The following is a 47,472-nucleotide window of genomic DNA, read 5'->3' on the forward strand; positions in this document are numbered from 1 at the left end:
GCGGCGGTCCGGGCCGCTGGCCGCCGGGGTGTGTCGGGCGTGGGCGGGCCCGCCCCCCCGCAGGTCACCGTGGTCGGCGGTGACGAGGGTGGAGAGGATCTTGACGGCGGTGGTCTTGCCGGCGCCGTTCGGGCCGAGCAGGGCGAAGACGGTGCCGCCCGGCACCGCCAGGTCGATGCCGTCGAGGACCGTCTTGTCCCCGTAGGCCTTGCGCAGCCCCTTGGCCGAGATGGCGAGTGAGCGCGTTGTCGTGGTCGTCATGCCGCAGAGGCTGCGGCAGGCCGCATTCAACGTGGTTTCAGAAGGGTTTCAGGGTCTGGAACCGGGGCTGCGGGGCTCGGAGCCGCGTCGGTCCGTCAGCGCCCGGTGGGCGGTCCGCCGACGTCGGCGAGCAGGCCGTCGAGCTCGGCCGCGTAGAGCTGCTCGGCGTCGAAGCCCATCCCCGTGAAGTGCCCGGCGAGTTCCAGGGACAGGACGCCGTGCAGCCGGGTCCAGAAGGTCAGGGCCCGGTGGAGGACGGCGGGCGGGGCGGGATGGTCGCCCGCCCACTGGCGGTGGGCCGCGAGGTGGGCGGTGAACGCGGTCGCGGGGCTGTCCGCGGGCTGTGGGGAGGGCGGACCAGAGGGCTGTTCCGACACCGGTTCCGAGGGGAGTGCGGCGCAGGCGTCGAGCAGCGTCGTCATGATCTCGGACGAGATGGCGGTGGTGTCGTCGGGTGCGTGGTAGCCGGGGACGGGCGTGCCGTAGAGGAGGAAGTACCGCTGGGGGTCGGCCAGCGCCCACCGGCGCAGGGCGTGCGCGAGCGCGGCGAGGTCGGCTCCGGGGGCGGCGGTCGCGTGGAAGGTGTCGGCGAGGCTGCGGTAGGCGTCCCTGATGAGTTCGGTGATCAGCTCGTCGCGGTTGGCGTAGTACCGGTACAGCGCGGGCCCGCTCATGCCCATCTGCTTGGCGATCGCGTTGAGGGAGAGCGCGGACGCCCCCGCCGAGGCGATCTGCTCCCACGCGTGGTCCTTGATCTCGGTCCGCACCTGTGTGCGGTACCGCTCGCGCGGGCTCTTCGTCCCCGTGTCCGCCATGGCCCAGCCACCTCTCTCGCCCTACGCCGCTGCGACGCCTTCAAGAATTAGTTAGAGGCTATCACTGAAGCTATTGACGATGCGCGCTCACGAGCGTTAGAACTTATAACGAACGGCAAGGTTACTAATTCCCGGGCGACGCGGCACGGTCGACCGTGCGCTTCCGGCCCGTGCTCCTGATCCGCGCTTCTGACTTCGCCCGCCCCCCTTCACGAGGAGAACGTCATGTCGGCTTCCACCTCCACCTCCACCCCCGCCTCCACCGCCTCACCCGCGACGACGGGTCACCGCATCCCGCGAGCGGTGACCATCTCCGCCTGGGCGGTCCCGATCATGGTCCTGGGGCAGTTCGCCCTGATCTCGGGCGTGCCCGTCGTCATCGCCCTGGTCGGCGCCTTCACCCGCGTCCGCGACCGGGCGGTCCGCGCCGCTGCCGCCCTCCTGGCCGTCTCCTTCGCGATCCCGCTCACGATCTGGCTGGTGCGGCCCGACGGCGCAGAGAGCCTGTCGAAGGACATTCACCCCGGCTTCGTGGGGCTGATCGTCGCCGCCGGGGCGGCGCTCGTCCTCGCCCTGCGCCGTGCCCGTTCGGGGCGGCCCGCGGTGCGGTGACGTGCTAGGCCAGATCGGCCGGGCGCACCCGCAGCTTCTCGGCGATCCGGGCGAGCGCCTGCTGGTCGGCGGGGGTGAGCTGGTCGAGCACCAGCTGGCGCACCGAGCGGACATGGGTGGGGGCGGCGGCGACGACCACGTCGTACCCGGCGTCCGTCAAGGCGGCGATGGTGTAGCGGCCGTCGTCGGGGTCGGCCCACCGCTCCATCCAGCCACGCTTCTCGAACCGCTTGACGACGTTGGACAGGCGTGACAGGGAGCCGTTGGCGAGATAGGCCAGCTCGCTCATCCGGAGGCGGCGCTCGGGGGCCTCCGAGATCTGACTCAGGGTCAGGTACTCGAAGAGGGTCAGGCCCGCCTCCTGCTGCAGCGGCGACTCGAGGCGCCCCGGGAGCAGCAGGACCAACGAGACGAGGCCGGTCCAGGCCTCCTTCTCCGGGGCGGACAGCCACAGCGCGTCGTCAGTGGCGCCCTCGGTGGCGTCCTTGCCGGGGTCCGGGTTCGCGCGGGTGGTCATGACCGCACGATACCGAACGGTAGTCACTTCACGCATGAAGTGAATCTGTGGTACGTTTACTTCACGCTTGAAGTCAATGGGAGGATCATCATGAGCAAGCCCGAGTTCTTCGCGACCCCCGGATACGGCGAGACGATGCTCGCCGCCAGGCGCTACAGCCAGGCGGTCCGCATCGGTGACAGGGTCGAGATCTCAGGCCAGGGCGGCTGGGACGAGGACCTGAACTTCCCGGAGGTCCTCGAGGACGAGATCGTCCAGGCCTTCGAGAACGTCGAGCGCACCCTCAATACGGCCGGAGCCACCTGGCGGGACGTCATCGCCGTGAACTCGTACCACATCCCCGAGTCGGCCGAGGAGGTCGGCGAGGCCACCACTCGCATCATGGTCGAGCAGTTCCGCAAGCACATGGGTGACCGTGCGCCGATCTGGACCGAGCTGGGGGTCGCGGCGCTCGGGGCGCCGAAGATGCGGGTCGAGATCCAGGTCACCGCGATTGTCGAAGGCGACCACTGAGTAAAGAAGGTGCAAGATCGGACAGAAGTTACTTTTAGGTATGCCGTGACTTCCCATGTGGCCAGCAGTAGAACTCGTTCTGATTCGGCCAAGAGTGAGGAAGATCACATGAGTGGTACATCCTTGCGTGGCAAGGCATCTGATGGTCTGTCACGTCGAAGATTCATTGTTGGAACGAGTTCTATTTTGGGTACCGCGGCGCTCGCTGCCGGGGCCCCTGCGGCCCGGGCGGTCGACGGCGCCGGCGTCCCCGTACTGGTGATCGGCACCGGATACGGGGGCGCTGTCGCCGCCCTGCGGCTCGCCGAGGCGGGCGTCGACGTGCACATGCTGGAGATGGGCATGGCCTGGGACACCCCGGGCTCCGACGGCAAGATCTTCGCCAACACCACGAGCCCGGACGCCCGTTCCTACTGGCTGCGCACCAGGACCAAGCAGCCGCTGAGCAACTTCCTCGGCTTCCCCATCGACAAGGACGTCCCGCGCCACACCGGCATCCTGGACGCCGAGGAGTTCGGCGGCATCATCGTCTACCAGGGCCGCGGCGTGGGCGGCGGTTCCCTGGTCAACGGCGGCATGGCGGTCACGCCGAAACGAGAGAACTTCGCCGCGGTCCTGCCCTCGGTCGACGCGGGGGAGATGTACGGCACGTACTACCCGCGCGCCAACGCGGGACTCGGCGTGAGCGTCATCGACCCGGCCTGGTTCGAGACGGCCGAGTGCTACAAGTACGCCCGCGTCGGCCGCAAGCACGCCCAGCGCTCCGGCTTCCCGTTCGTGTTCGTGCCCGACGTGTACGACTGGGACTACATGAAGCGGGAGGCCGCGGGCACCGCCCCCAAGTCGGCGCTCGCGGGGGAGATCCTCTACGGCAACAACCACGGCAAGAAGTCGCTGCAGCAGACCTACCTCGCCCGCGCGCGGGCGACCGGCCGCGTCACCATCTCCCCGCTGCACAAGGTCACTTCGGTGACCCCGGCGGCCGGGGGCGGCTACACGGTGACGGTCGACCAGATCAACACCACCGGCGACACCGTCACCACCAAGGCCATGACGGCCGACAAGGTGTTCTTCGCCGCGGGCAGCGTCGGAACCAGCAAGCTCCTGGTGAAGCTACGGGCCACCGGGGCACTGCCGCGCCTCAACGGCGAGGTCGGCAAGGGCTGGGGCGACAACGGCAACGTCATGTGCGGGCGCGCCAACCACTTGTGGGACCCGACCGGGAGCCTCCAGTCGGCCATCCCCACCGCGGGCATCGACAACTGGGCCGCGGGCGGGGCCTTCGCCGAGGTGGCGCCGCTGCCGACCGGGATCGAGACGTACGCCTCGTTCTACCTGTCGATCACCAGGAACCCGCACCGCGCCCAGTTCACCTGGAACGCGGCGGCGGGCCGCGCCGAACTCGACTGGCAGACCGCCTGGAAGCAGCCGTCCATCGACGCCGCCAAGACGATCTTCGACAAGATCAACGCCAAGGAGGGGACGATCTACCGCACCGACCTCTTCGGCACGTACAAGATCTGGGGGGACCACCTCACGTACCACCCCCTCGGTGGTGCGGTCCTCGACAAGGCCACCGACAACTACGGCCGCCTGCACGGCCATCCGGGGCTCTACGTCATCGACGGCGCCCTGATCCCCGGCAATACGAGCGTCAACCCGTTCGTCACCATCACGGCGCTCGCCGAACGCAACATCGAGAAGATCATCACCGCTGATCTGTGAGCGGCCCGCCCGGAACGACCGGTGCGGCAGCGCTATCGCCGTGCCACGGTGCAGTGCTTCTGCGCGTCCAGGCGCACCTTGCGGCCGGTGAACTCCTCCAGGACGGCGATGTTCTCCGGGGCGTAGTTCGTCGCGGTGATCCTGTCGGCGTCCTTGCTGCCCAGCTTGCCGGTGTAGGGCGCGGACTTCTCCAACCAGTAGGCCGTCCGCAGGAACTGGGTCAGGACCAGATCGCGGAGCTTCGGCTCGGCCTTGATCCTGGCCCAGTAGTCGGGGTGCTTGTCCTTGGCGACGCGCAGGTAGAGCAGCAGATACCGCAGGTTGGTGGCGGCGATGTCCCGGGCATTGCTGGCCCCGACGCCCTTGATGAACTCCTGGAGCACCGTCACCGCGGGCAGTCCGGTGAGCCCGGCGTTCTGCTCCGCGAGCACTCCTTGGAGACGGTACGAGCCCTGCTGCTGGTCCCGCAGGTAGATGTCGTCCATGGAGGAGCTGAGGGTGTCCTTGATCAGCGGCAGGATCTCCTTGCGCGGGAAGCCGCCGTGCAGGGGCACCGTCAGCGCCTGCTGACCGGCGTTGATCCACGCCGCGCTGTGGACGTCCCACCGGGTCCGGGACGGGTCGAGGTCCCACATGTGGGTCTCCTCGTGGATCGCCACCATCATCGACTCGGCGAACCCGTCGAAGCTCCGCTTGTCCACGAACTGGTCCCAGTACTTGTCGTTGGCCTGGGCGATCGCAAGGGCCTCCCCGCTCGGCCAGCGCCGCTTGTACATGGCCTGGAGGGTCCGCATCCAGTTCGAGGAGTTGAAGGAGGCCTTGAGGTCGCTCAGATCGGCGTTCGGCTGCGACGGCTCGTCGTAGCAGTAGGGATCGGGGGCGCGGCTCTGCCCGGTCCGGTCGGAGGGGGCGGCCGGACCGGGACCGGAGGCGGCCACGGTGCCCGAACCCAGGGCCAGGACGAGGCAGGCCGTCAGCAGGCGGGCGGAGATTCTGCGGCTCACGAGAACCTCTTCTCGAAGCGAGCGTGGGTGGGGGGTGCGCAGGCGACGGGAGCTGAGCTGCCCGTCACTGCCCGTCGCCTGCGTCCGTCCAGCACCGTAGGTCCGCGCGAGCCCCGCGCATACTGTCATGTACCCATAACATTCGCGTGGGGGTCAGGACCGGGAGTCCCGTCCGCGCCCGCAGCACCGCCCGCCCGGCGTCAGGCCCCGTCGGCCGCGCCGGACACGGTCGCGCTGACCGGTGTGCCCGCCTCGATGGTGCGGCTGACCGTGCAGAGCCGGTCGTGCGAGGTCTTCACCGCGCGGGGAAGGATCGCGCGGGCGCGGTCCCCTGACGGACCGTCCGGGAACGTGACGGTGAAGGCGACGTCGAGGTCCGACATTCGGTTGCCGCCCTCGTCCTCGACCTTGTTGCCGGTCACGGTGACGGAGAAGACGGTCGGATCCGTGTGCCGACTCGTGGCGACCTCCACGTCGGCCGCGGTGCAGCCGCCGATCGCGGCGAGGAAGAGCTCGACCGGCGTGAAGCCGGTCCCGGAGCCGGTGCCGAAGGTGATCGTGCCGCCGCGGGCGTTGGTCGCGGTGAACCGGCCGGGGCCGGACCGCTCGAGGGAGACGGAGCGCAGTGAATCGTCAGTCATGCGACGACCGTAACCTCACGCCCCGCACAACGGTCCGCCTGCCGCGCCCCCTCGGCCCGCCCCGCCCCGCTCAGCCGACGTGCAGGACCCGATAGCGATCCGGCTGCGCCGGGTCCCGGTCGACGACCTGGACCGGAGGCCAGGCCCACTGCCACACACCGATCCCCGGCGTACGGGAGAACCGGATCTGCCCACGGGTGCCTTCGACCGCGACGCGCGGCCACGCCCCGGCGATGCCCGCCCGGTCCACCCCGTGGGAACGCAGCACCTCGGCGAGGACGGCGATCGTGTCGTAGCCCTCGAAGGCGACGAAGGAAGGCGCCGCGGCCAGGCGCTCGCGGAGGGCCGACTCGACGCGTGCGCCGAGCGGGGTGAGGTGCTCGGGCAGGTAGCGCAGGAACGGGACCGCGGTGCCGTCGGCGCCCAGCTTCGACGCCCAGTCGGCGAGCTCCGGCTGCCCGGCCGGAGCACCGATCAAGAGGTCGCCGAGGCGCTGGTCGTGGCGGACCGCCTTGACGATCGGCACGGCCGGATCAGGGTGGCCGACCAGCAGGAGAAGGGCCGTCGCCCCCGTGGTGACGAGTTCGTCGCACAACTCCGCGGGGGAGAGGGCCCGCATGTCGAGTTCGACGACGCTGCCGCCGCGAGGAGCGAGGTGGTCCCGCAGGATGCGGGTCCCGGACGCCCAGTACACGCTCGGATCCGCGGCCACGGCTATCCGGCTGTGGCCCGCGCCGAGCAGGAAGTCCGCGTAGATCCGCCAGCCGTGGGACTGTGCGGGGGCCAGGCGCGCGACCCAGTCCGTCGGCTCCTCGGTGAGCGCGTCGAGAACCCCCGACGAGCAGAGGAACGGCAGGCCGAGGGCGTCGGCCCGGGCAGCGGCGGTCCGCGCGACGACGCTGTGGTATTCCCCCGCCAACGCGGCCACGCCGAGACGGGCCAGCTCATCGACGGCCGCCTCGGCCCGCTGCGGGTCGGCCGCAGTGTCCCGCACCAGCAACTCCAGCGGCTTTCCGCCGATCCCACCGGCGTCATTGACCTCTCGCACGGCCAACTCGAGCCCGGCGAGCAGGTGCTGACCTGCCCCGGCCCATCCTGGCCGCGTCAGCGGAACGAGAGCGCCGATGCGGACGGCGGAGTCGTCGGCGTGGTGTGCTCCCCGCGGCGATGGTGGCGTGTTCATGTGCGGCGTCTCCCGAGAGGCGATGGGGCCGTGGTCGGCCGGATCACAGCGTGAACGTCATCGGCGCCGAGAGTAGTTGAGCCGAGAACGGCCCACGTCGGCGGCCCGTCCCGTAGCGGTCCACAGGGACCGGGACGGAGCGCCGACGTGGGCCCGGGTCAGCCCTGTTCCCGTTCCACCGGGAGCCACAGCTCCGCGTCGGCCTCGGTGTTGTCCGGGGACATGCGGGTGCGCAGGATCTCGGGGCCGGGGCGGCTGCGGTAGGGGTTGGACGGGAACCACTGGGTGAAGACGTCCCGCCACAGCTCCTGGATGGCCTCCGGAGCGGGTCCGCTGGTGGTGAAGACCGCCCACGTACCGGCGGGCACCGGGAGGACCGTGGTGCCTTCGGGGGCGGGAGCGGACGTGATCACCCCCTGGTAGTAGTCGAGCTCCGTGCCTTCGGCGCGGCTCGGGTCCAGGTCGTCGCAGACCGCGACGGTGCCCTGCGGCTCCTGGTCCGACAGCTTCTCCAGACGCTCCAGGGTCCCCGGGGCGATCCCCCGGACGAAGTCGATGATCGCCTGGTTCGGCCCCGTGTGCACCAAAGGCACCCGGGCCTTGAGGCCGACGACGCTGAAGTCCGGCTTGTCCACGACGCGATAACGCATGCTGCTGCTCCCTTCGACGGTGAGGCGGAAGGTCAACCGGGGCTGGGAGACGAGCGCCGCGCCGGTACGCCGGGCCTCGGCGGGACCGACCCCGTGCATGGCGCGGAACGCCCGGGCGAACGCCTCGCCCGAGCCGTAGCCGTAGCGCACCGCGATCTCCAGCAGGGACTCACGCCCGGCGAGCACCTCGCCGCCCGCGACGGTGAGCCGACGGCGTCGTACGTACTCCGACAGCGGCATGCCCGCCAGCGCGGAGAACATCCGGCGCAGGTGGTACTCCGAGGTGGCCGCGATCCGCGCCAGCTCTGCCACGTCGACGTCCTGGTCGAGACGCCGCTCGATCTGCTCCAGGCTCTGGTTGAGACGTTCCAGCACTCCCGGTCCCCTTCCTCTTTCGTGATCACCACGCTAGGCGGCGGGCACCCGGCCCGACCCGACATCCTGTGCCCGATCAGGTCGGGTACGCACACGGCTCAGGGCGCGTGCGGGCGGCGGGTCAGACGGCGGCGCCTCTGCGTCGCCGGTAGGTTCTTCGCGGTGACGTTGACAGAGACGCAGGGCCTCGCATCGATGCCCGACGACGCGCAGTTGTGCTGGACGGCGCTGGGAGACACGGCCCGGAAGCCGGCCGTGATCCTGCTCCATGGCGGCCCGGGGCTGCCGGACTATCTGGGCGATGTCGCCCCCATGATCGCGGACCTCGCGCCGGTGTACCGGTACGACCAGCGCGGCACGGGCCGTTCCCCGTGGCGAGGCCCCCATACCCTCGCCCGGCACGTCGACGATCTCGCCGAGCTGCTCGACGCGTGGGACGTGCCCAGGGCCGTGCTCATCGGGCACTCCTACGGCACCGATCTGGCGAGCCGGTTCTGCCTGAGACACTCCGACCGGGTTGCCGCGGTCATGCTGATGTGCGGGCCGTTCACCGGGGACTGGAAGGCCGAGTACCGAGCGGAGCGCGGCCGCCGCATGACCGAGGCCCAGCAGGACCGGCTCCGCGCGTTGGAGAAGCTGCCGCACCGCACCGAGGAGCAAGAGGTCGAGCTGCTCACTCTGTCCTGGTTCACCGACCACGCCGATCCCGGGCGCGGATGGCACTGGGCGGCCCACGGTGCCCGGCGCCGCCGCCCCGTCAACTGGTCCATGAACGGCGAACTCGGCAGGGACGGGCGCGCGGATCCCCTCGACCAGCACCTCGCCGAACTGCGTGCCTGCCTGCCCGCGCGGGCGGAGCTCCTCGGCGGGGCCGACGACCCCCGTCCGCTGTCGGCGCTTCGATCACTCGCGCTCCGGCTTGACCTTCCCCTGACTCGGATCGAGGACGCGGGGCACGAGCCCTGGTTGGAGCAGCCTGACGCCGTGCGCGCGCACCTTCGGCGCTTCGTCCAAGGCGCCCTGGGCACCTAGGGCTTCCGCGCCCTGACGCGGTCGACGGACCACGCGACCAGCGCCACGACGACGGCCACCGCGGCCGCGTACACCGGCAGCCACAGCGTCGTCGTGGCGGACAGACAGTCGGCGACGGCCGTATGGCTGTGGACGTCCTGCGCGTGGACCAGGGCGGCGGCGTCGCGGTCGGCCAGGCCCGCCAGCGCCGCCTCCGTCCGGGTGCTCTCGTACGTGCCGAGGGCGGGACACCGGTCGCGCGTGCCCGGCATGGGGAACAGCCACGACCAGCGCTGCAGCATCGGGGCCAGGGCGATCGCCGCACACAGGCCGACGACCAGCGAATACGCCGTCAGGTTCGCCACGTACGCGGAGCGCAGGCCGGGTTGCCACGTCGGCAGCCGGTACAGGGAGAACAGCGCCGCGAGGAGCGTCACACCGATGTAGGTGGCGAACCACTGCCACGAACCCTGCGCGAGCATGACCGTCAGGACGGCGCCGAGGGCGATGCCGATGACGCCCGGCTCGGCGGCGACGGCACGGCCCGTGCCGGTGGCCGCCCGGCTTCGGGGGCGGTGCGGGCTGGATGCGTCCACGGTCTCTCCTGCCTGGTCCGGCCCCCAAGCATCACGGCGCCGCGCGCCACCGGCCCGCCGCCATGCCGGACCGGCACGAAAGCCTGGCCCGGTCGGCGGGTCCCGCGCCGGGTCAGCCCTCGTACGCGCCTCGTCGCGGGCGGGCCGTCGAGGGGGAGCCGTCAGCGAGGGAGCCGGAGCGTGAAGACCGTCGACCCCGGGCGGCTGGTCAGGTCGATGCTGCCGTTGTGCGCGCGGATCAGGGACCGCGCGACGGCGAGGCCCAGGCCGCTGCCGCCCCGGTCGCGGGTGCGGGCCTTGTCCACGCGGTAGAAGCGGTCGAAGACCCGCTCCTGGTCGGCGGCCGGGATGCCCGGGCCGGAGTCGGCGACCTGGACGACCACGGCCTCGGGGGAGACGGACAGGGTCAGCGACACCTGCGTGCCCGCGGGGGTGTGCACGGCGGCGTTGGTGAGGAGGTTGTCCAGGACCTGACGGACGCGGAGGGGATCGAGCCGAAGCCGCACCGCCGGGTCACCTTCGCCCCGCACCGCCGGGCCGCCGTCCACGCGCACCACCGGCTCACCGTCCACCCGCACCGTCAGCGGATGCTCCGGCCGACCCGCGCGGAACGCGTCCGCCGCCTCGTTCACCAGCTCCACCGGATCCGTGTCCTGAAGGCGCAGCGGCGTCTCCACGTCGGCGGCGTCCAGGCGGGCGAGCAGCAGCAGGTCGTCGAGGAGGAGGCCCATCCTGGCCGCCTCGGCGCGCAGCCGCGCCAGGTGCTTGTCCCGCTCGGCGGGCTCGTTGGCGGCCGCGTACTGGAACAGGTCCGCGTACCCGCGCACCGACATCAGGGGCGTGCGCAGCTCGTGCGACGCGTCCGCCACGAACCGGCGCAGCCGCTGCTCCGCCTCGGTGCGCACGGCGAGCGAGTCGTCGATGTGCTCCAGCATGGTGTTGAACGCGGTGCGCAGTTCCCCGACCTCGGGGCCGCCGGTATCGGAGTCGACGCGGACCGGAAGGCGGGCCGAGTCGGTGAAGTCGTGCGAGGTGATGCCGCGGGCCGTGTGCGCCATGTCGCTGAGCGGCTTGAGTCCGCGCCGCAGCAGGGCACGGCCCAGGACCACGAGGCCGACCAGGGCGAGCGCGAACGCGATGATCTGGACCATGAGGAGCCGGTCCATGGTTTTCTCGATGTCCTCCAGGGGCGCCGCGGTGACCAGGACGACGCCGGGGCTGACCTCACAGGCACGCAGCCGGTAGTCGCCCTGCCCCTCGATGTGCGCGGTGCGGTACACCTCCTTCGCCCCCGAGTCGCGCTGGACCTCGGCGACGGCGGTGAGCTTCCCGGCGTCCGCCGGCACCTCGCTGGGCCTGCGCAGCACGGCCCGGTCGTCCGTGACGTCGTACACGGCCGTGTACCAGCGGTAGAACGGCTGCCGCTCCACCGTTCCGTGCCGCTCGGCGTCCTTGGCCTGGGTGCCCTGGACCAGCTTCATCTGACTGTTGAGCTGGTGCTCCAGATAGTCCCGCATGTACGTCGACAGGGCGGTGCCGACGACGGCGAACACGGCGAGCGCGAGCACGCCGAGGCCCAGCGCGAGCCGGGTGCCCAGGCGCATCCTGCGGTACGTGCGCGCGAGACGGCGGATCACTCGGCGACCTGTCGCACCACGTACCCGACGCCCCGCACCGTGTGGATCAGCGCCGCACCACCGTCGTCCGGCTCGTCGAGCTTGCGGCGCAGCCGGCTGACGACCAGCTCCACGACGTTCGAGCGGCCCCCGAAGCCGTACTCCCAGACGTGGTCGAGGATCTGCGCCTTGGTGAGGACGGTCGGTGACTTGCGCATCAGATAGCGAAGGACCTCGTACTCGGTGGGAGTGAGGGTGAGGAGCCGGTCGCCGCGCCGCACCTCGCGCGTGTCCTCGTCCATCGTCAGGTCCGACACCTGGAGCACCGAGCGCTGGAAGCCAGGACCCGCGCTGCGGCGGAGCACGGTCCGCAGGCGGGCCATCAGCTCCTCCACCGCGAACGGCTTGACCAGGTAGTCGTCACCGCCCCGGGTCAGCCCCGCCACCCGGTCGGAGACGCCGTCCCGCGCGGTGAGGAACACGACCGGCACCATCGTCCCGGACGCCCGCAGCCGGTCGAGCACGGCGAAGCCGTCCAGGCCGGGCAGCATCAGGTCGAGCACCACGATGTCCGGCTGGAACTCGGCGGCCCGGCGCAGCGCCTCCTCGCCGGTGTGGGCGGTGACCGCGTCCCAGCCCTCATAGCGGGCGACCGTCGCCACCAGGTCGGCGATGGGCGGGTCGTCGTCCACGACGAGAAGGCGCACTTTTTCCACCCGCCCATAGTGCGACACGCACCCGCGGCCGCCCCAGCCGTCCACGGCCCCGCGGCCACATCGATAAGCACTTGAAAGTTCAGCGACAGGAAAACGACAGCTCCCCGCAGGCAGGCTCGAAGGGACCCGGCGCCGATCTAGGAGTTGCCGCCCGTGACGACCCTCCACCGTGTCGAACCACCCCGGACGGCGGTCCGCCCGAAAGCGGCGGCCCGCGCGGCCCTGTACGCCCTGCTCGCGGCGAACGTCGCCGTGGTGACCGTGTTCTTCGTCCAGGCGGGGTTCGCCTCGAACACCCTCATCGTCCTCGGACGCCTCGCCGGTCTCCACGCCGCGCTCCTGATGGCCTTCCAGCTGCTGCTCGTCGCCCGCCTCCCGTTCTTCGACCGCCGCATCGGCATGGACCGGCTGACGTCCTGGCACCGCTGGGTCGGCTTCGGGCTGCTGTGGCTGCTCGTCGCGCACGGCGTGTTCATCGTCCTCGGCTACGCCCAGGCCTCGTCGATGGGCCCGGTCGACCAGCTCGTCGATCTGGCGGAGACCGTCGAGGGCGTGCTGCGCGCCGTCGTCGCCATGGCCCTGATCATGGTGGTCGGCGCGGTCTCGGCCCGGTACGCCCGGCGCCGACTGGCGTACGAGACCTGGCACTTCATCCACCTCTACACCTACCTCGCGGTGGTGCTCGCCTTCACCCACCAGGTCGCGGCGGGCTCGACCTTCACGGCCTCGGCCACCGCCACGGCGTACTGGTACACGCTCTGGGGTGCGGCCCTCGGCGCGGTCCTGGTGGGCCGCGTCGTCCTGCCGCTGCGACGCAACCTGCGCCACCGGCTGCGGGTGACGGCCGTCGTGCCCGAGTCCGACCACGTCGTCTCGATCTACGTCTCGGGCCGCGACCTGGACCGGCTGCCCGCCCGCGCCGGGCAGTTCTTCCTCTGGCGGTTCCTGACCAGGGACCGCTGGTGGCAGGCGAACCCCTTCTCCCTGTCGGCGGCCCCCGACGGCACCCACCTCAGGCTCACCGCGAAGACCGCGGGCGACGGCACGGCGGCCCTGCGCGACCTCAAGGTGGGCACGCGGGTGTTCGCCGAGGGCCCGTACGGCGCCTTCACCACGATGCACCGCACCCGGCCGGACACCCTGCTCATCGCGGGCGGCGTCGGCATCACGCCCGTGCGCGCCCTCCTCGAGGAGCTGCACGGCCACGTCGTGCTCATCTACCGGGTGGCCACCGACCAGGACGCGGTCCTCTACGCCGAGCTGACCGAACTGGCCGCCGCCAAGGGCGCCGAACTGCACCTGATCACCGGCCCCGCCACCCCGGACAAGCTGGCCCCGCGCAATATCGCCACCCTCGTGCCCGACGTGGCCGACCGGGACGTCTACGTCTGCGGACCACCCGGCATGACCACCGCCGTCCTGCGCACCCTGGGCGACCTGGGTGTGCCCAAGCCGCAGATACACGCCGAGCGCTTCAGCCTGGCCGGATGAGTGGGGGAACACGATGAAGCGAGCACTGCCCGTCCTGGCGCTGACCGCCGCCGCGGTGATCCCGCTGTGGCGCTACGAACCGTCCCTCGGCTCGACGACCACCGAGGCCGCCCCGGCCCCCACGCCCTCCTCCCCACCGGCGTCGTCCTCCGACGGCACCGCCGCGAGGCCCGTCCAGGGCTCCACCGTCAACACGGAGAAGGGCCCCGTACAGGTCGAGGTGACCTTCGAGGGCGACAGGATCAGCTCCGTACGCATGCTCCAGCAGCCCAACCACCCGCAGACCACGGCCGCCGTACCGAAACTGATCAAGGAGACGCTGTCCGCGCAGAGCGCCGACGTCGACACGGTGTCCGGCGCGACCGTCACCAGCGACGGGTACAAGGAGTCGCTGCAGGCCGCGATCGACGCGAAGGGCGGCGCCTGACGTGCTGCGCGTCGAACACGTCATGGGCTTCCCCGTCTCGGTGCGCATCGACGAGGGGGCGGACGAGCCGGAGGCCGCCGCGGACGAGGTGTTCGCGTGGCTGCGCCAGGTCGACGCGCGGTTCAGCCCGTTCAAGCCCGACAGCGAGGTGTCCCGCCTGGACCGGGGCGAGGTGCCGACTGACGAGATCAGCCCGGAGCTCCTGGAGATCCTCACGCTGTGCGAGGACTACCGGGTCGCGACCCGCGGCGCCTTCGACGTCCGCCTTCCCGGGCGTGGCCTCGACCCCTGCGCGGTGGTCAAGGGCTGGTCGGTGCAGAAGGCGGCGGACCTGCTCGCGGCGGCCGGGGCCACGCGGTTCTGCGTGAACGCCGGTGGTGACGTCGTCGCGTCCGGCGGGCCGTGGCGGGTCGGCGTGCGCCACCCCGAACACGCCGACCGGCTGTGCGCGGTGGTGGACCTCAAGGACGGCGCGGTCGCCACGTCCGCCCGCTACGAGCGCGGCGACCACATCCTCGACGGCCGCACCGGCCGCACCGGCCGCCCGGTCCGGGGCCTGCTCAGCCTGACCGTCGTGGCCGCGTCACTGACCGAGGCGGACGCCACCGCGACGGCGGCGTTCGCCATGGGGACGGAGGGCGTCGCATGGGCCGCGGCGCGGGCGGGCTGTGAGGTGTTCGCGGTGGATGAGGGGCGGCGGGTGCTTCGGACGGAGGGGTTTCCTGTGGTGAGCGGCGCGCGGGACGGGGTCAGTTCGGCAACAGGTGCGACACGAGGGTGCGGGTCCATTCGGGGGTGAGCGGCTCGTCCGTGAACACGCCCCGGTAGTAGAGGGGGGCGAGGACGGCGTCCGTGGTGCGCTCCAGGGTCGGGGGCTGTCCGCCCCGCGCTCGCTCCCGTTCGAGGATGGCTTCGAGTTGTTCCTGTCGTTCCCCGCGACACGCGGCGGCGCCCTGTTCCCCGCCGATGCCGATGGTGGCGCGCACCAGGGCGAGGGTGTCCGGGGCGCAGAGGTCCTTGGCGAGGTCGGACGCGTACCGCTCCAGGTCGCCGCGGAGGCTTCCGGTGTCCGGCACCACGATGTCGCCGGAGAAGCGGCTGGTCGTGGCACTTCTCCGCATGGGTGCTGACCGTCGTCTTCGCCCTGTACGTGGTCGGCCTGCTGGGCTCGTTGCTCACCGTCGGGGCGCTGTCGGACCACCTCGGCCGCCGACCGGTGCTCGCTGCGGCGATCGCGCTGGAGATGGTCGCGCTCGTCTTGTTCCTCAGCGCCGGGAACGTGGTCGTCCTGGCCGCCGCCCGGGTGCTCCAGGGCATCGCCACGGGGGCGGCGACGACCACCCTGAGCGCCACCCTCGTCGACCTCGAACCGCCGCATGCCCGTGGGCGCGCGGGCGTCGTGACCTCCGTGGCGCCCCTGACCGGGCTCGCTCTCGGCGCTATCGGCTCCGGATTCCTGGTGGAGTTCGGCCCCGCCCCGACGCGTCTCGTCTACGCCCTGCTCCTTGGCGCCATGGTCCTGGCGGCGGCGCTCACCGCCGTCCTGCCGGAGACCTCCCCGCGCAGGCCGGGAGCCGTTGCCTCCCTGCGTCCACGGGCCGCACTGCCCGCGCATCTGCGCGCCGACATCGTCCCGGTGGTGCCCGCGATGATCGCGGGCTGGGCGCTGGCCGGTCTGTTCCTCTCCCTCGGCCCGTCCGTCGCCGCCCAGTTGCTGGGGCTGCACAGCCGTCTGGTCGGTGGTGTCGTCGTGACCCTGCTCGCGGGCACGGGAGCACTCACGGTCGCCGCGCTCCGCTCCCGTTCCGCGTCCGTGCTCCTCGCCCCCTCGTCGGCGCTGCTCGGGCTCGGCGTCCTCACCGCGCTCGCCGGGATCGTGGCGGACCTCGTCTGGCTCTGCGCCGTCGGCACGGTCGTCGCGGGCGTCGGCCTCGGCGCCTCGGTCCTCGCCACGTTCGGCAGCTTCGCCCGGATCGCCAGGCCGCACGAGCGCAGCGCGCTCTTCGCGTCGGCGAACATCATCTGCTACCTCGGCAACAGCGTGCCCGCCGTGCTCGGCGGCATCGCCGTCACCGCCCTGGGCCTGCGGACCGCCACCGAGATCTACGCCCTGACGATCGTCGTGATCGTCTCCGCCGCCTTCCTCCTGCGCCTGAACCAACTGCGGTCCCAGCGCCGCACCGTCGTGACCTCGGGGGAGTGAGACACCGACCCACGACACCCGCCGCACCTCGCACCAGGACCGCGGCAATCGACCGACACGGAACGACCTCGTGCGAAAGAAGGACACAGACACCGTGACGACCGCAAACAGCAGAATCAGCAAGCACCTTGGCGTCCAGCGATCCGACCACACGACGATCCGCTACACGGCCAGCGGCCCGGCCGACGGGCCGACCCTGGTCCTCATCCACGGCTGGGGGTGCGACCGCGGCGACTTCGACGCGGTGACCGGCCACCTGCACGACACCCACCGCGTGCTGGCCGTCGACCTCGCCGAGCACGGCGAGTCACGGTCGACGCGAGAGGTGTGGACCATGCGGGAGTTCGCCCGCGACGTGGCGGTGGTGCTGGAGGCCGAGTCGGTGACCACGGCCGTCGTGGCCGGGCACTCCCTCGGCGCGGCGGTCGCCGTCGAAGTCGGCCGACTGCTCCCCGGCACCGTCTCGCACGTGGTCGCGCTCGACGGACTGCACTACCTGTCCCTGTTCCCGGCGCAGCACGAGGAACAGGGACAGGCCCTGCTGGGCGTGTTCCGCGACGACTTCGCCGCGGCGGTGCGCGGGCTCGTCGAAGCGGGTTCGCCGGCCGGGACCGCCCCGGCGCTCGTGGACGGCTACTTCGAGAAGATGGTCGCGGTACGGCAGCCCGCGGGCCTGCACGCCTTGGAGGGCCTGGTGCGCTGGGACATGGACGCGGCGCTCCGCGAGACGAAGCAGCCCATCACCGTGTTTGCCGTTCGCGACCTGGTGACGCGAGAAGCGATCGACCGCTACGGGGACCGCTTCGACATCGTGCTCGTCGACCTGGGCAGCCACCACTTCCCGGTGGAGGCCCCCGAAGCGACGGCGAGGCTCCTGGCGGACGTGCGGAGCCGATGAATCAGCGGAGCAGATGAGTCAGCGGAGCAGATGGGTCTGCGGAGTCGATGAGCCATCGGTGCGGGCCGGGGGCCGCCCACGCCCGGCCCCACCGGTGCGCGCGCGCCGTACGCTGGCATCGAAACCCTCGCTGAAGGCGCAGACGCAAGCGTCCAGTTGGTCACCCCGGACCGGACGCTCCGACCGGCGAGGGCTGCGATCGACGTGGTTCCGTCTCTCCTGAGGAATGGTGAACGTGGCAAAGGTCCTGGTGATCGGGCTCCATCCCAGTACGGTCGACTACAGCATGTACCCGGGCCTGGACGAGGCCACGCTGACCGCACGCGTCGAGCAGGGCCTCGCGGCCGTACGGGCAGCGGGTTTCGACGCCGCGCACTGCCGGATCGGCGTGGACCCGGACGAGGCGGAGAAGACGGTACGCGCAGCGGTGGCCGAGGGATCCGTGAACCTGGCCATGATCGGCGCCGGTGTGCGCATGGCGGCCGAACACACCGTGCTGTTCGAGCGGTTGATCAATCTGCTGGTCGAACAGGCCCCCGGGGTCCGCTTCTGTTTCAACACCTCACCGGAGACAACGATCGACGCTCTGCGTCGCTGGGCGCCGCACGCCTCCTGACCCGCGGCGGGTGCGCGCCGCACGACGGCGTCAGGACGCCTGGACGGTGGGCCGTCACCTGTTCCGCGAGGCCAGTTTGATCGCTTCGCGGACGCGGCAGTAGGTCCCGCAGCGGCACACGTTCTCGATCCGGTCGATGTCGGCGTCGGTCGGCCGGGTGGTCCTCTCCAGCAGGGCCACCGCGGCCATGATCTGGCCCGGCTGGCAGAAGCCGCACTGCGCGACGTCCCGCTCCAGCCAGGCCTCCTGCACGGGGTGGAGCTTGTCGCCGTCGGCCAGGCCTTCGATCGTGGTGACGTCGCGGCCCGCGCAGTCGGCTATCGGGACGACGCAGGGCTGGATCTCACCGCCGTCCAGGTGGCTCGTGCAGGCACGGCAGACACCGACGCCGCAGCCGTACTTGGGGCCGGTGACGTTCAGGAGGTCGCGCAGCACCCACAGCAGCGACATGTCGGCCGGGGCCTCGACGGTGACCGGTTTCCCGTTGAGGACGAAGGAGTAGGACGGCATCGGCACCTTCTCAGAAGTTGAGGGGGAAGCGACGGGGCTTGGAGCCGGTCGCGCGTGCGTAGGCGTTGGCGACGGCTCCCGCCGCGGCCGGAACGCCCAGCTCGCCCGCCCCGCCCGGCTGTCTTCGGGACGGCATGATGTGTGCCTCGAAGTGCAGCGGGGCGTGCCGCTGCCGGGCGTAGTGGAAGTCGGCGTAGCTGCTCTCGCGGACGGCGCCCCGGTCGATGTGCAGTCCGGCCTGCAGGACGGTGGAGATGCCGTCGATCGCGGTGCCCATGAGCTGGGCCTGGAGCCCGCGTGGATTGACGGCTGTGCCGACGTCGGCGGCCATCACCACCCGGGTCACCCGCGGGCTCTTCGGGTCGGTGGTGTCGATCTCGACGAGGCAGGCCACACACGAGCCGTACTCCTCGTGCACGGCGACCCCCTGCGCCTCCCCCTCAGGCATGGCACGGCCCCACTGACCGGCGGTGGCGACCTTGTCGAGCACGGCCTTGACGGTCTTGCTCCTGAGGGACGTACGCCGGAACGCGACCGGGTCCTTGCCCAAGGCCCTGGCCACCTCGTCGACGACGATCTCCTCCGCGGTCCGCATCGTCCCGGAGTCGACGGACCGCCACGCGCCCAGCGGAACCGCCAGCTCCACCGAGCCCGAGTTCCCGGACACCCGACCGAAGTCGTAGAGGCCGGGGTCGCGGGGGAGCGGGCCCGCGGCAAGCGCGCCGTCCGTGCGGACACCAGCCTGGGCGGAGGCCCCCGTACGCTCGCCTGCCTCGCTCACCGAAGCCGTCGAGTGGACGAAGGCCACCACCTTGCCCCGTGCGTGGCTGGCCCGGATCCGGTGGTGGCTGGCCGGGCGCATGCGGCCGTGCCGGATGTCGTCGCCACGGCTCCACATCAGCTTCACCGGCCGCCGCGCCGCCTTTGAGATCAGGGCCGCCTCGACGGCGGCGTCGTGGTTCAGGCGGCGGCCGAACGAACCGCCGCCGCGCAGGACATGGACCTCGACCTTCGACTTGGGCAGCCCGACCGCCGAGGCGATGCCGTCTCGCGCGTCCATCGGCGCCTGGGAGGAGAACCAGATCTCGGCACGATGGGCGCGTACGTCCGCGACAGCGGTCAGGACCTCCATCGGCGCATGGCTGACGAAGGCGAACTCGAACTCGCCCTGCGTCTGCGCCGACCCGCGCGGAGGAGTGCCGAGGCGCGGCACGGCCGCCCGCAGCCGCGCGCGGATCGCGGCGTCCGACAAGGCCGCCAGCGGGCCGGGAGACCACTTGATCCGCAAGGCCTCCTTGGCCTTGAAGGCATGGTGGAAGGACTCCGCCACCACGGCGACCCCACCGGCGATCCTGACCACCGCGTGGACGCCGGGCATCGCTCGCGCCGCCCGGTCGTCGACCGACACGACCTTCCCGCCGAGGGTCGGCGGCCGCGCCACCACGGTCGGCTTCGCCCCGGCCACAGCCAGATCGCCGGTGTACTTCGCCTTGCCCGTGACGATGTCCCGCGCGTCGATCCGGGTCGTCGGCCGCCCGATCACCCGGTGTCTCGACGGCGGCTTGGGCCTGGTCGAGACCTTCGGCCGGCGGATCCCGGCGGCGCTCGCCGTCAGCGAACCGAAGGTGGCGGACCGCCCGTCCGGGGCGAACACCCGCGTGTCCTTGGTCCGCAGGGTGCGTGCGGGCAGGTGCCAGCGCCGTGCGGCCGCGGTGACCAGCTTGGCCCGTGCCAAGGCGGCCAGCTCACGGGCGGGACCGTAGAGCGAACTGACCGAGCTCGAACCCCCGGTGTACTGGTTGCCCTTGGCGCGTGCGTCGGCGAGCGGGATGTGGACGTCGACGAGCCGGGCGTCCAGGTCCTCGGCGATGAGCATGGCGACCGCGGTCGTGACGCCCTGGCCGACCTCGACACGAGGCAGCCGCACGACGACCTTGTTGGCGGCGGTGACCTCAAGGACCAGCATCTCCTCGTCGTTGCCCCGCGCCAGCACATCGGACGGGCGACGGCTCGCCGACACGTCGGGTTCGCCGGCGTCGGCCCACGCCCCGTCGCGGTCGAGGGACGCGGCCACCGTCAGCGTGGACGCCGCGAGCGAGTAGACGACGAACTTCCGGCGGGACAGCTGACCGCTCAACGGACGTTCCTTCCCGAGCACTTCGGACGGTTCAACCCGTATGAGGCGGCAGGGCCCCGCGTGGTTCGCTGGGGAGGTGAAGTTTCCGAGGGGAACAGGAGGCAGTCGAGCGGGCCGGTCGGGGCGATGGCGGAGGGACGAGGGCAACTGCCCGCTACTTCCCCGGCGTCCGCCCCGTTGTCCCTGGCGACGATCACCGCCCGCCTCCTTGCTGGCAGCGGGCGGTGCCACGGGCCCAGAAGGGACACCACCAGCACATGACCACACGGCACCACCTCGGCCGCAGCGCCGCCGTACTGACCGCCGCCCTCGCCCTCACGACGACGGCCACCGGTCTCACCGCCCACGCCGACAGCGCCCACAAGACCGGCAAGCACACCACCACGACCGCCTTCGTGCCGCGCGCCGGTGCGGTCCCGCTCCAGGACGCCGAGGACGACGGCTGGGAGGGCGACGGGCTGCGCCTGAGCGCCGAGGAGAACCGCAAGGTCGACGCCTACGTCGCGCGCGCCCGCGAGGCCGAGCCGTCGATCAGCAGGGACGTGCGGGCCGCCGCGAACCTGAGCGGGGCGGACCTCGTCGGGTTCGACCACCGTCTGAAGTCGCCCGACTCGCTCAAGCGGAAGGTCGCCACCGACCTCAAGGAGCACCCCGAGAACACCGTCGACCAGGCACTCGACCGCCTCAACGACGCGGTGCGCTACACCCTCCAATGGCCCGACGGCGACTACGTCACGGGCGTCTCCATCGCCTCCGAAGTGCTGTCCGCCTGGGGCAACGACACCACCAAGTGGAGCAACACCTGGGGCCGCGCCCAGGGCTACAAGGGCCTCAACTCAGGATGGCGCGCGCCTGATTCGCGGCAGCGGTTCGAGGTGCAGTTCCACACTCCGGCGAGCAAGTACGCGCAGGAGGAGACGCACAAGCTGTACGAGGAGCAGCGGCTGCCGACGACGAGCCCCGAGCGCAAGAAGGAGCTCCAGGCACAGCAGAACGCGCTCTTCGCCGCCGTGCCGGTGCCGGCCGGCGCCCCCGAACTCACCGTGCCCGCGCCCCGCCCGGCCCTGACACCCGCTGCGTGAGGGACCTAGCCGACGACGGCCCCACCGTGGTGGTGGAGGCCGTCGTGTCCCGGGTTCGCGCCGACCGTCAGATGTAGCCCTCGCGGAGCGCGTACGCCACGGCGTGGGACCGGTTGCGCAGGTGGAGCCGGGTGGTGAGGCCGTGCATGACGTTCTTGACGGTGCGTTCGGAGTACGACAGCTTCGTCGCGATCTCGGAGGTGTCGAGGCCCTCGGCCACCAGGCGCAGGACGTCCACCTCCCGAGGCGTGAGGCCCAGCGTGGAGCCCGGCTGGTCGGTGCCGCCCCGGTGCAGTCGCCCCACCTGGCCGATGAGTCGGCCAAGGAGGTCGGGCGGCAGGTCGCCGCCGCCTTTGGCGGTGGTCAGCACGGCCTGCACCAGGCGGTGCGTGGTGGCCTCACGGCGCCAGACGATGGCACCCACACCGCACTCGATGACGTCGAGGAGCTCGTTCTCGCGGACCGTGCCCACCACGAGCACGGCACGTGTGCCCTCGCTGCGCACGGTCCGCCGCAGCCGGGCGAGCGCGGCCTCGTCGAGGACGTCCTCGACGAGTAACGCGACGGTGGCGGGACCGGAGTCCTCGCACAGCTCGACCTCGGGATGGCGCCGCAGCTGGCTGAGGACTCCCTCGCGGCTGATCGGGTCGGGGGCGGTGACGCTGACGCGGACCCGGGGCGCCTTGGGCGCGGAAGGCGCGGAGGAGATGGAGGGCACAGAGGCCATGGAGGATACGGATGGCACGGAGGTCACGGGGGACGCAGAGGGCGCAGCGGGCGCAGAGGGCACAGGGGATACAGAGGACACGGGGGACGGGAGCGAAGTGGACAAGGGACTTCCTCACTTCTGCGGCTGAGACTTCGGTGGTGCGCCGGGCGCCGCCGACACGGGGGATCGGCGGCGCCCGGTGTTCAGGGGGTCAGGAGCAGGGCTTGTAGAAGTGCTTCCAGCCCTTCTTGGGCATGGACGGCGGCTCGGCCGGGGTACCGACCTGGCCGTACTTCACCTGCTGCTCGTAGACGTACTTGCCCGGGCCGCTGCTCCGCTTGGACAGCCGCACCTGCCGGTCGAGGGACCCGTCACCGGAGTTGTTGAGGACCGCGATGTCCGGGTACGCGTCGTCGTTGTAGTCGGCGACGCGCAGCTGCCTGGCCTCGCCGTGGTCGCCGATGTCGGAGTGGCGGGCCTGCGCGGAGCCCAGGTTCGTGCGCTTGAGCGGTCCGGGACGGTACTGGGAGACGCGCGCCGTGTTGGGGTCGTCCCCGCCGGCCGGCTTGACGACGTTGACGACGATGTCCAGCTTGCCGTCGTTTCGGAAGTCGGCGACCACGGCGGAAGCGATCTCGCCCGGCTTCGCGCCGAGCAGCTTCCTGACCGACTTCTTCGCGCCGAACGAACCGCTCGCGGTGCCCCACTGGACCGTCATCCTGGTGCCGGTGTGCCCAGGGTTGACGATCTTGTCCGGGCGGCCGTCGCCGTCGAGATCGCCGACCAGCGTCGTGGCACCCGCCAGGCACGCGGCGGCCGCGGCCGTCTTGCCGGACTGCCCCGCACCGCCCGACGCCGACGACCCGGTCGCACCGGCCTGGAACGCGCCGACGGTCAGGGTCAGGGCGACGGCCGCGACCGGCGCGGCGATCAAACGTGAGCGCATGCGTTGCATCTACGAACTCCAATGTCGTCACTGCTGAGCCGTACTCGCCCGTCGAGCCCCCACGGCGCCGGTCGCGGGAACGGTCCCGGTGGGGCGTGGTGGGCTCTTGGACGAGCACGGAACGAGCTTGTCGGGTGATCCGTCCCCACCGCCAGAAAAATGGGGCAGTTCGGGACACTGGAATGAAAAGAACGGCTTTGACCTGCAGGAACGCAAGGTGCCTGGAACGCGAGGGTGGGACGCGTGAGGCGCGGGCCGCGTCTAGTTCCGCACGTAAGGCGTCTTGTTCGCGGCCTCGGCCCCGGCCTCGGAAGCGGCCTCGGCCCCGGCCGTCGGCGCGGGCACGGGAGCCGACTCGGGTCCCGCTTCGCTCAGGCCGTACCGGCTGTGGAAGGTCCGCAGGAAGCCGGGCGCGTACCAGACCGAGCGGCCGAGCAGCCGCATCGCGGCGGGGACGAGCACACCGCGTACGGCGACCGCGTCGATGAGGATGGCGAGGCCGCTGCCCAGGCCGAACATCTGCATGAAGCTCAGCTTGGCCGTCCCGAAGGCGAGGAAGCTCACCGCGAGCAGGCAGGCCGCCGCGCTGACGATGCGGCCCGTGTGCCCGAGTCCGTCGGTCACGGCGGTCTCGTTGTCCGCGCCCTGGTCGTGGAGTTCCTTGATCCGGCTGGTGACGAACACCTCGTAGTCCATCGAGAGGCCGAAGGCGATGCAGAACATCAGCACGGTCATCGCCAGCTCCATGGGCTGCGCGGTGAAGCCGAGCAGACCGGAGAGGTTGCCGTCCTGGAAGATCCAGGTCATCACGCCGAGGGTCGCTCCCAGGCTGAGCGTGTTGAGGACAAGGGCCCGCAGCGGCTGCACGACGCTGCCGGTGAACAGGAACAGGAGCACGAAGGTGGTGAGCACGACCAGGCCGATGGCGACCGGGAGCAGACCGCCGATGGAGTCCTTGGAGTCGACGAGTTCGGCGTCGACGCCGCCCACCAGAGGGTCGGAACCGGCGGGCGGGGTGAGCGTCCGGACGTCCTTGACGAGGCTCTGGGCGGCGTCCGACTTCGGTTCCAGGTCGCTGACCACGGTGATCCGCTGCGCGTCGGCGCGGCTGAGGGAGGCCTGGGCGGGGCCGTCCGCCTTCGCCTGACCGTCGGCGTACGTTCCCGTGCCGGTCTCGACGCGGGCGACACCGTCGAGAGCGGACAGCTTGGTCGCGTACGAGGCCAGCGGGGCCTTGGCCACGGGCCGGTCGATGACGATGTGCAGGGCCGCGTCGTCGTTGCCGTCGAAGTTCTCCCGCAGTGTCGCGGAGACCTGGCGGCTCTGCGCGTCCTCGGGCAGCACCCGCTCGTCCGGCGTGCCGAAGGTGATGCCGAGCAGCGGGCTCGCCGCCACCAGCAGGACCGCGAGGACGGGCAGCGCGGTGAGCGCGGGCCGGCGCATGACGGTCCGGGCGAGGCGCCCCCACAGCGGGGCCCGGCCGTCGGAGCGTCCCGCCTTCGGCCACGGCAGCTTCCCGCTGTTGACCCGGTGCCCCAGGACCGCGAGCAGCGCGGGCATCACGAACAAGGTGCCGAGGGCCGCGATGGCGACGACGCCGACCCCGGCGTAGCCGAACGAGCGCAGGAAGTACTGCGGGAACACCAGGAGCGCCGCGAGGGCGGCCGCCACGGTCGCCGCGGAGAACGCGACGGTGCGGCCCGCGGTGTGCACCGTCTTGCGGACGGCGTCGTCCACGCTCACGCCCGCGGCGAGCTGCTCACGGAAGCGACTGATCATCAACAGGGCGTAGTCGATGGCGAGGCCGAGACCCAGGGCCGTGGTGAGGTTCGTCGCGGTGTTGGAGACGTCGGTGATGCCCCCGAGGATGCTGAGCTGGGCGAACGAGCCCGCGATGGCGAAGACGGCGATGGCCAGCGGCAGCAGGGCGGCGACCACACTGCCGAAGACGAACAGGAGCAGCACGAGGGTCAGCGGGATGGCGATGGCCTCGGCGAGAAGGAGATCGTCGACCACCTGGGTCGACATGTCGCTGCTGACCGCGGCCCCGCCCCCGGCGCGAACGCTGAGCCCGCCCTCGCGGGGACCGGTGTAGTCGTCGATGACACTCTTGGAGTTCTTCTCGAACTCCGAGGCGTCGCCCTTCACATGGGCGAGCACCATGGCCTCGCGGCCGTCCTCGGACCGGAGCGTGGGGCTCTTGGTGTCCCAGTACGAGACCACGTTCTCCAGGTGCTTCTCCTTCTTGAGGTCGGCCACCAGCGCCCGGCCGTCGCCCTGTGCGGCCGGGGCGTCGACACGGCCCCGGTCGGCACGGACCAGCAGGATCAGGTTCGTCTCGCCGCCGAACTTCTCCTCGATGACCTTCTCGGCCCGGGTGGACTCGGAGGCGGGGTCGTCGAAGCCGCCGCCCTTGAGTTTGGTGAACGCGCCGCTGCCGACGGCACCCATGAGGGCCACAGCCACGACGGCGACGACGAGGATCAGCCTTGAGCGGCGAATCGCCAGTTCGGCTAGGCGGTCGAACACGGGAGTTCTCCTTCGCATAGGTGCGGTAACGCCGACGAGAGTCGACAAAAGCCAACCAAAGAGCCCGAAAGGGGCCAGAGTGAAGAGGGAAGTGGGGCGGGACGCCTCGCGCGGGCTGCCCGTCGGTGGCGGCGAATGGCCTGATGTCGAACCCCTCGCGCCGCAAACGACGTTAGCGACGACCAGGAAAATTTGGCAGTGTTAGATTTTCCTCACACTTCGCACGCGTGTGCTGCCCCGTGCGGACCCGCCGCCGTACGGTCACCCCATGTCCGCAGACACCCCCGCGGCGGCCCCGCCCACGCTGCGCCAGCGACGTCGAGCCGCCGCCACCCAGGAGATCCTCGAAGCCGCCGAGCGCCACATCGCCGAGCACGGCCCCCACGCCATGTCCCTGCGTGCGATAGCCCGCGGCCTCGGCATGACCGTGCAGGCGCTCTACCACTACTTCCCGAACCGGGACGCCCTCGTCACGGAGCTCATCGCCAAGGCGTACGACGACGTGGCCGAGGCCGTCCAGGCAGCCGTCGACACCGCCGGGGACGACCCGGACCTGCCGCGCCTCGTCGTGGCGGCCGAGGGCTACCGCCGCTGGGCCATCGCCCACCCTGAGAGGTTCCAACTCCTCTACGGGGCACCCCTGCGCGACTACGCCGCGCCCGCCGAGGGCCCCACCACCCAGGCGGTGCGCCGCATGGGCGCGATCTTCCAGGCCGCGATCTTCGACGGCTTCACCTGGGAGCAACTCGCCGCAGCCGACACGCCGGAGCTCTCGCCCTCACTCCAGGCATTCCTGGGGCACCTGCCTCCGGACGGCATGGGCGACCTGCCGCCCCCGGCGACCTCCCTCCTCCTGAGCGGCTGGGGCCACATGACCGGACTCGTCGTCCTGGAGGTGTTCGGACACACGGAGTTCCTGGGCGAGCACCAGGCGGAGATCTTCCGCCTCTCGATGCGGAACCTGCTCGCTGACGTCCACCGCCGGATCCCGGCCGCGGCACCGGACACCGCGACGTAGGACGGCCCCCGCCGCAACGCATTCTCGCCCGGCCCGCTCACCTCACTCGGCCTTCACGTCCCCTCCGCCATGCTGGGCGCCAACGGGCGGTGGTGCTCGCGTCGACGGCAGGTGCCGGGCGGGCGTGAGTGCCGGACGGGGGAGGGGTCGATGTCAGGGCCGAGCGTGTCAACGAGCGCGGCGTTCAAGCGGGTTCCGGTCGGACGCCGTGCGGTGGTGCGCGGGGCGGCGCTCCTCGTGCCCGCCCTGGCGGGCGCGGCGGCGTGCGGCCCGGAGAAGCGGGACCGCCGCTCGGACGGTGAACTCCACGACCGGATCCACGACTTGGTCACGGCCGAGCTGCCGAAGGGCCCGGGAGCCACCGTCCTCGCCGCGAGCGAGTCCGGCATCGTGTACAGCGAGAGCTTCGGGCTCGCGGACCGCGCACGCGGCATCCGGTGCGGACGCGACACGGTGTACGACATCGCCTCCAACACCAAGCAGTTCACCGCGGCCGCCGTCCTGAAGCTGGAGATGGACGGCCGCGTCCACGTCCGCGACCGCCTCGGCGACCTGCTGCCGGGACTGCCCCCGGACATCCGCCCGCTGACGGTGCACCAACTCCTGTCCCACACCTCGGGCCTGCCGGAATTCCTGCCCGACCGCTACGGCGACGACTACACCCCTCTGTCCCGCGCGGAGCTGCTCCAGGCCCTCACCCACACCGAGCTGCGCTCCCGCCCGGGCCGCGCCTTCCACTACTCCAACCTGGGATACAGCCTGCTGGCCGTGGTCATCGAGGAACGATCAGGGCAGCCGTACGAGCAGTTCCTCGCCGACCGCCTCTTCCGCCCTGCGGGCCTCGACCGGACCGGTCACGTCCGGCCGGGCTGGCCGCGGCGGGACATCGCCGTCGAGTACGACGAGAAGGGCAAGCCCGCGGGCCGACCGACCGAACAGCCCTGGGCGCCCGACGGACCGCACTGGAACCTGCGGGGCAACGGCGGCATGCTCTCCACGGCGACGGACCTGTTCCACTGGCACGTCGCCCTGAACGGCGGCGAGGTCCTCTCCGCCGACGCACGCCGCAAGCTGTTCACCCCGCACGCGACCGCGTCCGAGGACTCCGACGACGGACTCGCGTACGGATACGGCTGGGCCCTGGACCCCGGCACCGGCGAACACCGCATCGCCTGGCACACCGGCCAGAGCCAGGTCGGCGGCTCCTACTCGGAGATCGTCCGCTCCGTCGACGGGCGGGCCCTGGTGGTGCTGTCCACCAACTACAGCACGAGAAAAGGGGCATGGGCGATCCCCGAGGTCGAGCTGGCCCGCGGGATCGCCGACCTCATCCTGGAGGAATGACCGGACGGCGGCAGTGGGCGAACAGCGCGGAGCGCCCGCCATGAAGGCCCACATGGGTGACGCCCGCGCGAGTGGGTCTTTGGGCCCCCGTTAGCTCAGGGGAGTGACTTTCTGGGTGCTTTCGGGCTTACCGGGCATATCTGTCTTCCAGTAGCAACAGGACTGGGAGAGACGAAATTGAAGTGGATCAGGATGCCTGTGCTGGCGGCGGTCGCTGCCTTGACCCTCACCACAGGAATGACGGATGCCGTCGGTCGGACGAGCGGCGCGCAGACCCCCGAGCCCAGGGCCGCGGCTCCCTCGGATCACAGCGGGGTTCAGGGCAGCGAGCTGGTCATCCCTGCGGGCGCGGCCGCAACGGCCATCGCGTCGTGCCCAGCAGGCCGTGAACCGAGCGGAGGCGGCGGGATCAGGTCCGGGAAGGGGCTCTTCCTGACCGGCTCCGCACCCCGAGGCAACGGCTGGGAAGTCAGGTTCAGCAACAAATCGGGTGCGGAGCGCAGAGGTTCAGCCTTTGTCGTCTGCACCGCTCAGTCCCACACGCGCGTGGCCGACAGCCCTCTCACGGTGCCCGCCCGCGGGCAGAGCGTCAGCAGCTTCCTGAACTGCCCCGGCGGCCAGGTGCCCACCGGCGGGGGTTGGGAGGCATCAGGCAGCGACGTCGTCGGCCTGCGGTTCTCCTCCTCGACCAACAACTACCACGCCGTGGTGTTCAACAACTCCGACGCGGAGCAGAACTTCAACGCGGTCGCGCTGTGCTCGACGGTCCCTCATGAGCCCCGGCTCGGCACCCAGGTCACCGTCCAGCCCGGCGCTGAAGGAGTGGCCACGGCCAATTGCGACCCCGGTCAAGTGGCCAGCGGTGGTGGCTCTTTCCCCAGCGGCCAGGCATTCATCGGCGCCTCACGCCCACTCGCCAACGGCACGGGATGGCAGATCACCGCCGAGAACACGACGGATACGCCCCAAAAGGTGACCGCACAGGCGATCTGCACGGCGTCGTGATCGCGTCTCCACGACGGTGGTCGTCAGTCTAGGGAAGCTTGGCGCCTGTCCGGTGACCCGACCACGGCCGTGAAGTCCCCCGCGGAGTAAGAGGGTTGGCCTCGGCCCGGTCAAGATCCACAAGGTTACAGGTTCGTCCCAGACGGGGGCGGGTTCGAACAGGTGGGCAACAGAGGTGGGAACTGGTGTTCCCGGGCTCATCGGCGGTACGCCCCCGGGCGGTGCGGCGCACCGCCCGGGGGCTCATTTCCCTTGCTGGAGGGCGGCGGGGGAGGGTGCGGCACCGGCGCCGGGAGGGGTGGGCGCGGCCGGAGCACTCCCTGGACCGGTGGGCCTCGTTGCTCGCCGTGCGTGTAACAGGGGTGTATTAGCGGGCGGTTGGGATGAACGCGGCTCCGAGCCGAGCGGCTCATGGAGGGCAGAAACGCTCGCTCGTATCGACTTGTTCGACTCGGGCCGGGCGGTAGACACCCCCAATCGATGCTGAGGAAGAAACGATGCGTGTTCGCAAGCTCACCTTCGCCGCTCTGGCCGTCGCCACGACTCTCTCGCTCGCGGCGTGCAACGACGGGGACGACTCGGCAGGGGACTCCCCGTCGGCGGAGTCCACGGCGTCGTCCTCGTCCGGGGGTTCGGGCTCGGGCGGTGCGGACCAGGACGGCGGCAAGGACTCCGGGGGGAAGGACTCCGCCGGGAAGGATTCCGCTGGGCAGGGCTCGGGCGGGCAGGGTGCGGCCACCGGAGGCGGTTCGGACACGAGCGCCAAGGTGGGCAAGTGCCGTACCGACGAGCTGGACATCACTGCGTCGGACAGCACGGTCGACGGTGACACCGAGGGCACGGTCGCGGTGACGTTCAAGAACGGTGCGGGCCGGGACTGTGCGCTGTCCGGGTACGCGGGCGTCGACTTGAAGACGAGCGAGGGGGACCTGTCCGCGACGCGTACGGGGCAGTCGAGCCCGATGGTGCTCAAGGACGGTGAGTCGGTGTCGTTCGGTGTCACCTACCCGGTCAATGACTCGGGCGGTTCGGGCGTGAGTGTGTCGGCGATCGTGGTGACGCCTCCTGGGGAGACGAAGTCGTTCTCGATGGAGTGGCCGGGCGCCGCGACCCTGCCGGTCACCGAGGGCGGCGGTACGCCGGTCAAGGTCGGCCCGATGGGCAGCGCCGGCCAGGGCGGAGCGAACTGACCCGCTCTCAGCACCGGAGCGGAGCGAACTGCCCCCCTAGGGCCCGAACGGGACCCGAACGGGACCCGAACGGGACCCGAACGGGGAGGACGGCGAGGGACGCAGGGGACCGGATGTATCGCGGGCGTATCGAAAACCGCATACGCCACAGCAACGGTCTCCCGCCTTCCATGGAGGCACGGACCACAGCGGTCCGTGCCGGGGCGTGCTGCCCCGGCTCCGGAAGGTGTCACGGAACGGAGCGCGTCGTGCCGTTGGGGAACGTTCGTCCGTCGCTGAGGAGTGCCGGTCTCGCCGCCGGTCTCGCCCTGCTGATGATGGCCCAGGGAGGGCCCGCCACCGCGGCCCCCGCGAGGGTCGGGAAGGTGCAGAAGGCGATGGAGGAGCTCGCCAGGATCCCCGGGGTCGTGGGGGTCGTCGGCGGGGCCTACGTCGACGGGAAGTCCGTCGGCCTGGGGAGCGCGGGCTCCCGATTGCTGAACGGCGAGGGCGGGAGGATACCCGCGGACGCCCGCTTCCGGATCTGGTCGCAGACCAAGCAGATGGTGGCCACCGTCGTGCTGCAACTCGTCAAGGAGGGCGAGTTGAGCGTGGATGACAAGCTCGGCGACCTGCTGCCGGAGGTGGTGGAGAAGGACCTGGTGACGCGGGCCGACGAGATCACGGTCCGGCAGATGCTGCGGCACACCTCCGGCATTCCCGACTGGTACGCCGACAAGCCGAACCCGGACGGCAGCGAGGGAGACCCCGCGTTCGACGTGTTCGACTTCACGACCCCCTACCGGCCGCTGGACCTGGTCGGGTGGAGCCGTGGTCGGCCCCGGACCGGGGAACCGGGCGAGAAGTGGTCCTACTCCAACACCAATTACACCCTCCTCGGCATGATCATCGAGAGGCTGACCGGGCACGACCTGGCCACCGAGCTGCGCACGCGCCTGTTCGGCCCGCTCAAGATGACCAAGACCTACCTCATGGTCAAGCCGCCGGACGGCGTCGAGGGATCGCACAACCACGGCTACTACCCTGACGCCGACGGCAAGCCGCGCGACGTGGACCGTTTCAACGCAGGCCTCGCCGGTGCGGGGGCCGGAGGGGTGGTCTCCACCGCGCACGACGTGAGCGCCTTCAACCGGGCGTTCACGCAGGGCAGACTGCTGCCGCCGGAACTCCGGCGAATCCTGACCGACCGGCTGCCCGGTGCGGCGCGCGCCCGGGGCGAGGGCCGCGGCCGTTGCGGCGACGACCTCTACATCACGGGCGGGTCGGCCCCCGGCTCCATCGCCATGACCTTCTACTCGGAGGACGGCCGTCGCCAGTTCGCGATGTCGTTCACCCTGAGCGCCAAGCCCAGCACCGTGGAGCTTGACGTGAGCAAGGCCGTGGAGAGCGTCTTCTGTCCCTCCGCCGCAGGGGCGGCCCCGCGCTCCTCGGCCCGCGTCGGAAGCTGACGGCGAGGGCTTCCGGGTTCCGGGGATGCCCCCGGGACCCGGAAGCCTGGTGGGAGAACACGCGGGCGGTGCCTGCCCGGACCCACGAACTCGGCACGTGGAGTCACCTCGTGTGCCCACCAACTAGAACCCGCATCCGCTTCCCGCTTCAATGGAACTCAAGGCGGAACAGGGGTGGAAAGGGGGGCGGCGGTCCCGGAAAGCCACTCTGCGGGCCGAAGGCGGGGTGTGCCCCGCGCCCCGTGCACCACCGACGATCCGCCTGAGCCCCCACGGGCCAGCCCACCCGCTCACTTCGACCGGGAGAAGCCGCTGTGAAGGCCATCGTGCAGAACGTCTACGGCTCCGCGGACACGCTCCACGTACGGGACGTCGATCGGCCTTCCCCCGCCGAGGGCGAGGTGCTGGTGCGCGTGCACGCCGCAGGCGTCGGCCCGGACGTCCTGCACGTGATGACCGGGGTGCCCCTGATGGTCCGCCTGTTCCTCGGACTGCGCGGGCCCAGGAACCCCGTGCGGGGCTGGGACGGCGCCGGACGCGTCGAGGCGGTCGGCGCGAAGGTGACGGGCTTGCAGCCCGGCGAGGCGGTGTACGGGCACTTCGACGGCTCCTTCGCCGAGTACGCGCTCGCCAAGGCTGAGAAGATCGCCCCCAAGCCCGCGAACATCAGCTTCGTGCAGGCTGCCGCCGTCCCGGTCTCCGCCGTCACCGCCTTGCAGGCGCTGCACACCAAGGCGGGCCTGCGGGCCGGCCAGAAGGTCCTGGTCATCGGCGCCTCGGGTGGGGTCGGCAGCTTCGCCGTGCAGCTCGCCGTAGCCCACGGCGCGGAGGTCGTCGGCGTCTGCGGGGGCCGTGCGGCCACGTTCGTACGCTCCCTCGGTGCCACGACCGTCCTCGACTACGCCCGCCAGGAGATCACCGACAGGCCCCACCGGTACGACGTCGTCCTCGACGCCGCCGGCAACCGTCCCCTGCCCCTGCTGCGCCGCGCCCTCGCCCCGCACGGCACCCTCGTGCACGTCGGCGGCGAGGGCGGAAGCCGCTGGTTCGGCGACACCGGCACCCAGCTGCGGATGGCACTCCAGACGCGTCTCGCGCGGCAGGACCTCCGCGGCCTGTTGGCAGTCGTACGCCGAGCGGACCTCGTGACCCTCACGTCCCTGATCGAGAGCGGCGCCATCACCCCGGTCGTCGACAGCACCTACCCCCTGGCCGAGGCCCAGGTCGCCGTCCGTCATCTGGAGCGGGGCCATCCCCGGGGCAAGGTGGTCCTGGTCGTGGCGCCCACGGCCTGAGGCGGGCGGGCGTCTCAGGCGAACGGGTCGCCCGCCACCCCGCTGAGGCGGACGAGGCCGGGCCTGCCCCTGTCGGTGACGAGCACGTACAGCGTGTAGGCCGAGCCCGTCTCATCGGCCTTGCCGCGGACCCAGGCCAGGACCTCCTCGACATCGGCGCCCGTCACCTCGTACTCGTCCGACGCCTTCTGGGACCCGTCCCAGAAGTACGCCCGATAGGTGGCGCCGTCGTGCTCCCAGGTGGTGTCTCGTGGATCCACTTCTCGTACGTGCATGGGGCAACCGTATCGGCGCGACTCGCGGGCGGATCGCCGACCCAGGGGTCAGCGATCCGGCGGCGGAAGCCGAACGGCCCGCCGGACGGGCTTCTACGCCTTCGAGTCCGGCTTCCACTCCTCGGCGAGCAGCCCGAGCAGCACCTCGTCGAGGAACTCGCCCATCACCCAGGCCGCCGAGCGCAGCACGCCCTCACGGACGAAGCCGTTGCGCTCGGCGGAGCGGAGCATCGCGGTGTTGTCGGCCAGCGTCTCGATCTGCACCCGCCGCAGGCCGCGTACGACGAAGCCGTAGTGGCACAGCACCGCGACCACGTCGGTGCCGTAGCCCTTGCCGCGGGCGGACGGCAGCAGCGCCACGCCGATGTGCGCGGACCGGTTGTGCTGGTCGATCTGCCACAGCTCCGCGGTGCCGACCAGCGTGCCGCTGTCCAGCTCCACCACGGAGAACGAGGCGCACCGCTCGTCCTTGTCGTCCACCACGAGCTTTGAGTCCTTCGACCCGGGCGTGATCGGCCGCCACGGCCGCCCGTCGGCCCGCGAGTGGTTGACCACGTCGTCGTAGAGCTCGGCGTGAAGAATCGGGATGTCGTCCTCGTGCCGGGCTCTCAGCCCGACCTTGCCGCCCTTAAGCATGGGAGCTTCCTATCCGCCCGGACGGAGCGGCGGCAAACGAATAAGCGGTCGCCGTGGTCGGTGCGGCGGCGGGCGCGGGTACCGGTCGCGCTGACTGTTCCCTACGGTCGTACCGCCACCGCGTCGATTTCGAAGAGCATGCCCGGCAGGGCGAGGGCGGCGACGCCGCTGAGGGTCTGGGCCGGGAGCCGGTCGCCGAAGCGCGCGTGCAGCACCTTGCCGAGTGCCTCCAGCTTCTCCATGTCGTGGTCGACGATGAAGCTGCCGAGCCGGACCACGTTCTCGTATCCCAGACCGACCCCTTCAAGCGCCGACTGGAGGCGGTCGAGGGCGAGTTCCACCTGGGTGGCGAAGTCGCCGGGGACGGGCGCGCCGGTGCTGTCGGAGGCGTACTGACCGGCGATGAAGACGAGTTCGCCGGGTGCCGAGACGGCGTGGCTGTAGCCGAAGGGGGTCGGGTCGTGGAGGGTGGCCGGGTTGGTGATGGTGCGGTGATCGTTCGTCATGTCTGCTCGAACACGCCCGCAGGCCGATGCATTCCGCCTGCGTACCAGGCATATTGACCAGGACGGCGCGCTGGCATCCAGGAGGCGTGCTGTCCGGCGGTGGGGGCGTTGTGGGCGTGAATGCGCTCTGCCCCACGGCCCCGGCCTGAGGCAGGCTGCACTGTGACTGCTCTCTGAATATCTGCGGGGTCATGATGAGCGATGACGTTGAGGGAATTGAGGCGGTCCGGGCATTCGAGCACTGCGAGCGGCTGCGCCGCACGGTTCGGCAGACGCTGGACCGAACCCTTCACATGCGGGCGAAGGCCACGGAGATGCGGCTGCGGACCGAGCAGATGCGCTGCGTCGTTCAGAGGCGATCGACGCCGCCGGGGCAGTAGCGGGCCTTGATGTGGACGCGTTCGCCCTGCGGGCCGAGGATGCTGAGGAACTCCACGGGGGTCGGGTTCACGGCCGTCGGTCAGACCGGCGGGCAGGATGTGCTTGAACGCCTGGAGTCCGCCGGACGCGCGCGTCAGCGGCAGAACGGTCATGCCGCCTCGGGTGAGCGGCTTCGGATACACCCGCGATCCTGCGCCAACCGGGCCACGCGGCGCCACGCGGCGCTGCGCGGCCTGCTGGACGCCGTCGCGCCCGGCGGCACGCTGCTCTTCGCCACCCACGCCCTCGCGGACCTGATCCCGCGCCCGGACGACGACTTCGACCCCACCGCCTACTACCAGCCCGACGACATCGCCCGACTCCTCGACCCGACCTGGAGCGTCCAGCTCATCGAGACCCGCCCCCGCGCCGCCCAGGCCCCCACCGGCACCCCTCACACCCACGACAGCGTCCTGCGAGCACTGCGCCCGCCGGGCCGGACTATCCCGCGTCGCGCGGCCCCATCCGCTGGGTGATCCGGTCGAACAGGTCCGTCAGCGGCACGCCGATGTCCTGGCCGAACTCGGTCAGCCCATAGGTGACCTGGGGCGGCGTCGTCGGCTCGACCTCACGCCAGACAAGGCCGTCCCGCACCAGCGCGCGCAGGGTCTGAGCGAGCATCTTCTCGCTGATGCCCTGGATGCTGTCGCGCAGCTCGTAGAACCGAAGGTCGTTGCCCCGCAGGGAGATGAGGACCCAGATGCCCCACCTGCTGGTCACGTGGTCGACCACGTCACGCGCGGGGCAGTCGGTGTGAAACACCTCATACCGCGTGCCCGCCTCGGCCTGCGTGAGCTGCGCGCCTTCCTCCATGTCGGGAGCTTACCTCTGGGTATGTTCTTACGAAAAGTAAGCCCCCGCTCCTAGCGTCAACTGCCTTAGAGTACAACGGACTAGGAGCAGAAAATGATCGTGGTGACCGGGGCCACCGGAAATGTGGGCCGACCTCTGACGCAGGCCCTCGCCGACGCGGGCGAGCAGGTGACGGCGGTGTCGCGGAACGCGGCGGCGGTACCGGACGGCGTCCGGCACGTGGCGGCCGACCTGTCCGAACCGGCGGGCCTCGCGCCCGTGTTGGAGGGGGCGAAGGCCCTGTTCCTCCTGCTGTCCGGCGACCTGCACGCCCCCGACGCCCGGCCCGCCGACATCGTCGACCTGGCCGTGGCCGCCGGGGTCCGCCGGATCGTCCTGCTGTCGTCGCAGGGCGTGGCGACCAGGCCGCTCGGCCCGACCCGGGTCGCGATGCGCGCGCTGGAGGACGCGCTGCGCGCGTCAGGCCTGGACTGGTCCGTCCTGCGACCGGGCGGCTTCGCCTCCAACGCCTTTGCCTGGGCGGAGTCCGTCCGTATGCAAGGCATCGTTGCCGCGCCCTTCGGCGACGTAGGGGTGCCGGTCATCGACCCGGCGGACATCGCCGAGGTCGCGGCGGCCTGCCTCCTGGACGACCGGCACAACGGCGGGGTGTACGAGCTGAACGGGCCGGAGGTGATCACGCCACGGCAGCAGGCGGAGGCGATCGCCGCGGCGCTCGGCTCACCGGTACGGTTCCACGAACTCACCCGCGACGAGGCCAAGGCCACGATGACCCGGTTCGTACCGGCGGAACTCGCCGACGACACCCTGGACATCATCTCCGCCCCGAACCCGGCCGAACTGCGGCTCAGCCCGGACGTGGAACGAGTCCTCGGCCGCGCCCCGCGCCCCTTCGGCGACTGGGTCGCCCGCAACGTCGCCGCATTCCGCTGAGACACCTCCCGACTTCCGCTGAGGCACACCTCGACTTCCGTGAGGCCCGACTCGGCTGAAGTACCCGGGCGGCCCCGTGCGGCAGCAGCCGTTCGGGGCCGCCCGCCTCCTGAGCGCCGCCGCCAGTTGCGACCCTCCACTCAGCAGGTGGCGCGGTACGGCAGATCCGGCAGATACGTCCGCCAGTCCCGCCGCGACAGCCCCGAACCCGCCCGTTCGCACACGGCGTCGACCAGACGCGCGGGGGCGAGCGCGTACTTCTGCAGCGGCACGTGGGAGCCGCCCGCGTACAGCGTCCGGCCGTCGGCGCTGAAGGCCAGCGAGGTGATCGTGTCGCCGGGCGTGGGCAGGGGCGAGCCGAGTGGCTGGCTGGAGGGGACGTCCCACAGCTGGATGGTGCCGGAGTGGGTGGCGACGGCGAGCGTGGTGTTGTCGTGGGAGAAGGCGAGCGCGCTGACCCAGTCCTCGTCGGTCGTGGGCGCGGCGTCGGAGTCCGCGGCGGTCAGCACGGCGCGGCGCGTGTGCCCGGTGCCGTCCCAGACGGTCACCCGGCCGTAGGCGTCGCCCGCGGCCAGGTACTGCCCGCCGGGGCTGAACGCCAGCTCGCTGGTCAGGGTGCCGCTCAGTGATGTGCGCAGGGTCTTGCCCGAGCGAGGGTCGGCGATGGCCTGCCAGGAGGCGACCCGGGCGGAGTCCGGCCGTATCGCGAGCGCCCCCGAGATGTCCTTGAGGGTCCTGACCTTCTCGGGGCGGGAGCCTGAGCGCAGGTCCCACACCTCGGTGGTCTCGCTGAGCGAGGTACGGGCCAGGAACAGGAGGGAGCCGTCGGCGCTGAGCACGAGACCGTCCAGGCCGCTGTCGCCCATCTCGTCCGCTCGCAGGACCACCGTGGCGCGCTCACGGCCCTTCCGGACGTCCCAGACAGTGACCCGCTCCCGCTTCGACGCCTTGGGGTCGCCCAGTTGCCGTGCCCGCCCGTAGGCGAAGTACCGTCCGTCGGCGCTGAACGCCATGAGATCGGAGCAATTGTCGGCTTGCTGCGCCTCGGTCATCTCGGCCGCATCCAGCTCTTCGGGTGCCACGTCATCAGGACCGGCCGACACGGGGCTGTCCTCGGAGCCCTTCGGGCAAGGCTCGACCGGCGGTTCGAAGACGGTCCGCCCGCTGCGGGTGTCCACCAGCCGCAGTTCCTTGGCGCCCTTCGTGTGGCGGACGACGGCCTGGGTGCGGCCGTCCGCGGCCAACTTCCCCTGGGAGAAGTACTCCTTGCGCCATGGCGCCTCGACCGCCGACTTGACGCTCAGCGAGTGCAGCACCGTCCTCGTCTCGTTGAAGTAGCGCACGGCTCCCGCGTCCAGGTCGAGCTCGAACCCCCAGGACGCGTCGCCGACGGTGGCCTGGCGCAACACCGGCGCGCCCGGCGCGTCCAGCCGCCACATCTCGACCCCGTCGGCCGTGGACGCCATCACGAACTTGTCGTCCGCGCTGAACCGGACATCCTCCAGCCCTTGGTCCTCCACCCGCGGCGCCTCACGGCCGCTGCGCAGATCCCAGCGGCGGATGTCTCGGCTTGTGACGCGCGCCAGGTGCCTGCTGTCCGGGGTGAAGACGAACGAGGCGCCGCCGCAGTCGAACCGCTTCTTGTCCTCGGCCAGCCAGGATCGGCTGAGCCGAGCGCGCCGGGGGATGTCCCAGATCTCCAGCGGACCTTGCTCACCGCAGCGGGCCAGCAGGCGGTTGTCCGCACTGAGCGCGAAGCTCTCCGTCTTCTCCGGATGCCGCTGTTTCATGGTCAGCACGGCACGGCCGCTGCGCACGTCGAAGAGCTTGCTGGACGAGACATCCGGGCCCTCTGGAACATCTGAACTTCCCGCGCTCTCCAGGTGATCGGCCCTGCCCGCACCTGCCGGAGCATCCGCTCCGCCCGCGCCCTGAGAGGTGCCCGACCCGCCCGCGCCCCACGGCACACCCATGTCATCCCCGCTGTCCGACGCGCCCGAGCCGTCCACGTCCCACACCGTCAGCGCCACGCGCTTGCCGTCGGGCGAGAAGACGACGCCCGGCCCATTGCTCGCGGGCAGGCGGCTGACCACGCGTCCGGCACGGACGTCCCACATCACCGTGGAGTCGATCGTGCTCACGGCCAGCGTCCGGCCGTCCGGGCTCACCGTCAGCTCAGCATCGTCCGCGGCCAGCTTGCCGAGCCCCGGATACGAGCGTGCTCGCGGCCGCAGCTCCCGCATGTCCCACGTCCGCACGCGGCCCGCGCCCACCGCCACCAGCGTCCGCCCGTCGGCGGTCAGCTCGGTCGCCACGACGTCCGACGCGGCGCCGGGGCGGGAGAAGGACGACACCTCGTTCTGCGCCATGGCGCCGATCAGCGCCGAGCGGGTCTCGGTGGACTCCGCGAGCCGCCAGGCGGCGACACTCAGCCGCATCGCGGTGACCGGGTCGTGATCACGCATGGTGGCGGCGGCCGCGGCGATGCGGCGGGCCTCCGCCTCGACGTGCCGACGCTCACTCGTACGGCTCTCCCGCCACGCCATCACACCCGCGATCACGGAGAGGACCACCAGCACGGCCAGCGCGCCCGACAGGGCACGACCGCGGCGCCGCGCTCGCGTACGGGCGCGTCGGCTCGCCGTGAGGAAGGACAGCTCGAGCCCGGTCAGATCCGCGCACCCGTCACCGTCGGCGGTGAAGTGCTCCGCCGCCGCGGTCAGCCGGGCGCCCCGGTACAGCGCGCCCCGGTCATGCGCCAACTCCTCCCAGGTGTGCGCCGCCTCCGTCAGATGGCGGTGGGCGCGCAGCCGGTCCCGGTGCGCGTCCACCCAGGCTCCGAGGCGCGGCCAGGAGGTGATCAGTGCCTCGTGGGCGAGGTCGACGGTGTCGTCGTCGAGGGTGATGAGCCGGGCCCGGGCGAGCAGGTCCACCACGGCGTCGACCTCGTCGCGATCACCGAAGTCCAGTTCCGCGCGCCGGATGGGACGCCGGGTGTCCTGTGCTCCTTCACCCGGGGCGATGAGGCGCAGCAGGATGAGGCGCGCCATTTCCTTGCGGCTGTCCGAGAGTTGTGCGTGGACGTCCTCGGCGGTGCGGGCGATGGCACCGTGCACGCCGCCCGTGTCCTCGTACCCCTGCAAGGTCAAGGTCCGGCCGCGCCGTCGCCGCCAGGTCTCCCGCAGCGCGTGGGAGAGCAGCGGCAACGCCCCCGGCTCGCTCCCGGCCTCCTTCACGAGGCGGGCGGTCAGCTCGCGCTCCACGATCAGCCCCGAGACCTGGGCGGGCTTCACGACCGCGTGCCGCAGCTCGGCGGCCGACATGGCCGTAACGAGGAGGCTGGCGTCGGACAGCACGTCCGCCAGGGCGGGGTGTTCGGCGCAGCGACCGTAGAAGTCGGCCCGTACACCGAGCACCACCCGCAGCCGACTGCCGGGACTCCGTGCGGCCAGGAGCCCGTCGATGAAGGCCGCCCGCTCCTCCGGATCCCGGCACAGCGTGAACACCTCCTCGAACTGATCCACGATCAGCCAGGTGTCACCGTCCCCCGCGGCGGGCGTCAGCAGCGCCGTGTGCGTACGCAAAGGATGCTCGCCCGGCGTGAGGATGCGAAGGGCCGCGGGACGCTCCGCCGCGTCATCGACGCGCCGCAGCCGGGGTATGAGCCCCGCCCGCAGAAGGGACGACTTGCCACCCCCGGAAGGGCCGAGGACCACGGTGAAGCGGCACTCGCGCACACGCCGCAGGAGGTCCTCGGTCAACCGCTCCCGCCCGAAGAACAGCCCCTCGTCACCGGGCTCGTAGCGGGTCAGCCCCCGGTACGGCGACTGCTCGGCGTCGCCCTCACGCTCGTCCAGTGACTCCTCGGCCTGCTCCCGCTCCACCTCGCGCCAGCGCCGCTCCCACTCCTGCGGGTCGGCTCCGCAGGCCCGCGCGTACGCGAGCGCCACCGCGAGCGACGGCAGCTTCTCCCCGGCGGCGGCCTGGGACAGCGCCGTCACCGAGTACTCCGCCTGCTGTGCCATCACGCGATACGACGGAGCTCCCGCCTCCTGCCGCATCTTGCGCAACTCGACCGCGAACCGGGCCACCGGCCCGTCCGCCGGATCGAGCGGCTTCTCCCGACGCCCCACCCCACGCCCCCCGTATTCCGTTGATCAGCCGTCCCAACCTATGAGCCGCCGCAGCTCCCAGCAAGCAATGCGGCGGCCCCGCGCGGGTCACGCGACGCGACCGGACCGACCCCGCCGGATTGTTCATCAGCACGGAAGAGGGGTGCTGAAAAACGCCGCACGCTGTGAACTCCTCGTCATCAGCACGGCCACGGCCCGCCTCGGCGCGGCGCCTGCCGCGCTGCCGGTCCGCGGGTTCCACAGACCTCTCCGCGGAGGTCGGCCCGCGGCAGGGGAGGGACGAGACATGTCTGCATCGACGAAGCCGCGCACCCGCTGGCGCAAGACGGTCACGAGCATCGGCGTCACCGGCGCGTTCGCGGGGCTCGTACTGAGCGGAGCCTCATCCGCCGGTGCGTCCACCGCCGCACCGGACGAGAAGAGCTCCCGCTCCTCCAGCGCCGCGCCCATCGGCTTCCACGGCACCTCGGGCAGCACCAAGGCCAAGATCAGCGGGACGTACCGGTACTGGTACGCGGGCAAGGACGCCAACGGTCGTGCCTTCTACGACGGGAAGTTCTCCGGCGCCACGGCCCAGGACCGCGCGCCGGGTGACGGCTACGAGGCCGTCCTTGCGCTCAAGTACGACGAGTTCGTCGGCGGCGGCTGGCGGACGGTCAAGAACCGCGTGGCCGTGGTGAACGGCACCAAGTCGTGGTCGTTCAGAGCCAAGGACAAGGTCGTCGCGTACGCCTGCGACCGCAAGGTCGGCACGAAGAGGCTTCTCAACTGCAAGTCCTGGCGCTTCTGACAAGCGGTTGCGCATGGGTCTTTGCTGTACAGGGGACAGCGAAGACCCATGCCTGACCCCACGCCGAGGGGGGCCGGGCGAAGCGGGGCGGCCTGGGCCCGGGCGTCCTAACGTCGGCCTTCGCGGACATCACGCCGGTCCGCGTACGCGCTGTCGGCTCCCCGAGGCCGAGCAGGCACGATGAACGCCGTTCCCCTGACCAGGTCGATGCTGGAGCGGGGTGGCGCACCGTCGCTCTCGTCGTCCCGCAGCAGGAGTTCCACCCGCCGCTGCTCCATCTCGACCGTCTTGTTTCCGTTCATGACCGCCGTGAACTCGTCGAAGGCCGTGTTCGACAGCGACCGTCCCGTACGCCTGCGCAGCCACGGGATCAGACCCAGCCCCGTGAACCACCGCCACACGCTCTCCACCAGGGCGAACAGGACGAGCTGACACACGAACGCCGGGAACGACAGGAGCCAGATCGTCACGGGCGACTCCCGGCGTACGTCACCCGGCGGGGGTGCCTGTCTCTGATGGTCATGGGACGACTGTGCTGGATCCGCGGCGCGCGGGGAATCGGACCAGCGAATGATCCGCTTCCCCCGTGCGGCGGAGACGCCGCCACGGGAGATCCACCGGACATGCCCTGGTGCGACGACATGACGCATGGCCAGATCCTGTCGATACATGGCCATCAGGCCATCACCGGAGACCTCGCGGACCAGCCAGTCTTGCGGCCGTGCCCCCATCCACGGGCACGAAAGCCCCAGCCTCTCCCACCGCACAAGGAACGTCGCCATGGCCGAGCCCCAGCCCGTCACCGCCCCCTCCACGATGCGCGCCGTCTCCCAGGACCGGGCCGGAGCCCCCGATGTCCTCAAGGTCGTGGAGGCCGCGCGGCCGGAGCCGGGACGGGGCGAGATCCTGGTCCGCGTACAGGCGGCGGGCGTGAACCCGGCCGACTGGAAGACCCGCGCGCGGGGGATGTTCGGCACCGGGGCGACGCCCCCCTTCACGCTCGGTTTCGACGTGGCCGGAGTCGTCGAGTCGGTGGGCCCCGGCGTGACGATCTTCCAGTCCGGCGACGAGGTGTTCGGGATGCCCCGCTTCCCGCACCCGGCAGGCGCGTACGCCGAGTACGTCACGGCACCGGCCCGCCACTTCGCTCCGCGCCCGCGCGGCCTGAACGCCGTCCAGGCCGGAGCCCTGCCGCTCGCGGCGCTGACCGCCTGGCAGGCCTTGGTCGACACCGCCCGGATCCGGGCCGGACAGCGCGTACTGGTCCACGCGGCGGCCGGGGGCGTCGGCCACCTGGCCGTGCAGATCGCCAAGGCCCGGGGCGCATACGTCATCGCCACCGCAAGCGCCGCCAAACACGACGTGCTGCGCACGCTCGGCGCCGACGAACTCATCGACTACCGCACCCAGGACGTCGCCGAGGCCGTCCGCGACGTCGACGTGGTCCTCGACAGCGTCGGCGGACCCAACTGGACACGCTCGCTGCGCACCCTGCGCCCAGGCGGCATCCTCATCTCCCTGGTGCCGCCGGACGACACCTTCCCCCTCCGGCAGGCCGAGGGCGCGGGAGTGCGGGCGGTGTTCATGCTCGTGGAACCCGACCAGCAGGGCCTGCGCGAGATCGGCGCCCTTGTCGAGGACGGCCGTCTGCGGGTGATCGTCGACACGGTGCTTCCGCTCGAACAGGCCGCGCAGGCCCACGTGTTGGGCGAGACGGGCCGCACCACGGGAAAGATCGTCCTGGAGGTCGGGAGGTAGTCGGGAGCCAGGAAGTAATCGGTGGGGGAGGGGCGGGGCCGGCGCCTAGCATGAGCTGCATGCGTGAGTTCTTCACAGTTGATCAGCAGCGGTTCTCGTTCCTCGACTTCGGTGGTTCGGGTCTGCCGGTGCTGGCGTTTCACGGGAACTTCAGCGAGGCGGCGGTGTTCGCCCCACTGGCGGAGGCGCTGGCGCCGCAGTGGCGAGTGATCGCACTGGACCAGCGCGGGCATGGCGAGTCCGACCGCGCCAAGAGCTACGAACGGGCAGATTTCGTCGCGGACATTGCGGCTTTCCACCGCCACTTGGGCCTCGGTCCGGTGCCGGTCCTCGGCCACTCCCTGGGCGGTGTGAACGCCTATCAGTACGCCGTCCGGCACGCGGACCAAGTCACATCCCTCATCGTCGAGGACGTCGGCGCGGTGGTGGAGATCGACCCGACGTTCACGGCGCAGCTGCCGCGCAGGGCACCGTCCCGTGAGGCGTTGGCCTCGGCCATCGGCTGGACGGCACCCTATTTCGCGTGCTCGTTCCGCCAGTTCGACGACGGCTGGGGGTACTCCTTCGGCATCGAGGACACGGTGCTGACCCAGAAGGCCCTCACCGGCGACCACTGGAGCGACTGGGAGTCGGTGACCTGCCCGACCCTCCTGGTCAGGGGAACCGACAGCGAGGTGCTCGCGCAGGACCACGCCCAGGAAATGATCGCCCGCCGGGCAGGCGGGGCCCAGCTTGCCGAAGTCCCCGCCGGGCACGTCGTGCACCACGACGCACCCGACCGGTTCGCCGCCGCCGTGCGCACGTTCCTGTCCCGACAGCCGATGACGTAGAGGACGGGGGCGGGACCTCGGGACCGTCCCGTCAGCCGCTCGGGCAGGGAGGACCCATGGGTGAAGGTGATCCGCACATCCATGTCGACGTGAAGGTGGTCCACGCGGACGCGGCTGCCCGGGACATGATGGCAGCCACGTTCGGTCTGGTCGGTGACCTGCCGAGCCTCGTCGCCACGGGGTGCGGGCTGCGGGTGCCGTACGCGATGACCTCTCCGCGTCCGGACCGTGTCACCTGCCTGCCCTGCCGTGAGCACGCGCGGCGCGAGCACCTGCGTCTCGCGGCGGAGGTCGAACGCCTCAGCCGCATGCCGGGATCAATCATCAGCCCCGCCGAGGGCAGGCTGGCCGCGGCCAGGCATCGCGAACTCGCGCGGAGGTTCTCCGGCGCGGAGGGCTGACTCCACGGCCGGGGCGACGCCGGACCCCGTGCAGCACCGCACCATCGGACCCTGTCGGCCGCCCCATCGGACAGGCCCTGGGCGCCGAGCTGAGCGAGCACCGTCAGATACCCAGCGGCGAGTACCGTCAGACGCCCAGCGGAGCGAGCACCGCGTCCACCACCCGCAACCGCCGCTCACGCGACCACTCCGCCGGAGCCTCGAACCCGGCCAGGACCAGCCCGCCGACGAGAACATCGACGACGTCCGCATCGCCGGGCCTGCCGACCAGACGCCGCATCACCGCATCCCACCAGCGGTTGAACTCCTCCAACTCGGCCCGCACGACCGGCTCGGTCCGCGCCCCGAGAACGATCGCCAGCCAGATCCGCTGCGCGTCGGCCCCGGTGCCGAGCACCGCCCACTCCACCAGCGCGCGCAAGGGACGCTCGCTGCCGTCGAGCAACTCGGTGATCTGGGCCTTCCGGACTTCGACCTCATGGCGCACGGCGATCCGGATCAGCTCCTCCCGGCCGCTCACGTAGTGCGTGACCTGGGAGGTGGAGGCGCCGACGGCCGAGGCGACGGCGCGGATCGTCGCCTCGCGGAAACCGCGCTCGGCGGCGATCTTCAGGACCGCGGCGCCGATGTCGCGACGGCGGGCTGCGTGGTCGACCTGACGGGGCACCCGGCCACTCTTGCACGCCCCATATCCTTCATGCAACGCTCGTTGTAAAACACCTGATGCAAAACCGAGAGGGGCGGAGATGCCTGATGTGGTCGTGGTCGGCGCCGGGTACGCGGGACTGTGCGCCGCACGCAGGCTCCGCGCGGCCGGACTCGACGTCGTCGTACTGGAAGCGACCGACCGGGTCGGCGGCCGCACCCTCACGGCACGGCTCGCCGGAGGCTGGGCCGTCGACCTCGGCGGCCAGTGGATCGCCCCCGCCCACACCCGGTTCGCCGCACTGGCCCGTGCCTACGACGCGGCAACCTTCACCGGCCACACGCAGGGCGACAACCTGCTGCTGTCCAAGACCTCCAGCCGCCGCTTCTCCGGCGAACTCCCGCCGCTGCCCCCGCACGCGACCGCCGTCCTGGCGATGGCGCTCTGGAAACTCGACCGCCTCACCAGGCGCACGCTCACCACCACCCAGGCAGAGCGCCTCGACTCGACCACCGTCGCCACCTGGCTGCGCCGCCGACTGCCCGTGCCCCAGGCCCGCCGCCTGGCCGAAGCGGTCCTGGGCGCCGAACTGTCGGTCGACGTGGCAAGCGTGTCCATGCTCGCCCTGATCACCGCCATCCGCGGCGCCGGGGGGCTGCGGGCCGGTACGGAAGCCGAGACCGCATCCGCCCTCTTCACCGACGGAGCGGACGGCCCCGCCCGCTCCATCGCCGCCGAACTCGGCGATGCCGTCCGACTCGGCACACCCGTGACGTCCATCCACGACACCGGCACCGACGTACACGTCGCCGACGTACGAGCCGCACGCGCGATCGTCACCCTGCCACCGCCCCTGGCCGGACGCATCCACTACACCCCGCCCCTGCCCGCGCCCCGCGACCAACTGACCCAGCGCATGGCCATGGGCGCGGCCCTCAAGACCTTCGCCGTGTACGACACCCCCTTCTGGCGCGCGGACGGACTCTCGGGCCTCGCACTCGACCTCGAAGGGCCCATGACCTTCGACGCCTCACGCCCGAACGGCCCCGGCCTCCTGTGCACCCTGGCCAACGGACCCGCGGCCCACCACCTGACCCGCCTGACCCCGGCCGAACGCAAGGCGACGATCATCCGGTCCCTCGTCCGCGGATACGGCCCCCGCGCGGCCCACCCCGTCGACTGGCACGAGAAGAACTGGACCGACGCCCCGTACAGCCGCGGCGGATACAACGCCTACTTCCCCCCAGGAGTCCTCACCAGCGTCGGCTCCGCCCTGCGCGCCCCCGTGGGACGCATCCACTGGGCCGGCAGCGAAACCGCCACCCAATGGGTCGGCTACATCGAGGGCGCGATCCGCTCGGGCGAACGAGCCGCCGACGAAGTCATCGAGGCGGAGGCCCGGTTCCAGGACCCGGTCATCCCGGACTGACCGACACCCGGAACCCTCCACACCGCACGCATCTCCGGGACCGACCATCCCCCTGTCCGTGCCTCCCGCTTTTTGTTTCACGCCCAGAACCGGGCTGTAGAACAACTCCCGCCCTGGTGAAGTCGAGGCCGGATCGAACGGCGCACCCCCCGAGCCGGGTGTGCCGCCCGATCACTCCTCTCTCACACACACATGGGGGTACGCATGTCCAGCACCGTAGGAATCCGACGCCTGGCCGCCGCCGGCGTCGGCACGGCTCTCTTCGCCTCAGGGCTCCTCACCATGACCGCGGGCCCGGCTCACGCCGCCACCCCGGTCTGTACCAAGACCGTGACGAAGTCGAACGGAGGCTTCTCGGGCCCCGTGGCCGCCGCGTCCAACGGCTCCCTGAACTGTCAGCTGGGCCCGGGCAACCGCGGTTCCGCGGTCAAGGCGCTCCAGAACTCGCTGTGGCGCTGCAGCACGGCGAATCCCGGTGCCATCGACGGCGTGTACGGCGGCAACACCAAGGCGGCCGTCGCCAAGCTCCAGCGGTCCAAGAACGTCCGACCCGCGGACGGCCTCTACGGCCCGAAGACACGCAAGGTCTTCTACTGGCTCATCAAGGGCCCCCAGGGCGCCGTCTGCTCCAAGTTCTGAGGTCTGAGTTCCGAACAGCGAGCACAGCACAGCGAGCACAGTGCGGTGGGCCCCCCGGGGAGGTGTGGTGTGGGGGCCCCCGGCGGGACGAACGCATCGGGGAACCGTAGGACGCGTACCGCGGGGTATTGGGGGTGTGTCTTTTAAAAAAAAAGAACAGGCCACGAGAAGAGGGGGGTA

The 47,472-nt window shown here is 71.3% G+C and carries 48 protein-coding genes; 25 read left to right on the forward strand and 23 right to left on the reverse strand.

Annotated elements, in window-relative coordinates; all coding sequences use genetic code 11:
• Both ACFVHO_RS28845 and ACFVHO_RS28850 read right to left on the reverse strand, forming a co-directional pair.
• A partial coding sequence (locus tag ACFVHO_RS28845) for an ATP-binding cassette domain-containing protein (RefSeq protein WP_385720700.1) occupies positions 1 to 261 on the reverse strand: 261 nt, incomplete at its 3' end.
• A gap of 95 nt (positions 262 to 356) precedes the next feature.
• Complete coding sequence (locus tag ACFVHO_RS28850) at positions 357 to 1,076, reverse strand: TetR/AcrR family transcriptional regulator (protein WP_385720703.1); 720 nt, start codon at positions 1,074 to 1,076, stop codon at positions 357 to 359.
• A 225-nt stretch (positions 1,077 to 1,301) separates the two neighbouring features.
• Here ACFVHO_RS28850 and ACFVHO_RS28855 point away from each other — a divergent pair, with 225 nt between their 5' ends.
• Positions 1,302 to 1,688 carry a hypothetical protein gene (locus tag ACFVHO_RS28855; protein WP_385720706.1) on the forward strand — a complete coding sequence of 129 codons (387 nt, stop codon included), beginning with the start codon at positions 1,302 to 1,304 and terminating at the stop codon, positions 1,686 to 1,688.
• 4 nt (positions 1,689 to 1,692) lie between these two features.
• On the opposite strand, the gene ACFVHO_RS28860 is transcribed toward ACFVHO_RS28855, so the two are convergent.
• Positions 1,693 to 2,205, reverse strand: coding sequence for a MarR family winged helix-turn-helix transcriptional regulator (locus tag ACFVHO_RS28860; protein WP_385720709.1), 513 nt, complete (start codon positions 2,203 to 2,205; stop codon positions 1,693 to 1,695).
• A 90-nt stretch (positions 2,206 to 2,295) separates the two neighbouring features.
• Here ACFVHO_RS28860 and ACFVHO_RS28865 point away from each other — a divergent pair, with 90 nt between their 5' ends.
• Together ACFVHO_RS28865 and ACFVHO_RS28870 are read left to right on the forward strand one after the other, a co-directional pair.
• Complete coding sequence (locus tag ACFVHO_RS28865) at positions 2,296 to 2,718, forward strand: Rid family hydrolase (RefSeq protein WP_385720711.1); 423 nt, start codon at positions 2,296 to 2,298, stop codon at positions 2,716 to 2,718.
• Between the two features lie 108 nt (positions 2,719 to 2,826).
• Complete coding sequence (locus tag ACFVHO_RS28870) at positions 2,827 to 4,443, forward strand: GMC oxidoreductase (protein ID WP_385720714.1); 1,617 nt, start codon at positions 2,827 to 2,829, stop codon at positions 4,441 to 4,443.
• Positions 4,444 to 4,475: 32 nt separating this feature from the next.
• On the opposite strand, the gene ACFVHO_RS28875 is transcribed toward ACFVHO_RS28870, so the two are convergent.
• From ACFVHO_RS28875 to ACFVHO_RS28890, 4 genes are all read right to left on the reverse strand, one after another.
• Positions 4,476 to 5,447 carry a hypothetical protein gene (locus ACFVHO_RS28875; protein WP_385720717.1) on the reverse strand — a complete coding sequence of 324 codons (972 nt, stop codon included), beginning with the start codon at positions 5,445 to 5,447 and terminating at the stop codon, positions 4,476 to 4,478.
• A gap of 200 nt (positions 5,448 to 5,647) precedes the next feature.
• Complete coding sequence (locus ACFVHO_RS28880) at positions 5,648 to 6,088, reverse strand: OsmC family protein (RefSeq protein WP_385720720.1); 441 nt, start codon at positions 6,086 to 6,088, stop codon at positions 5,648 to 5,650.
• A 70-nt stretch (positions 6,089 to 6,158) separates the two neighbouring features.
• Entirely contained in the window at positions 6,159 to 7,271 is a 1,113-nt protein-coding gene (locus tag ACFVHO_RS28885) for an ABC transporter substrate-binding protein (protein WP_385720723.1), read from the reverse strand.
• A gap of 158 nt (positions 7,272 to 7,429) precedes the next feature.
• Positions 7,430 to 8,296, reverse strand: coding sequence for a GyrI-like domain-containing protein (locus tag ACFVHO_RS28890; RefSeq protein WP_385720726.1), 867 nt, complete (start codon positions 8,294 to 8,296; stop codon positions 7,430 to 7,432).
• Positions 8,297 to 8,458: 162 nt separating this feature from the next.
• Here ACFVHO_RS28890 and ACFVHO_RS28895 point away from each other — a divergent pair, with 162 nt between their 5' ends.
• On the forward strand, positions 8,459 to 9,328 hold the full coding sequence (locus ACFVHO_RS28895) for an alpha/beta fold hydrolase (RefSeq protein WP_385720728.1): 870 nt from the start codon (positions 8,459 to 8,461) through the stop codon (positions 9,326 to 9,328).
• On the opposite strand, the gene ACFVHO_RS28900 is transcribed toward ACFVHO_RS28895, so the two are convergent.
• The 3 genes from ACFVHO_RS28900 to ACFVHO_RS28910 all read right to left on the reverse strand — a co-directional run bounded on the left by ACFVHO_RS28900 (position 9,325) and on the right by ACFVHO_RS28910 (position 12,235).
• A complete protein-coding gene (locus tag ACFVHO_RS28900) occupies positions 9,325 to 9,903 on the reverse strand; it encodes a hypothetical protein (protein WP_385720731.1) in 579 nt (192 codons plus the stop codon). The two genes, ACFVHO_RS28895 and ACFVHO_RS28900, sit on opposite strands and share 4 nt — an antisense overlap.
• A gap of 161 nt (positions 9,904 to 10,064) precedes the next feature.
• A complete protein-coding gene (locus tag ACFVHO_RS28905; RefSeq protein WP_385720734.1) occupies positions 10,065 to 11,540 on the reverse strand; it encodes a sensor histidine kinase in 1,476 nt (491 codons plus the stop codon).
• A complete protein-coding gene (locus tag ACFVHO_RS28910; RefSeq protein WP_385720736.1) occupies positions 11,537 to 12,235 on the reverse strand; it encodes a response regulator transcription factor in 699 nt (232 codons plus the stop codon). Before ACFVHO_RS28910 ends, ACFVHO_RS28905 begins: the two co-directional genes overlap by 4 nt.
• A 153-nt stretch (positions 12,236 to 12,388) precedes the next feature.
• Between ACFVHO_RS28910 and ACFVHO_RS28915 the strand changes: the two genes are divergently transcribed.
• From ACFVHO_RS28915 to ACFVHO_RS28925, 3 genes are read left to right on the forward strand one after another with little or no spacing between them, the layout of a single operon-like run.
• Positions 12,389 to 13,726, forward strand: coding sequence for a ferric reductase-like transmembrane domain-containing protein (locus tag ACFVHO_RS28915; protein ID WP_385720739.1), 1,338 nt, complete (start codon positions 12,389 to 12,391; stop codon positions 13,724 to 13,726).
• A gap of 13 nt (positions 13,727 to 13,739) precedes the next feature.
• Positions 13,740 to 14,153 carry an FMN-binding protein gene (locus ACFVHO_RS28920; RefSeq protein WP_385720742.1) on the forward strand — a complete coding sequence of 138 codons (414 nt, stop codon included), beginning with the start codon at positions 13,740 to 13,742 and terminating at the stop codon, positions 14,151 to 14,153.
• A gap of 1 nt (position 14,154) precedes the next feature.
• On the forward strand, positions 14,155 to 14,952 hold the full coding sequence (locus tag ACFVHO_RS28925) for an FAD:protein FMN transferase (RefSeq protein WP_385720745.1): 798 nt from the start codon (positions 14,155 to 14,157) through the stop codon (positions 14,950 to 14,952).
• Here ACFVHO_RS28925 and ACFVHO_RS28930 read toward each other — a convergent pair.
• Positions 14,903 to 15,274 (reverse strand): TetR-like C-terminal domain-containing protein, encoded by a 372-nt coding sequence (locus tag ACFVHO_RS28930; protein ID WP_385720749.1) that lies wholly within the window; start codon positions 15,272 to 15,274, stop codon positions 14,903 to 14,905. The genes ACFVHO_RS28925 and ACFVHO_RS28930 overlap by 50 nt on opposite strands.
• A gap of 2 nt (positions 15,275 to 15,276) precedes the next feature.
• Here ACFVHO_RS28930 and ACFVHO_RS28935 point away from each other — a divergent pair, with 2 nt between their 5' ends.
• From ACFVHO_RS28935 to ACFVHO_RS28945, 3 genes are all read left to right on the forward strand, one after another.
• Positions 15,277 to 16,356 (forward strand): MFS transporter, encoded by a 1,080-nt coding sequence (locus tag ACFVHO_RS28935; RefSeq protein WP_385720751.1) that lies wholly within the window; start codon positions 15,277 to 15,279, stop codon positions 16,354 to 16,356.
• Positions 16,357 to 16,450: 94 nt separating this feature from the next.
• Positions 16,451 to 17,254: an alpha/beta fold hydrolase gene (locus ACFVHO_RS28940; protein ID WP_385720754.1), complete on the forward strand. Its 804-nt coding sequence runs from the start codon at positions 16,451 to 16,453 to the stop codon at positions 17,252 to 17,254.
• Between the two features lie 235 nt (positions 17,255 to 17,489).
• On the forward strand, positions 17,490 to 17,870 hold the full coding sequence (locus ACFVHO_RS28945; protein ID WP_385720756.1) for a hypothetical protein: 381 nt from the start codon (positions 17,490 to 17,492) through the stop codon (positions 17,868 to 17,870).
• Positions 17,871 to 17,924: 54 nt separating this feature from the next.
• On the opposite strand, the gene ACFVHO_RS28950 is transcribed toward ACFVHO_RS28945, so the two are convergent.
• Both ACFVHO_RS28950 and ACFVHO_RS28955 read right to left on the reverse strand, forming a co-directional pair.
• Entirely contained in the window at positions 17,925 to 18,380 is a 456-nt protein-coding gene (locus tag ACFVHO_RS28950; RefSeq protein WP_385720758.1) for a (2Fe-2S)-binding protein, read from the reverse strand.
• 10 nt (positions 18,381 to 18,390) lie between these two features.
• Positions 18,391 to 20,517: a xanthine dehydrogenase family protein molybdopterin-binding subunit gene (locus ACFVHO_RS28955; RefSeq protein WP_385720761.1), complete on the reverse strand. Its 2,127-nt coding sequence runs from the start codon at positions 20,515 to 20,517 to the stop codon at positions 18,391 to 18,393.
• Positions 20,518 to 20,774: 257 nt separating this feature from the next.
• On the opposite strand from ACFVHO_RS28955, the gene ACFVHO_RS28960 reads away from it, so the two are divergent.
• Positions 20,775 to 21,599, forward strand: a complete 825-nt coding sequence (locus ACFVHO_RS28960; protein ID WP_385720763.1) for an ATP nucleotide 3'-pyrophosphokinase — start codon at positions 20,775 to 20,777, stop codon at positions 21,597 to 21,599.
• 67 nt (positions 21,600 to 21,666) lie between these two features.
• Here ACFVHO_RS28960 and ACFVHO_RS28965 read toward each other — a convergent pair whose 3' ends face one another.
• From ACFVHO_RS28965 to ACFVHO_RS28975, 3 genes are all read right to left on the reverse strand, one after another.
• Complete coding sequence (locus ACFVHO_RS28965; RefSeq protein ID WP_385720766.1) at positions 21,667 to 22,326, reverse strand: response regulator transcription factor; 660 nt, start codon at positions 22,324 to 22,326, stop codon at positions 21,667 to 21,669.
• Between the two features lie 193 nt (positions 22,327 to 22,519).
• Positions 22,520 to 23,254, reverse strand: coding sequence for an FG-GAP repeat domain-containing protein (locus ACFVHO_RS28970; protein WP_385720768.1), 735 nt, complete (start codon positions 23,252 to 23,254; stop codon positions 22,520 to 22,522).
• Positions 23,255 to 23,515: 261 nt separating this feature from the next.
• Complete coding sequence (locus tag ACFVHO_RS28975; RefSeq protein WP_385720771.1) at positions 23,516 to 25,783, reverse strand: MMPL family transporter; 2,268 nt, start codon at positions 25,781 to 25,783, stop codon at positions 23,516 to 23,518.
• A 268-nt stretch (positions 25,784 to 26,051) separates the two neighbouring features.
• Between ACFVHO_RS28975 and ACFVHO_RS28980 the strand changes: the two genes are divergently transcribed.
• The 6 genes from ACFVHO_RS28980 (at position 26,052) to ACFVHO_RS29005 (ending at position 33,083) form a co-directional block, all read left to right on the forward strand.
• Positions 26,052 to 26,801 carry a TetR/AcrR family transcriptional regulator gene (locus ACFVHO_RS28980; RefSeq protein WP_385720774.1) on the forward strand — a complete coding sequence of 250 codons (750 nt, stop codon included), beginning with the start codon at positions 26,052 to 26,054 and terminating at the stop codon, positions 26,799 to 26,801.
• A gap of 150 nt (positions 26,802 to 26,951) precedes the next feature.
• The gene (locus ACFVHO_RS28985) at positions 26,952 to 28,145 is read left to right on the forward strand and encodes a serine hydrolase domain-containing protein (protein WP_385720777.1); all 1,194 of its coding nucleotides are present in this window, start codon (positions 26,952 to 26,954) and stop codon (positions 28,143 to 28,145) included.
• 546 nt (positions 28,146 to 28,691) lie between these two features.
• Positions 28,692 to 29,150, forward strand: a complete 459-nt coding sequence (locus ACFVHO_RS28990) for a hypothetical protein (RefSeq protein ID WP_385720780.1) — start codon at positions 28,692 to 28,694, stop codon at positions 29,148 to 29,150.
• 497 nt (positions 29,151 to 29,647) lie between these two features.
• Positions 29,648 to 30,340: a DUF4232 domain-containing protein gene (locus tag ACFVHO_RS28995; RefSeq protein WP_385720783.1), complete on the forward strand. Its 693-nt coding sequence runs from the start codon at positions 29,648 to 29,650 to the stop codon at positions 30,338 to 30,340.
• A gap of 254 nt (positions 30,341 to 30,594) precedes the next feature.
• Positions 30,595 to 31,788 (forward strand): serine hydrolase domain-containing protein, encoded by a 1,194-nt coding sequence (locus tag ACFVHO_RS29000; protein WP_385720786.1) that lies wholly within the window; start codon positions 30,595 to 30,597, stop codon positions 31,786 to 31,788.
• Between the two features lie 314 nt (positions 31,789 to 32,102).
• Positions 32,103 to 33,083, forward strand: coding sequence for an NAD(P)-dependent alcohol dehydrogenase (locus ACFVHO_RS29005; protein WP_385720789.1), 981 nt, complete (start codon positions 32,103 to 32,105; stop codon positions 33,081 to 33,083).
• Between the two features lie 14 nt (positions 33,084 to 33,097).
• On the opposite strand, the gene ACFVHO_RS29010 is transcribed toward ACFVHO_RS29005, so the two are convergent.
• The 3 genes from ACFVHO_RS29010 to ACFVHO_RS29020 form a co-directional block, all read right to left on the reverse strand.
• Positions 33,098 to 33,358 carry a hypothetical protein gene (locus ACFVHO_RS29010; RefSeq protein WP_385720791.1) on the reverse strand — a complete coding sequence of 87 codons (261 nt, stop codon included), beginning with the start codon at positions 33,356 to 33,358 and terminating at the stop codon, positions 33,098 to 33,100.
• A 93-nt stretch (positions 33,359 to 33,451) separates the two neighbouring features.
• Positions 33,452 to 33,994, reverse strand: a complete 543-nt coding sequence (locus ACFVHO_RS29015) for a GNAT family N-acetyltransferase (protein ID WP_385720793.1) — start codon at positions 33,992 to 33,994, stop codon at positions 33,452 to 33,454.
• A gap of 101 nt (positions 33,995 to 34,095) precedes the next feature.
• Positions 34,096 to 34,500, reverse strand: coding sequence for a RidA family protein (locus tag ACFVHO_RS29020; RefSeq protein ID WP_385720796.1), 405 nt, complete (start codon positions 34,498 to 34,500; stop codon positions 34,096 to 34,098).
• A 479-nt stretch (positions 34,501 to 34,979) separates the two neighbouring features.
• On the opposite strand from ACFVHO_RS29020, the gene ACFVHO_RS29025 reads away from it, so the two are divergent.
• Positions 34,980 to 35,396: a hypothetical protein gene (locus ACFVHO_RS29025; protein ID WP_385720799.1), complete on the forward strand. Its 417-nt coding sequence runs from the start codon at positions 34,980 to 34,982 to the stop codon at positions 35,394 to 35,396.
• Here ACFVHO_RS29025 and ACFVHO_RS29030 read toward each other — a convergent pair.
• The gene (locus ACFVHO_RS29030; RefSeq protein ID WP_385720801.1) at positions 35,362 to 35,733 is read right to left on the reverse strand and encodes a winged helix-turn-helix transcriptional regulator; all 372 of its coding nucleotides are present in this window, start codon (positions 35,731 to 35,733) and stop codon (positions 35,362 to 35,364) included. The genes ACFVHO_RS29025 and ACFVHO_RS29030 overlap by 35 nt on opposite strands.
• 93 nt (positions 35,734 to 35,826) lie before the next feature.
• Here ACFVHO_RS29030 and ACFVHO_RS29035 point away from each other — a divergent pair, with 93 nt between their 5' ends.
• On the forward strand, positions 35,827 to 36,666 hold the full coding sequence (locus tag ACFVHO_RS29035; protein ID WP_385720804.1) for an NAD(P)H-binding protein: 840 nt from the start codon (positions 35,827 to 35,829) through the stop codon (positions 36,664 to 36,666).
• Positions 36,667 to 36,806: 140 nt separating this feature from the next.
• On the opposite strand, the gene ACFVHO_RS29040 is transcribed toward ACFVHO_RS29035, so the two are convergent.
• A complete protein-coding gene (locus ACFVHO_RS29040; protein ID WP_385720806.1) occupies positions 36,807 to 40,799 on the reverse strand; it encodes a DNA-binding protein in 3,993 nt (1,330 codons plus the stop codon).
• 286 nt (positions 40,800 to 41,085) lie between these two features.
• Here ACFVHO_RS29040 and ACFVHO_RS29045 point away from each other — a divergent pair, with 286 nt between their 5' ends.
• A complete protein-coding gene (locus ACFVHO_RS29045; RefSeq protein ID WP_385720808.1) occupies positions 41,086 to 41,589 on the forward strand; it encodes a hypothetical protein in 504 nt (167 codons plus the stop codon).
• 107 nt (positions 41,590 to 41,696) lie between these two features.
• On the opposite strand, the gene ACFVHO_RS29050 is transcribed toward ACFVHO_RS29045, so the two are convergent.
• Positions 41,697 to 42,059 (reverse strand): DUF6191 domain-containing protein, encoded by a 363-nt coding sequence (locus tag ACFVHO_RS29050; RefSeq protein WP_385720810.1) that lies wholly within the window; start codon positions 42,057 to 42,059, stop codon positions 41,697 to 41,699.
• Between the two features lie 310 nt (positions 42,060 to 42,369).
• On the opposite strand from ACFVHO_RS29050, the gene ACFVHO_RS29055 reads away from it, so the two are divergent.
• Genes ACFVHO_RS29055 through ACFVHO_RS29065 form a run of 3 tightly spaced genes read left to right on the forward strand, consistent with a single transcriptional unit; the run spans position 42,370 to position 44,578 of the window.
• The gene (locus tag ACFVHO_RS29055) at positions 42,370 to 43,347 is read left to right on the forward strand and encodes an NADP-dependent oxidoreductase (RefSeq protein WP_385720813.1); all 978 of its coding nucleotides are present in this window, start codon (positions 42,370 to 42,372) and stop codon (positions 43,345 to 43,347) included.
• Between the two features lie 59 nt (positions 43,348 to 43,406).
• Positions 43,407 to 44,177 (forward strand): alpha/beta fold hydrolase, encoded by a 771-nt coding sequence (locus tag ACFVHO_RS29060; RefSeq protein ID WP_385720816.1) that lies wholly within the window; start codon positions 43,407 to 43,409, stop codon positions 44,175 to 44,177.
• 56 nt (positions 44,178 to 44,233) lie between these two features.
• Positions 44,234 to 44,578 carry a hypothetical protein gene (locus ACFVHO_RS29065; RefSeq protein ID WP_385720819.1) on the forward strand — a complete coding sequence of 115 codons (345 nt, stop codon included), beginning with the start codon at positions 44,234 to 44,236 and terminating at the stop codon, positions 44,576 to 44,578.
• A gap of 127 nt (positions 44,579 to 44,705) precedes the next feature.
• On the opposite strand, the gene ACFVHO_RS29070 is transcribed toward ACFVHO_RS29065, so the two are convergent.
• On the reverse strand, positions 44,706 to 45,245 hold the full coding sequence (locus ACFVHO_RS29070) for a hypothetical protein (RefSeq protein ID WP_385720822.1): 540 nt from the start codon (positions 45,243 to 45,245) through the stop codon (positions 44,706 to 44,708).
• 79 nt (positions 45,246 to 45,324) lie between these two features.
• Here ACFVHO_RS29070 and ACFVHO_RS29075 point away from each other — a divergent pair, with 79 nt between their 5' ends.
• Positions 45,325 to 46,653, forward strand: a complete 1,329-nt coding sequence (locus ACFVHO_RS29075; protein ID WP_385720825.1) for a flavin monoamine oxidase family protein — start codon at positions 45,325 to 45,327, stop codon at positions 46,651 to 46,653.
• A gap of 204 nt (positions 46,654 to 46,857) precedes the next feature.
• Entirely contained in the window at positions 46,858 to 47,292 is a 435-nt protein-coding gene (locus tag ACFVHO_RS29080) for a peptidoglycan-binding protein (RefSeq protein WP_385720828.1), read from the forward strand.
• The last annotated feature ends 180 nt before the right edge of the window (positions 47,293 to 47,472 follow it).

Origin of the sequence: Streptomyces sp. NPDC127108, assembly GCF_042677545.1 — a bacterium.
GTDB lineage: Bacteria > Actinomycetota > Actinomycetes > Streptomycetales > Streptomycetaceae > Streptomyces.

Bases quoted from the DNA above. Each gene is read 5' to 3' on its own strand.
- ACFVHO_RS28865 (WP_385720711.1), top strand. From the start codon at position 2,296: ATGAGCAAGCCCGAGTTCTTCGCGACCCCCGGATACGGCGAGACGATG.
- ACFVHO_RS28880 (WP_385720720.1), bottom strand. From the start codon at position 6,088: ATGACTGACGATTCACTGCGCTCCGTCTCCCTCGAGCGGTCCGGCCCC.
- ACFVHO_RS28855 (WP_385720706.1), top strand. From the start codon at position 1,302: ATGTCGGCTTCCACCTCCACCTCCACCCCCGCCTCCACCGCCTCACCC.
- ACFVHO_RS28995 (WP_385720783.1), top strand. From the start codon at position 29,648: ATGCGTGTTCGCAAGCTCACCTTCGCCGCTCTGGCCGTCGCCACGACT.
- ACFVHO_RS28870 (WP_385720714.1), top strand. From the start codon at position 2,827: ATGAGTGGTACATCCTTGCGTGGCAAGGCATCTGATGGTCTGTCACGT.
- ACFVHO_RS29030 (WP_385720801.1), bottom strand. From the start codon at position 35,733: ATGGAGGAAGGCGCGCAGCTCACGCAGGCCGAGGCGGGCACGCGGTAT.
- ACFVHO_RS28860 (WP_385720709.1), bottom strand. From the start codon at position 2,205: ATGACCACCCGCGCGAACCCGGACCCCGGCAAGGACGCCACCGAGGGC.
- ACFVHO_RS29055 (WP_385720813.1), top strand. From the start codon at position 42,370: ATGGCCGAGCCCCAGCCCGTCACCGCCCCCTCCACGATGCGCGCCGTC.
- ACFVHO_RS29075 (WP_385720825.1), top strand. From the start codon at position 45,325: ATGCCTGATGTGGTCGTGGTCGGCGCCGGGTACGCGGGACTGTGCGCC.
- ACFVHO_RS28970 (WP_385720768.1), bottom strand. From the start codon at position 23,254: ATGCGCTCACGTTTGATCGCCGCGCCGGTCGCGGCCGTCGCCCTGACC.
- ACFVHO_RS29010 (WP_385720791.1), bottom strand. From the start codon at position 33,358: ATGCACGTACGAGAAGTGGATCCACGAGACACCACCTGGGAGCACGAC.
- ACFVHO_RS28965 (WP_385720766.1), bottom strand. From the start codon at position 22,326: ATGGCCTCTGTGCCCTCCATCTCCTCCGCGCCTTCCGCGCCCAAGGCG.
- ACFVHO_RS29065 (WP_385720819.1), top strand. From the start codon at position 44,234: ATGGGTGAAGGTGATCCGCACATCCATGTCGACGTGAAGGTGGTCCAC.
- ACFVHO_RS28960 (WP_385720763.1), top strand. From the start codon at position 20,775: ATGACCACACGGCACCACCTCGGCCGCAGCGCCGCCGTACTGACCGCC.
- ACFVHO_RS29020 (WP_385720796.1), bottom strand. From the start codon at position 34,500: ATGACGAACGATCACCGCACCATCACCAACCCGGCCACCCTCCACGAC.
- ACFVHO_RS28950 (WP_385720758.1), bottom strand. From the start codon at position 18,380: ATGCCGTCCTACTCCTTCGTCCTCAACGGGAAACCGGTCACCGTCGAG.
- ACFVHO_RS29080 (WP_385720828.1), top strand. From the start codon at position 46,858: ATGTCCAGCACCGTAGGAATCCGACGCCTGGCCGCCGCCGGCGTCGGC.
- ACFVHO_RS29060 (WP_385720816.1), top strand. From the start codon at position 43,407: ATGCGTGAGTTCTTCACAGTTGATCAGCAGCGGTTCTCGTTCCTCGAC.
- ACFVHO_RS28980 (WP_385720774.1), top strand. From the start codon at position 26,052: ATGTCCGCAGACACCCCCGCGGCGGCCCCGCCCACGCTGCGCCAGCGA.
- ACFVHO_RS28920 (WP_385720742.1), top strand. From the start codon at position 13,740: ATGAAGCGAGCACTGCCCGTCCTGGCGCTGACCGCCGCCGCGGTGATC.
- ACFVHO_RS28885 (WP_385720723.1), bottom strand. From the start codon at position 7,271: ATGAACACGCCACCATCGCCGCGGGGAGCACACCACGCCGACGACTCC.
- ACFVHO_RS28850 (WP_385720703.1), bottom strand. From the start codon at position 1,076: ATGGCGGACACGGGGACGAAGAGCCCGCGCGAGCGGTACCGCACACAG.
- ACFVHO_RS28930 (WP_385720749.1), bottom strand. From the start codon at position 15,274: ATGCGGAGAAGTGCCACGACCAGCCGCTTCTCCGGCGACATCGTGGTG.
- ACFVHO_RS29045 (WP_385720808.1), top strand. From the start codon at position 41,086: ATGTCTGCATCGACGAAGCCGCGCACCCGCTGGCGCAAGACGGTCACG.
- ACFVHO_RS29035 (WP_385720804.1), top strand. From the start codon at position 35,827: ATGATCGTGGTGACCGGGGCCACCGGAAATGTGGGCCGACCTCTGACG.
- ACFVHO_RS28985 (WP_385720777.1), top strand. From the start codon at position 26,952: ATGTCAGGGCCGAGCGTGTCAACGAGCGCGGCGTTCAAGCGGGTTCCG.
- ACFVHO_RS29015 (WP_385720793.1), bottom strand. From the start codon at position 33,994: ATGCTTAAGGGCGGCAAGGTCGGGCTGAGAGCCCGGCACGAGGACGAC.